45 protein-coding genes and 4 pseudogenes (2 of these 49 only partly in view) are annotated in these 57,671 nt (G+C 70.8%); 32 read left to right on the top strand and 17 right to left on the bottom strand.

Going from position 1 to position 57,671, the window contains the following annotated elements:
* Positions 1-286 carry the beginning of a DUF5954 family protein gene (locus IF67_RS0108425; protein WP_030983685.1) on the bottom strand. It extends 731 nt beyond the left edge of the window, so only the first 286 of its 1,017 coding nucleotides appear in the window; its start codon is at positions 284-286; its stop codon lies off the left edge, out of view.
* Positions 287-557: 271 nt separating this feature from the next.
* Here IF67_RS0108425 and IF67_RS0108420 point away from each other — a divergent pair, with 271 nt between their 5' ends.
* The 4 genes from IF67_RS0108420 to IF67_RS0108405 all read left to right on the top strand — a co-directional run bounded on the left by IF67_RS0108420 (position 558) and on the right by IF67_RS0108405 (position 4,009).
* Complete coding sequence (locus tag IF67_RS0108420) at positions 558-932, top strand: DUF2267 domain-containing protein (RefSeq protein ID WP_030983683.1); 375 nt, start codon at positions 558-560, stop codon at positions 930-932.
* Between the two features lie 431 nt (positions 933-1,363).
* Positions 1,364-1,846 carry a hypothetical protein gene (locus tag IF67_RS0108415; protein WP_030983681.1) on the top strand — a complete coding sequence of 161 codons (483 nt, stop codon included), beginning with the start codon at positions 1,364-1,366 and terminating at the stop codon, positions 1,844-1,846.
* A 391-nt stretch (positions 1,847-2,237) separates the two neighbouring features.
* On the top strand, positions 2,238-3,353 hold the full coding sequence (locus IF67_RS0108410) for an IPT/TIG domain-containing protein (RefSeq protein WP_030983679.1): 1,116 nt from the start codon (positions 2,238-2,240) through the stop codon (positions 3,351-3,353).
* Between the two features lie 401 nt (positions 3,354-3,754).
* Complete coding sequence (locus IF67_RS0108405; protein ID WP_158713057.1) at positions 3,755-4,009, top strand: hypothetical protein; 255 nt, start codon at positions 3,755-3,757, stop codon at positions 4,007-4,009.
* A gap of 108 nt (positions 4,010-4,117) precedes the next feature.
* Here IF67_RS0108405 and IF67_RS0108400 read toward each other — a convergent pair whose 3' ends face one another.
* Positions 4,118-5,101, bottom strand: coding sequence for an NAD-dependent epimerase/dehydratase family protein (locus IF67_RS0108400; protein ID WP_030983676.1), 984 nt, complete (start codon positions 5,099-5,101; stop codon positions 4,118-4,120).
* A gap of 565 nt (positions 5,102-5,666) precedes the next feature.
* Here IF67_RS0108400 and IF67_RS46175 point away from each other — a divergent pair.
* Positions 5,667-5,981 (top strand): annotated as a pseudogene (locus IF67_RS46175) (AAA family ATPase); the annotation flags it as partial.
* Between the two features lie 176 nt (positions 5,982-6,157).
* Here the strand turns inward: IF67_RS46175 and IF67_RS0108395 are convergent.
* Complete coding sequence (locus IF67_RS0108395) at positions 6,158-8,983, bottom strand: helix-turn-helix transcriptional regulator (RefSeq protein WP_063754312.1); 2,826 nt, start codon at positions 8,981-8,983, stop codon at positions 6,158-6,160.
* A gap of 168 nt (positions 8,984-9,151) precedes the next feature.
* Here IF67_RS0108395 and IF67_RS0108390 point away from each other — a divergent pair, with 168 nt between their 5' ends.
* The 3 genes from IF67_RS0108390 to IF67_RS0108380 all read left to right on the top strand — a co-directional run bounded on the left by IF67_RS0108390 (position 9,152) and on the right by IF67_RS0108380 (position 15,783).
* Positions 9,152-12,106 (top strand): AAA family ATPase, encoded by a 2,955-nt coding sequence (locus IF67_RS0108390; RefSeq protein ID WP_030983672.1) that lies wholly within the window; start codon positions 9,152-9,154, stop codon positions 12,104-12,106.
* A 470-nt stretch (positions 12,107-12,576) separates the two neighbouring features.
* Entirely contained in the window at positions 12,577-12,786 is a 210-nt protein-coding gene (locus IF67_RS0108385) for a hypothetical protein (protein WP_030983670.1), read from the top strand.
* An 81-nt stretch (positions 12,787-12,867) separates the two neighbouring features.
* Positions 12,868-15,783, top strand: a complete 2,916-nt coding sequence (locus IF67_RS0108380; RefSeq protein WP_051817795.1) for an AfsR/SARP family transcriptional regulator — start codon at positions 12,868-12,870, stop codon at positions 15,781-15,783.
* Positions 15,784-15,804: 21 nt separating this feature from the next.
* Here IF67_RS0108380 and IF67_RS43615 read toward each other — a convergent pair whose 3' ends face one another.
* Positions 15,805-15,951 (bottom strand): hypothetical protein, encoded by a 147-nt coding sequence (locus IF67_RS43615; protein ID WP_158713056.1) that lies wholly within the window; start codon positions 15,949-15,951, stop codon positions 15,805-15,807.
* 421 nt (positions 15,952-16,372) lie between these two features.
* Here IF67_RS43615 and IF67_RS40240 point away from each other — a divergent pair, with 421 nt between their 5' ends.
* The 11 genes from IF67_RS40240 to IF67_RS0108315 all read left to right on the top strand — a co-directional run bounded on the left by IF67_RS40240 (position 16,373) and on the right by IF67_RS0108315 (position 27,004).
* Entirely contained in the window at positions 16,373-17,155 is a 783-nt protein-coding gene (locus IF67_RS40240) for a class I SAM-dependent methyltransferase (protein ID WP_051817794.1), read from the top strand.
* A 13-nt stretch (positions 17,156-17,168) separates the two neighbouring features.
* Positions 17,169-17,882 (top strand): 7-carboxy-7-deazaguanine synthase QueE, encoded by a 714-nt coding sequence (locus IF67_RS0108360; protein ID WP_030983663.1) that lies wholly within the window; start codon positions 17,169-17,171, stop codon positions 17,880-17,882.
* Positions 17,883-17,919: 37 nt separating this feature from the next.
* Positions 17,920-18,291, top strand: a complete 372-nt coding sequence (locus tag IF67_RS0108355; RefSeq protein ID WP_030983662.1) for a 6-pyruvoyl trahydropterin synthase family protein — start codon at positions 17,920-17,922, stop codon at positions 18,289-18,291.
* Between the two features lie 28 nt (positions 18,292-18,319).
* A complete protein-coding gene (gene folE / locus IF67_RS0108350; protein WP_030983660.1) occupies positions 18,320-18,910 on the top strand; it encodes a GTP cyclohydrolase I in 591 nt (196 codons plus the stop codon).
* A 94-nt stretch (positions 18,911-19,004) separates the two neighbouring features.
* Complete coding sequence (locus tag IF67_RS0108345; protein ID WP_030983658.1) at positions 19,005-19,985, top strand: aspartyl/asparaginyl beta-hydroxylase domain-containing protein; 981 nt, start codon at positions 19,005-19,007, stop codon at positions 19,983-19,985.
* A 102-nt stretch (positions 19,986-20,087) separates the two neighbouring features.
* On the top strand, positions 20,088-20,780 hold the full coding sequence (gene queC / locus IF67_RS0108340) for a 7-cyano-7-deazaguanine synthase QueC (RefSeq protein WP_030983656.1): 693 nt from the start codon (positions 20,088-20,090) through the stop codon (positions 20,778-20,780).
* Positions 20,777-21,802 (top strand): isopenicillin N synthase family dioxygenase, encoded by a 1,026-nt coding sequence (locus IF67_RS0108335; RefSeq protein WP_030983655.1) that lies wholly within the window; start codon positions 20,777-20,779, stop codon positions 21,800-21,802. The genes queC and IF67_RS0108335 overlap by 4 nt, the downstream gene beginning before the upstream one ends.
* A gap of 110 nt (positions 21,803-21,912) precedes the next feature.
* The gene (locus tag IF67_RS0108330) at positions 21,913-23,745 is read left to right on the top strand and encodes an AfsR/SARP family transcriptional regulator (protein ID WP_051817792.1); all 1,833 of its coding nucleotides are present in this window, start codon (positions 21,913-21,915) and stop codon (positions 23,743-23,745) included.
* A 331-nt stretch (positions 23,746-24,076) separates the two neighbouring features.
* Positions 24,077-25,345 carry an ATP-grasp domain-containing protein gene (locus tag IF67_RS0108325; RefSeq protein WP_030983652.1) on the top strand — a complete coding sequence of 423 codons (1,269 nt, stop codon included), beginning with the start codon at positions 24,077-24,079 and terminating at the stop codon, positions 25,343-25,345.
* Between the two features lie 325 nt (positions 25,346-25,670).
* Entirely contained in the window at positions 25,671-25,940 is a 270-nt protein-coding gene (locus IF67_RS0108320; protein ID WP_030983650.1) for a hypothetical protein, read from the top strand.
* A gap of 227 nt (positions 25,941-26,167) precedes the next feature.
* Entirely contained in the window at positions 26,168-27,004 is an 837-nt protein-coding gene (locus IF67_RS0108315; RefSeq protein ID WP_030983648.1) for a hypothetical protein, read from the top strand.
* A gap of 320 nt (positions 27,005-27,324) precedes the next feature.
* On the opposite strand, the gene IF67_RS0108310 is transcribed toward IF67_RS0108315, so the two are convergent.
* Positions 27,325-28,500: a GNAT family N-acetyltransferase gene (locus IF67_RS0108310; RefSeq protein ID WP_030983646.1), complete on the bottom strand. Its 1,176-nt coding sequence runs from the start codon at positions 28,498-28,500 to the stop codon at positions 27,325-27,327.
* A gap of 385 nt (positions 28,501-28,885) precedes the next feature.
* Here IF67_RS0108310 and IF67_RS0108305 point away from each other — a divergent pair, with 385 nt between their 5' ends.
* Both IF67_RS0108305 and IF67_RS0108300 read left to right on the top strand, forming a co-directional pair.
* On the top strand, positions 28,886-30,289 hold the full coding sequence (locus IF67_RS0108305) for a hypothetical protein (protein WP_051817791.1): 1,404 nt from the start codon (positions 28,886-28,888) through the stop codon (positions 30,287-30,289).
* Between the two features lie 12 nt (positions 30,290-30,301).
* The gene (locus IF67_RS0108300; protein WP_051817790.1) at positions 30,302-31,663 is read left to right on the top strand and encodes an MFS transporter; all 1,362 of its coding nucleotides are present in this window, start codon (positions 30,302-30,304) and stop codon (positions 31,661-31,663) included.
* 486 nt (positions 31,664-32,149) lie between these two features.
* Here IF67_RS0108300 and IF67_RS0108295 read toward each other — a convergent pair whose 3' ends face one another.
* The 5 genes and pseudogenes from IF67_RS0108295 to IF67_RS41235 form a co-directional block, all read right to left on the bottom strand.
* Positions 32,150-37,105: a non-ribosomal peptide synthetase gene (locus IF67_RS0108295; RefSeq protein WP_051817789.1), complete on the bottom strand. Its 4,956-nt coding sequence runs from the start codon at positions 37,103-37,105 to the stop codon at positions 32,150-32,152.
* Between the two features lie 13 nt (positions 37,106-37,118).
* The gene (locus IF67_RS0108290; RefSeq protein ID WP_051817788.1) at positions 37,119-38,063 is read right to left on the bottom strand and encodes an alpha/beta fold hydrolase; all 945 of its coding nucleotides are present in this window, start codon (positions 38,061-38,063) and stop codon (positions 37,119-37,121) included.
* A 3-nt stretch (positions 38,064-38,066) separates the two neighbouring features.
* Entirely contained in the window at positions 38,067-39,062 is a 996-nt protein-coding gene (gene sbnB, locus IF67_RS0108285; RefSeq protein WP_030983637.1) for a 2,3-diaminopropionate biosynthesis protein SbnB, read from the bottom strand.
* 38 nt (positions 39,063-39,100) lie between these two features.
* Entirely contained in the window at positions 39,101-40,117 is a 1,017-nt protein-coding gene (gene sbnA / locus IF67_RS0108280; protein WP_078889331.1) for a 2,3-diaminopropionate biosynthesis protein SbnA, read from the bottom strand.
* Positions 40,118-40,458: 341 nt separating this feature from the next.
* Positions 40,459-40,650: pseudogene (locus IF67_RS41235) on the bottom strand (CGNR zinc finger domain-containing protein); the annotation flags it as partial.
* Here IF67_RS41235 and IF67_RS44725 point away from each other — a divergent pair.
* Positions 40,638-41,454, top strand: a pseudogene (locus tag IF67_RS44725) (hypothetical protein). The pseudogenes IF67_RS41235 and IF67_RS44725 sit on opposite strands and share 13 nt — an antisense overlap.
* An 8-nt stretch (positions 41,455-41,462) precedes the next feature.
* On the opposite strand, the gene IF67_RS0108275 reads toward IF67_RS44725, so the two are convergent.
* Positions 41,463-42,308, bottom strand: a complete 846-nt coding sequence (locus tag IF67_RS0108275) for an NAD(P)H-binding protein (RefSeq protein WP_030983633.1) — start codon at positions 42,306-42,308, stop codon at positions 41,463-41,465.
* A gap of 175 nt (positions 42,309-42,483) precedes the next feature.
* A complete protein-coding gene (locus tag IF67_RS38915; protein WP_324608873.1) occupies positions 42,484-42,768 on the bottom strand; it encodes an SgcJ/EcaC family oxidoreductase in 285 nt (94 codons plus the stop codon).
* A 446-nt stretch (positions 42,769-43,214) separates the two neighbouring features.
* Here IF67_RS38915 and IF67_RS0108260 point away from each other — a divergent pair, with 446 nt between their 5' ends.
* From IF67_RS0108260 to IF67_RS0108225, 8 genes are all read left to right on the top strand, one after another.
* The gene (locus tag IF67_RS0108260) at positions 43,215-43,583 is read left to right on the top strand and encodes a hypothetical protein (protein WP_234341020.1); all 369 of its coding nucleotides are present in this window, start codon (positions 43,215-43,217) and stop codon (positions 43,581-43,583) included.
* A gap of 85 nt (positions 43,584-43,668) precedes the next feature.
* The gene (locus tag IF67_RS44720) at positions 43,669-44,238 is read left to right on the top strand and encodes a hypothetical protein (protein WP_234341019.1); all 570 of its coding nucleotides are present in this window, start codon (positions 43,669-43,671) and stop codon (positions 44,236-44,238) included.
* A gap of 1,089 nt (positions 44,239-45,327) precedes the next feature.
* Entirely contained in the window at positions 45,328-46,152 is an 825-nt protein-coding gene (locus tag IF67_RS0108250; RefSeq protein ID WP_030983629.1) for a HipA family kinase, read from the top strand.
* A complete protein-coding gene (locus IF67_RS0108245) occupies positions 46,149-46,544 on the top strand; it encodes a DUF3037 domain-containing protein (RefSeq protein ID WP_030083387.1) in 396 nt (131 codons plus the stop codon). The genes IF67_RS0108250 and IF67_RS0108245 overlap by 4 nt, the downstream gene beginning before the upstream one ends.
* Before the next feature lie 252 nt (positions 46,545-46,796).
* The gene (gene fabG, locus IF67_RS0108240) at positions 46,797-47,558 is read left to right on the top strand and encodes a 3-oxoacyl-ACP reductase FabG (RefSeq protein WP_030983627.1); all 762 of its coding nucleotides are present in this window, start codon (positions 46,797-46,799) and stop codon (positions 47,556-47,558) included.
* Between the two features lie 28 nt (positions 47,559-47,586).
* Positions 47,587-48,357, top strand: coding sequence for an SDR family oxidoreductase (locus IF67_RS0108235; RefSeq protein ID WP_030983625.1), 771 nt, complete (start codon positions 47,587-47,589; stop codon positions 48,355-48,357).
* Positions 48,358-48,790: 433 nt separating this feature from the next.
* Positions 48,791-49,459, top strand: a complete 669-nt coding sequence (locus IF67_RS0108230) for a uracil-DNA glycosylase (RefSeq protein ID WP_030983623.1) — start codon at positions 48,791-48,793, stop codon at positions 49,457-49,459.
* Positions 49,460-49,596: 137 nt separating this feature from the next.
* Positions 49,597-50,133 (top strand): hypothetical protein, encoded by a 537-nt coding sequence (locus IF67_RS0108225; protein ID WP_030983622.1) that lies wholly within the window; start codon positions 49,597-49,599, stop codon positions 50,131-50,133.
* A gap of 18 nt (positions 50,134-50,151) precedes the next feature.
* Here IF67_RS0108225 and IF67_RS44710 read toward each other — a convergent pair.
* Positions 50,152-50,701: pseudogene (locus IF67_RS44710) on the bottom strand (TetR/AcrR family transcriptional regulator).
* Here IF67_RS44710 and IF67_RS45950 point away from each other — a divergent pair.
* Both IF67_RS45950 and IF67_RS0108210 read left to right on the top strand, forming a co-directional pair.
* Positions 50,625-51,317 carry an FAD-dependent monooxygenase gene (locus tag IF67_RS45950; RefSeq protein ID WP_158713055.1) on the top strand — a complete coding sequence of 231 codons (693 nt, stop codon included), beginning with the start codon at positions 50,625-50,627 and terminating at the stop codon, positions 51,315-51,317. The pseudogene IF67_RS44710 and the gene IF67_RS45950 sit on opposite strands and share 77 nt — an antisense overlap.
* Before the next feature lie 35 nt (positions 51,318-51,352).
* Positions 51,353-52,261: a Gfo/Idh/MocA family protein gene (locus IF67_RS0108210; protein ID WP_030983617.1), complete on the top strand. Its 909-nt coding sequence runs from the start codon at positions 51,353-51,355 to the stop codon at positions 52,259-52,261.
* Here IF67_RS0108210 and lnt read toward each other — a convergent pair.
* From lnt to IF67_RS0108185, 4 genes are all read right to left on the bottom strand, one after another.
* The gene (gene lnt, locus IF67_RS0108205) at positions 52,230-53,840 is read right to left on the bottom strand and encodes an apolipoprotein N-acyltransferase (protein ID WP_030983615.1); all 1,611 of its coding nucleotides are present in this window, start codon (positions 53,838-53,840) and stop codon (positions 52,230-52,232) included. The two genes, IF67_RS0108210 and lnt, sit on opposite strands and share 32 nt — an antisense overlap.
* A gap of 118 nt (positions 53,841-53,958) precedes the next feature.
* Positions 53,959-54,441 (bottom strand): nuclear transport factor 2 family protein, encoded by a 483-nt coding sequence (locus IF67_RS0108200; protein WP_030983613.1) that lies wholly within the window; start codon positions 54,439-54,441, stop codon positions 53,959-53,961.
* A gap of 61 nt (positions 54,442-54,502) precedes the next feature.
* Positions 54,503-56,458 (bottom strand): ABC transporter ATP-binding protein, encoded by a 1,956-nt coding sequence (locus tag IF67_RS0108195; RefSeq protein WP_030983611.1) that lies wholly within the window; start codon positions 56,456-56,458, stop codon positions 54,503-54,505.
* Between the two features lie 366 nt (positions 56,459-56,824).
* Positions 56,825-57,671 carry the 3' portion of a GAF domain-containing protein gene (locus tag IF67_RS0108185; RefSeq protein WP_234341018.1) on the bottom strand. The gene runs 572 nt beyond the window's last position, so only the last 847 of its 1,419 coding nucleotides appear in the window; its start codon lies off the right edge, out of view — the gene reads right to left on this strand; its stop codon occupies positions 56,825-56,827.

Here is a 57,671-nt window from a genome sequence, read left to right as displayed (position 1 = left end):
GGCGGGGATCGTCGGTGTCGTCCTTCGCCTTGAACCACAGCAGTGAGTTGAGGCTGTCCCGGGCTTCCTGGGGCGTGCCGCTGATGGCGGGTCTCAGCAGCCGCCAGTCGGCGCCGGGTTCGGGGTTGCGCGCGGCGAGCCCGAAGACGGGGCCGCGGAGTGTGAGGTGGGGGTAGCGGTAGGAGGCATCGACGGCGTCGGCCTCGGTTACCCATTCGGTCGGATCGTCGCGACGTACCAGGCCTTCGTGGAGCCGGTCGATCTGTCGCTTCCAGTCATCACCCATGTACACATTGTGATGTCTGGGGGGCGTGATTCAGGGTCGAATGCCGCAAGTGATCAAACGTGCGGTGCCGGCCCGACGCGACCACGCCGGGGTCCCGGGGGCCCGGGGGCCCGGGTTCGCACCGACCGCTGACCGTCGGCCCCGACCGCCGACCGCCGACCGCCGACCGCGACCGCCTGCTGTGCGCCTCGCACGTGGGGTGGGTGCGTGGCAAGGTGGTGGGTGAGGTTGCCTCCCTCGCTCATCCCTCGATTCCGATGTGGAGGCTCGCATGGACGACAAGGAGTTCTTCCGGGCGGTGGCGGATCGAACGGGATTCTCGCGGCAGGAAGCGGCCGATCTGACCCGCGCCACTCTCGAGACCCTCGCCCTTCGTCTGAGCAGCGGCGAAGCCCGCGATCTGGCCCTCGAACTGCCCGAGCCTCTTCGCGCCTCGCTCGAGCAGCGAGGTCAGGGGGAGATGGAGGTCTTCGGGCCGGATGAGTCGATCCGCAGGGTGGGCGGGCGCACCGGCCTGACCGAGCCGGAAGCCTCCCGCGGCGTCCGCGCGGTCCTCGGCACGCTGCACGAGGCCATCTCGCGGAAGGAGTTCGACCACGCCATGTCGCAGCTCGGCAAGGAGTACGCGCAGTTGGTCGACATCTGACGGGTCCCTCCCCCTCAGGAAGCGTGCGCACATCCCACGCGCGTGCTCCGCTGCGCCTGCGCGAACCCGAGTACCTACCCACCGGGACGGTGCTCGCATCCCCATGAATGCCACGCACGGAAGCCCGGTCCGCCGACACGGCCGCAGCAGACCGGAATGTGCCCCGGGCATGGGCCGTGTGCGGGAGCCCGACCGTGCGGTGCACCCTGCGGTGCGGCTTGCCATGCGCCCTGTTCACTCCCCGAGTCCACAACAAGTGCGCTGTTCACCACCCATGTCACCAGGCTGCGCAGCGCTGGTATCGGTCGTCGGTACGGGTGTTCACACCTTCTGTTGAAGGCCGCTACGTGCGGGCTTCGTGCGGCAAGAAATCAGCAAATCCTTCTCTGGGGTCGGGCGCGTTGTGCGCCCACCGACGGAAGGACACGGCTATGCGACGCACCATCGTCGGCACATGCGCTGCTTTCGTGGCTTGGGGGATCGGACTGGCCGGTCCGGCCGTTGCCGCTCCGGTTCCGGTGACCGCGCTCAACTGCGACGGCGACACCTACAAGTGCACGGCCAATCTCCGTTTTGGTGACAACAATTGGAGGGCCGGCTGGGGTGCGAACATCTTCCACCAGGTGACCCGGTCCGCCTATCGCGCGCCCGTGCCCGCAACGAGCCTCAGCTGCGACGGCGACACCGGCAAGTGCGTCGCCAACTTGCAGTTCGGCGACGGCTACTGGCGGGCGAGCTGGCCCGCGACCATCTTCCACCAGGCACTCCGGTCCGCCGACGGCGCACGGCTTGCGGCTCCCGTACCGGCGAACAGTCTGAACTGTGACGGCGACACCGGCAGGTGTTCCGTCAACCTCCAGTTCGGCGACGGGAACTGGAAGGCCGACTGGCCGGCGACCATCTACCACCAGTAAGCGACAAGCCCCTCGGCCGAGGGGTGGCGTACGAGGAACCGGCCCGGGGACGAGCGGTACGCGTCCCCGGGCCCAGCACATGAGGGCGGCCTTCCGCGGGACCGGAGGTCCGCGGCCCGCACCCGGTGCTCGTGCCGACCGGCTCGCGCAGGCAGTGGCGGGACGCCAGGCGCACGCCGGTCCGCAATGCGGGAGCGACGCTCATCTACGTATTGTCATTTTGATCGCCGAACGCGTCATTGCTGTCACGTACGCGCCTTCTTCCGATCCCCCCGGAACCATACCGTCGCATGCATCCACCATTCGACGGCAGCAACTTCCGCCCCGAATATCTCCGTTCACAACTGGGTTTGTGAAGGGAAACGGAGCGGCGGCTGCTCAGGGAGAAGCCATGTCCGCAGCCATACAGCAGCAAGAAAATCCGCAGTCCCCGGGCTCTTGGCCCGGCGGGGACGGGGGCGGGGGAAACTGGCCCAGATATCCGCGGCTCTACGAGGCCATTCCGGACTCGGGTCCGACCACCGGAGGAAATACCGTCCTGCTCACCGGGGCGGGCCTACAGGGCACCAGCCAGGTCACGTTCGGCGGAATTCCCGCCACCATCGTGGCCCAGGACCCGTCCGGCGGCTCGGTCACCGTCATCGCACCGCCGCACGCCGCAGGCACCGTCCAGGTCATCGCCACCACACCGAGGGGCAACACCAACTCGGTGAGCTACACCTACCTCGTCGCCTCACCGAGCGGCCCGACGGTCACCGCCCTCGTGCCCAACAGCGGTTCCACCGCAGGCGGCACCGCGTTCGCGATCATCGGCACCAACCTCACCGGCGCGACGGTCACCTTCAACGGCGTCCCGGCCACCGGGGTGTCCATCAACGCCATGGGCACGGTGCTCACCGGCACCACGCCGCCCGGCCCCGTCGGCAACGTCCCGGTCGTCGTCACCACACCGGCGGGGAGCACCACCGTCGCCGGCGGATTCACCTACACGTCACCTCCGCCCACGGCCGCCTCACTGTCGCCGTCGTCGGGCAGTACGGCGGGTGGTACGGCATTTGTGATCACGGGGAGCAATCTGGGCGGTGCTGCGGTCACGTTCAACGGGGTTGCGGCGACGGGGGTTTCGGTCAATGCGTCGGGTACGGCGCTGGTCGGCTTCACCCCTGCCGGAGTGCTCGGCAACGTTCCGGTCGTGGTCACCACACCGGCGGGGAGCGCCACAGTCGCCGGTGGCTACACCTACGTCGCGCCGCCACCGCCCGTGGTGACGCTGCTGTCGCCGTCGTCGGGCAGTACGGCGGGTGGTACGGCGTTTGTGATCACGGGGAGCAATCTGGGTGGTGCTGCGGTCACGTTCAACGGGGTTGCGGCGACGGGGGTTTCGGTCAATGCGTCGGGCACGGCGCTGGTCGGCTTCACCCCCGCCGGAGCCCTCGGCAACGTCCCGGTCGTGGTCTCCACGCTCTCCGGCAGCACGGCGGTCGTCGGCGGATACACCTACGTGTGAGCGGCCACGCCTCCACCGGCACGCTCGGAGCGGCGGCGGTCCCGGGGAACCCGCTTCCGCCGTAACCCGACGAGCGCGCCATCATCCCTGCCCCGGCATGGATCGCCCCTCCCCCCGGGGGTGACCACGGCCTCCTTACCGCGCCGCGACCGGCCACCGTCATTTCCCGCGCCACGGCGTGACCGGACCGGGAGGAGACGAGACGGGGCAGGGGTGAGGGAGTGCGGGTGGGCAGGCCAGGTCGGCCTGCCCACCCGGCTCCTGTCCGCGTAGGCGGCGCTCCGTGACCCGTGCGCAGGGGCTCCGGACGACGGCGTGTCCAGCCTGCCGCCTCGACGAGCTCGTGTGAGCCATGCCGCACATGGCAGCACCTCGCGCCCACCCGCCATAGGCTCTTGGCCATGGGAATCGGGCTTGCGATGGTGTACATAGCGGTGGGCGTCACCGTGCTGTTCGATGTCGGCGGTCTGATTCGCCGCAGGTGCGATCGAGTACAGAAGAAGGCGGCTGACCGGCACCGCGAAACGCTCTGGGCGAACGGGCGCCTCGAGACGCCTTACGTACCCGTGCCATTCGCCCGGCCTGCGTTCCTCCGCGCTCTGGGGATTCCCCTAGCGCTCGTCGGGGGCCTCCTCCTTCTGCTGCATCTCGACTGACCCACATCGTCGCGCCCCCGCACCGTCGCTGCGACGAGGGCTTGGCGCAGATACCCCGCGCGAATGGCTGTCGTCGGCAAGCCGGGGTGATGCGCTCCGGCTGCACCGCTACCCGAGCGCCGCCGCTTCCTTCTCCGGGGCGAGGCCGGGCGCCGGCCGGTCCGGACGCAGGGGCGCTGTGCCGCCGAGGGACCTCAGCCAGGCCCAGGTGTCGGCGACCGTTTCGCCGACCGGGCGGCAGCGCAGCCCGGTCGCCAGGGCCCTGGACACATCCGCGCCGTAGAGCGCGTCCGCCAGTTCACCGGCCGTCAGCCAGACCGGCAGCTCGGTCCAGGGCTCGATGCCGGCGGCGAGGATGTCCTCCGGAGCGGTCCAGCGCAGCTCCGCGTCCGCGCCGGTGACCTGCACACAGCTCTCCAGCAACTCACCCATCGTGGCGTGCCCGGCCTCGCTGACCAGGTTGTACGCCCCGCCGATCCCGGACTCCAGGGCGCCGAGGGTCCACTCGGCGAGATCACGGGCGTCGATGTATTGCAGTGCCAACTCCCGCGGCCCCGGGGCGAGGACCGGGCCGCCGCGGGCGATCCGGCCCAGCCACCACGGCAGCCGCCCGATGTTCTCGTACGGCCCGAGGATCAGCCCTGCGCGGACCAGCAGCGTCCGGTCCCCGAACGTCTCGGCCGCGGCCAGTTCACCACCCCGCTTGGCCGCCGCGTAGTCGTCGGATGTCGTGTCGTCGGCGGATCCGGCGACCAGCGGCCCGTCCTCGTCGAGCCCGTAGGGGGCCGGAAAGGCGTACACCGAGCGGCTGGAGACGTAGGCATAGCGCCCGGCCCGCCCGGCCAGCAGTCGCGCCGTGTCCCGCACCGCCGAGGGGGCTCCGCTCCAGGTGTCGACGACCGCGTCCCATTCGCCCTTCTCCAGGGCCGCGAGCCCGGCCGCGGTCCCGCGGTCGCCGTGCAGGGCCACCGTGCCCGCCGGCGGCGCGTGCTTGCCGCGGTGGAAGACCGTCACCTGCCAACCCCGCGCCAGTGCCGCCTCGGTGACCGCCCGTCCGACGAATTCCGTACCGCCCAGCATCAGTAGCTTCATGACGGCGACTGTGCCGCACGGCCGTGTCCGGGGCCATGGGCGCACGCTCTCGGCGGAATCTCCGCGAGCGAAACAAGTGGAGGACGGGTTACCGGATCATTCCGGCAGGCCCACCCGTCCCGGCGACCGTCCGAGCCGTCGCAGCCCTTCGCAGTCCGTCGTGCTTCCAGAGGTCAGAGGCGTGTATAGCCTGGGGAAATCCAGCAGGAAGTCATTGCGACTCGCTATGTGACACCCGTGCGGGAGGGCGGCTCGTTGCCGGGGCTCGTCGAAGGGGAGCGAGCGAGTGGACGAGCGCTTCCTTGCCTTCGTCGGCATCGCCGGCACCCTCATCCGCTACCGCCGGCTCGGCCGGTGGACAACCAAGGCCGGTCCGCGTGCAGGAGGATGCGGCCATGGACAGATCGAACGAAGCTCGAGCAACCGTCGGCAAGCTCTGTCCTGGACCGCATGTCCCCGGGTCCCCCGTTTACCTGGGTTCCGCATATAACCGGGTTCCACGGCTGCCTTGACCGATGAGCGGATCTTGTCCGGGTGGCGGTCGTTCGCTACGCACATCCAAGACATGTGTTATGAAACACCTGGCATTGCATGGCTTGGGGGCGAAGTGACGGCTTCATTCGAAGGTTGGCTTGTGGGGCGTGCGGCTGAGTTGGCGGAGCTGTCCAGGCTGGTGGAGTCCACGCTCGCGGGCGAGGGGCAGGCCGCCTTCGTCGTGGGTGAGGCCGGTCTCGGGAAGACCGCCGTGCTCGAGGAGGCCGCGGCGGCGGCCGAGCGCAGGGGCCTGCGGGTGCTCCAGGGGAGTGCCCAGGAGCTGGAACAGGCATGTCCGTTCGCCTTCATTTCCAGCTGCTTGAGGCTGGAGGAGTCTCCCTCGGATGCCCGGCGGGCCCGGGTCGCCGAGGTGCTGCGCGGCGATGCCCGCTACCCTGGCTGTGGCTCCTGCTGCGGCGGTGCCAACGTAAGGGGGCCCGCGCGGCGTTACATCCGTCAACTGACGGAGGACTTGCGGAGCAGTGACCCTGGCCGTACGAACAGCGGATTCTGCCCGCGTGTTCAGCCGCCGGCCGGGCCGGGCCTCGCTCCCGGTCCCGCCGCACCGCCCGGCGGGACGTCCGGCACCGGGCCGAGTCCGGCCAGGCTCCCGTCCAGCCAGGCCGCCACCAGCTCCACCCGCGAGCGTTTGCCGCTGCGCTGGAACAGCCGGGCCAGCCGTTGTTCGACCGTCTTCTCACTGCACGCCAGACGGGCCGCGATCTGCCGGTTGGTCCCGCCTTCGCCGACCATGCCGATCAGCTGGATGTCCGCCTGGCTCAGGCCCTCGCGGGCCGCCCGGCCCCTCGGCAGCGGCACGTTGCGGCGTTGCGCCGACCGGCCGAGCAGGACGCGCCCGGGACGTCCGAGCGACAGCAGGTGGGTGTGCCGCGCCGCCTCGGCCAGCCACGACTGGGGCTCGTCGGCGACCTCGGCGAGGATCTGGCAGCAGTACAGCATCATGTGCAGGTCGCCCCGCCGCTCGGCCGAGCGGTAGGCCTCGTACGCGCCGTCCGCGTCACGGTGCAGCACCCCGCGGGCGACGAGCAGCGCCTCCCGGGTCATGGCCGTGTCCGCCTCCGCGTGCAGTGCCGCCAGTTGATCCAGGGCCTGTCGCGCCTGCCGCGGCCGGGTCTCCTCGGCGAACTCCAGGATGCGCAGCAGCACCCTCTCGACCCCCGCGAGCAGGCCGCTCCCGCGCACCCGCTGCACGTCGCGCCACGCTTCCTCCAGTGCCGCGTCCTGCTGTCCCGACCAGTACCGCACGCCCAGCCGTGCGCGGGCCACCAAGGGGTGGACGACCGAGCCGGGAATGAGGTCGAGCCACTCGCGGGCGCGTACGAGGTCACCGCGGAAGCAGTGGATCTCGGCCGCCAGCGCCCGGGCCAACTGGCCCGTGCCCGGCCCGCCGTCGGCCCGGCCCCGCCGCTCGATGCCGCGGGCCGCGGCCAGGGCGTCGTCCCAGCGCCCGGCCAGGTAGTCGTGGACCATCGCGTGGTAGCGGCCGGCGGTGCTGTGGCCCGCGCGTACATAGCGCTCACCCAGCACGGCTTCGAGCGCGCCCGCCAGGTCGCCGTAGGCCGCCGCGTCACGCAGCCGCCCGACCGCCGCCTCGCAGGCCTCCTCCCCCGGCCGGCCACGGAAGGCCCTCGCCAGCTCCTCGTGGCCGCCCACGGCAGTGGCCAGCGCCCGCAGTTCGCCCTGGGACGGCAGCGGACCGTGCCCGTCGCGGAGCGGGCCGCCGTCCGGGGCGGGTTCCGCGGACGGCGGCCACGGTGTGAGCGGGCCGATCCCGTACCGGCCGCCGAGCGCGGCCAGCATCGCCGCCCGCGGCATCCGTGCGAAGACCGCCCCGGGCACGGCGCCGTCGTCGTACGGCGACCGGTGCTCGTGGAGCGAGGACAGCCCCCAGGCGATGGTGGCGAACTCCAGACCGCCGTCGGTGGGGCCGGGATCCCGCAGGCCGGCGAGGATCGGTTCGCCCAGCGCGAGGACGCCGACATGGTCGCCGCACCCCAGTCCCAGTTCGGCGGCCTCGCGCAGCACGCCCAGCGTCGCAGGGTAGTTGGGCGGCAGGCGGCGCAGCGCGGACAGGTAGGCCCGCGCCGCCCGCGGGTGGTGGGACCTGGCGTCCTTGCCGGCCGCTGCCAGCAGCAGCGGCACCGCCACGGCGTCGTTCAGCACGGAGCCCGCAGCCGCGACGTGGTCGGCCAGCAGCGGATGGCAGACGCCCGTGGTGGCGGGACCCAGCCGCCCGGCCACCCTCTGCACGACGGCGGCGTGCACCGACCGGACGTCGCGGCGGGGCAACAGCGTCCGCAGCGCCGCCGCCAGCGCGGGGACGGCGAAGGCCAGCCGGCCGTCCCCGTCGAGGGTCAGCACCCGCTCCCTGACCAGCCGGTCCACGGTCCGGCCGAGGTCCGTGGTGAGCGTCGCGCACGCCGGGCTCAGGCCGTGCACGTCCTCCAGCCGCAGCTCGGCGCGGTGCAGCAGACCGGCCAGGATGACGGCGTCCATGCCGTCGGCCGTGACCCGGCGCAGCGGCTCCGCGTCCACGGTGAGTCGCAGGTCGTCCTCCGTTCCGGCCAGGCCGGTACGGCCGTCGAGGTCGACGAGGCCGCCGTCCTCGAGCAGCGCGGTGAGCACCGACAGCACGGCCTCGGGGTTGCCGGCCAGGGGGCCGAGGGCGCGCCGCACCGCCGCGAGGAGCGCGGGTTCGGGGGGACGGCCGAGGCGCCGGCCGACGAGCTCGCCGACCTCGTCCGGCCCCAGCGGCGGCAGGTCGAGCACCCGGTCGGCCGCCGTCGCCAGGTCGGGGGCGACTTCCGGGCCCCAGGACACCGGGCGCCCGGCCAGCACCACGGGCAGGCCGGCGGGCCGGAACACGCGCAGCATCAGCTGGAGCGCGGAGGCGGTCGGCGGGGGCATCCGCTCGACGCCGTCGAGGACGAGGGCAAACGGGTCGTGGTACGCCGCGTCCGCGAGGGTCTCGCCCAGCGTGGACAGCAGCGTCAGTTCGCCCCCGCCGTCGCCCAGGCGCGACTGCGCCCGGCGCACGGCGGAGAGGTGGGTCGGGAACCGTCCGTGGTGGACCTCGGCGAGCACTCCGCAGAAGGCGTCGGCAAGGGCGGATGCCCCGCCCGGCCCGGTGACGGTCTCCCAGACCGGCCGCAGCACCGTGGCGCCCTCCTGGACCACCACGTGCCGCGCCTCGTTCAGCACGGCGGTCTTGCCCGCTCCGGCCGCGCCGGTCAGGAACAGGGGCCCCGCCGTACAGGCCGGACGCAGGGCGTCGGCGACCACACCGACCTGATGGTCCCTGCCGACGAGAGGTACACGGCGTTCCACTGGGACTCCTCACTCGCCTTCGACCCACGTCGACCGGGGTCGTCCCGCCGATTGTGACGTCGTCGCGGGAGACGGACATAATGCAGGCTCCGACGGGCCCGGCGCATCGGCCCCGTCGCGGAGACCGGGCGGAACGGCCCCCGGGTGCCACGTCGTCGAGGAGGTTCCGTGGACAGTGGCCGGCCGGCGGAAGCCGAGGCGGTGCGCGGTGCCACGGCGACGTGGGCGGACGGCGCGAGTGTCCATCTGGTGGGCCGTGAGCGGGAGTTGGGGGAGTTCGAGCACTTCCTGGACGCCCCGGACGGGCCCGGCATGCTGTTCGTCCACGGGGAACGGGGGGCGGGGCGCAGCGTGTTCGCTCAGGCGGCCGCCGAACGGCTGCGTGCGCGGGATCACGTGGTCGTGCCGCTGGTCTGTGTGCGCGGTGACCTGGACCGTCCGCTCCTGCTGGCGTTGCGGGCGGTCGCCGCCGTGCGGGAGCACCGGTCCCTGGCCGGCCGGGCGGACCCGGACGCCGAGGTGCTGCCCGCCGCGGAGGCCGGGGAGCGGCCGGCGCTCACCGACGCGCTGCTGTCCGCCGCGGAGGCCGGGGAGCGGGCGGCGCTCGCCGACGCACTGCTGTCCGCGCTGGCGCAGGCGGCGCCCGTGGCCGTGGTGGTGGACGACGCGCAGTACGCCGACGCGGCGTCCCTCAACGTGCTGGGATACATCGCCACCCAGCGCCCCCCGGAGACCCGGCTGGTGATCACGTCGGTGCGGCACACCTCCGAGGCCGGCGACTCCGCGTCCCGCCGCCGACGGGACCAGGCCGTCGGGCTGTTGACGGAGGTGGGCGCGGCGCGGAAGATCATCCTGCCGCGCCTGACACGGCCTCAGATTGCCGAGATGGTGGCGCGGCGGTCGCAGGCGGTGCCCGACCCGGCTCTGGTGGAGCGCGTCCTCGGGCTGACCCGCGGGGTTCCCGCGGCCGCCGACGCGCTGCTCACCGGGTGGTCGCGGCGGAACATGGTACGGATCGCCGACGGGCACGCCTTCCTCGCCGCGAGCGCGCGGGTGCCAGTGCTGCCCGACGAGGACCGGTTCATCAGGGCGCTGCACGAGCTCGGTGAACCGTGCTGGACGACGGCGGCGGCGTTGAGCGTCCTGTGGCCGCTCGGCCGGACGGCGATGACGCTGGTGGCCGAGACCACCGGTCTGTCCGGCCCGGAGGTCGCCGACGGCGTGCGCCGTCTGATCGCCGCGGGACTCCTCGACGCACTGCCCGGCGAGGACGGCGGCGGCCCCCGGGGCTGGACCTTCCGGTCGCCTCTGGTGGAGCACGCCATTCGGGGACGGCTCGGGCCCCTGGAACGTGCCCGGATGTCCGCCGCCGCGGTGGAGGCGCTCTGGGCGGCGCGGGACAACGCGGACGCCGCGGCGGCCCCGCACCGGCCGGCCGTGCTCGTCGAGGAGGCGGACGCCGAGACCTACCTGCCCGACCGGATCGCCGACGCGGGGGTGCTGATCGACCGCGATCGCGCGGTGGCGGAACTTACGGCCGCCGCCGAGGCGTTGCATCCCGACCCAGAGGACCGCGGCATGCTGCGGTGGTTCCGGGCGGCGCTGCGTCTGATCGAGGAACCGGCGGCCCGCGAACTGGCGCTGCTGCGGTGTGTGAAGGCCGCCTGGGTCGTGGGCGAACGCCCGACCGCGAGCAGGGCGGCGGAGGCGATTTTGCGCGACCCCTCCGACGTCCTCCCCGGCCAGGAACTCCAGGAGGTCGCCAGTGTTCAGGCCGTCGCGGCCGCCGCCGGGAAGGACTGGCCGCAGCTGTCCCGGATGGGCTCGGCCGAGTGGTGGGACCGCCTGCCGCTGCCCCCGGAGGCCGCCGTGCCGGCGCGGGCTCTGGCGCTGTGCCTGGCCGAGCGGTGGCAGGAGGTGCTGGACCTGCTCTCGCGGACGGAGGCGGTGTGGCGCACGGACCCGCACACCCGGCTGATACCCGAGCTGGCACAGGCCGTCGCGAACATGGTGCAGGGCCGGACCGACATGCTCGCCCGCATCCTGGCCGCGCCGCCGGAGCCCAGCCTTCCCGCGGAGATGCTGTACGGGATAACGGCCGGGTACGCCCTCCACTTTCTCGGCGCCGCCGACCTGTCCGGTGCCATGGCCCTGCTGAAGGACCGCGCGATGCCACCCGAGGCGCTTCCCCCCGGCACCCGCTTCCTCCTCCTCCAGCTCCAGGGCCGGTGGGACGAGGCGCTGGCGCTGGCGCGCTTCATGGTCGCGAAGGACCAGACGTTCATCGCGGCGCCCCAGCACCATCTGTTCGCCGCGGGGATGGCGGCCATCCTGGTGGCCAGGGGCAAGCCGGCCGGCGCCGCCCGCCTGATCGCCGGCGAGCGCGGCAACAGCAACGGCCCCCTGGAGGTCTTCCTGGACGTCGCCGACGCCGAAGTGCTGCGGACCATGGGCCGTCCCGACGCTGCCGACCACACGTTGCGGCGCGGACTGCGCGAGGCCGACGCGCACGGCTATGTCTACGGAACCGACGAGCTCGCCGCCGCCCTTGCCACGGTCCGGGCGGAGACGGGCCGGGCCGACGCGGCGGCGACCTGTCTGTGGCGCCTCGAGGAGCTCGCCGGGCGCACCGGCAGCGGACGGACCCGGCTGCTGTACCTGCTGGCATCGGCCCGGGTGCTGGGGCCGGGCTCCGACGCCGCGCGCAAGATGCTGCACGAGGCGGTGGCCCTGGCCCGCTCGCGGGGACAGCCCTTCGAGACCGCGGTCACGCTTTCGGCGGCGGCCGGAAACGCGGGTCCCCCGGAGCTGCTGCACGAGGCGTACGAACTGTACGGCGAGACGGGCTCCTTGCTGCGGCGCTTCCACACCAGGGCCGCGATGCGGGAGGCCGGGCTGACCGTCCCTCGCCGCAAGCAGGCCACCGCCGAGAACGAGCAGTTGCTGGCCACCCTGATCACCGAGGGGCTCACCAACCGCCAGATCGCCACCGTACTGCGGCTCAGCGAGGACGCCGTCGCCAACCGCCTGTCACGGCTGTTCGCCCGTACCGGCCTGCGGTCCCGTACCGAGGTCGTCTCGGCCATGCTCACCGGCAACCCCCTCACCACCCCGGACCGCTGAACGGTCGCGCCCCGCGTGCCCGTCTCCATGTGGGACGGGGCCGGGGCGGGGCGATGCCGGGGGCTCCCACCCCGCTCTCAGCCCGATGACAAGGGGCGGGCGAAGGCCCGTCACCGCGCGGTCGCCCCATGGCGCCCTGCCTGAGCGGTCGGTCGGCGTCGTCCCCGCGACCCTGCCGCGGGGAGGTGCGCCCGCGGAGCGCGGGCGTCGCGAAGGACGTCCCGGGCGGGTGAAAGCCCAGGTGACGACGTGGACTTGAGCACCTCATGATGCGGGGTGGGACCCTCCGCGGCAAGCACCGGCCGGCAACCTTGCCCGTTTGTCCCACCCGCCCGGTCCCTCCTCCCGCCACTCGTGCCAGGTTTCCCTGTCCTTAAGCAATCGAGCCATCCAAAAAGCCGGTGGCCGAAAAGTACGTGGCACGATCATCGCCTCGTACCTCATGGGCGATTTCCGACGGGGAGGCGAAAATGCCCCAGCAGATACTCACCGGCACCGTGTGCGTGGCGGTCCACTCACCCGACGCCGTCGTCACGGACTTCGACACCGTCGACACCACCGCACCGGACCAGCTGCGCACTCTGTCCGACCGGCCCGACACGCGCTTCCTCGTCACCGGACGACACCGGCGGGCGGACGTCTTCGCGGCATTCGGCCGCGGGGCCCACGGTTACGGCTGAGTAGCCAGGTCGGTATGAGTTCTGTCCCACTTTGCAAGCCGGACCACATCGCCTGGCTGATAGCACAGAAGCAGGTTATGCATGGCAGTCTCGTCAGGTTACGACAGCAGCGGCGTAGCGGCGGCTCCTTTCCGGGTGCTCGGGCCGCTTGAGGTGAGCGGCGAGCTGGGGGCCGTATCCGTGGCACCGGGGCGTCAAGAGATCGTCCTCGGGGCGCTGGTGCTCGAACTGAACCGGGTGGTGGAGACGACCCGTCTGGTGGATGCCATCTGGGCTCACGATCCGCCGAAGACCGCACGCGCCCAGGTGCAGATCTGCATCTCCCGGCTCCGCAAGGCACTTTCGGACGGGGGAGTTGACGCCACCATCGAGACCCGCGCTCGCGGGTACATCCTGAGGGGGCCGGAGGATGCGACCGACGTCGGCACCTTCCGTCGCCTGGTAACAGAGGCGCATGCGCTGGCCCGTGCTGGTCTGAAGGTGCCTGCGGTGGACATGCTTCGCTCGGCGACAGGCCTGTGGCGGGGGCGGTGCCTGGCCGGTGTACCCAGCGAAGTCCTGGCCGGTACGGCAGCGCAATGGGACGAGAGCCGTCTGGAAGCGGTGGAGACCTGCATGGGGCTGTTGCTGGAGCTGGGCCGTCACGAGCACCTGGTGGGCGAGCTGATGCAGCTTGTCGCCGGCCATCCGCTGCGTGAGCGGCTGCGGGGGCACCTCATGGTGGCGTTGTACCGTTCGGGCCGGCAGGCGGAGGCGCTGGATACCTACCACCAGGGCCGCGCGTTACTCACCGAAGAACTCGGCCTGGACCCGGGCAGGGAACTACGCGACCTGGCGCAAGCGATCCTGACCGACGACCCCGGCCTGGCACTGGCTGAACAACCCGAACCGCGTGCGCTCGTGGCACCGCAGGCCTCTCAGCCGGCGCTAGAGCTTGATGCCGATCCCGACCCCGTCGTCACACCTCGGCAACTGCCCGCCGACATCGCCGATTTCGTGGCCGACGACACGATCGTCTCAGCGATCTGCGACGCCGTCACCGAGGGCCAGGGAAAAGGACCGCTGAGCGTGGCCTTGGTGCTCGGCAGGCCCGGTGTCGGCAAGAGCACGTTGGCCACGCACGTGGCGCACCGACTGGCAACCGAGGACTTCCCGGACGGACAGCTCTACTGCGACCTCCGAGGGCCGGGCGGACAACCGGTGGACCCGGCCCAGGCGTTGGGGCGGTTCCTCCGAGCGCTGGGCATACCCGGTGAGGCCATCCCCGATGCGCTCGACGAGTGCGCGGAGATATATCGCAGTCTGCTGGCCGGTCGCCGGATCCTGGTGTTGCTGGACAACGCGGTGAGCGAGTCGCAGGTGATGCCCCTGCTGCCCGGAACCGGCAGCAGCGGCGTGCTGGTCACCAGCCGCAGCCTGCTCACGGCGTTGCCGGGCACACGCCGGTTCGACGTGGATCCGCTGAGCCAGGAGCAGGCCATCCGGCTCCTGGGGCGGATCATTGGAGAGCACCGTGTGGAGAGCGAGCGGGAGGCGGCGCGGGTCCTCATACGTCTGGTGGGCGGTCTGCCCCTCGCGCTGCGTATCATCGGCGCGCGCCTGGCCGCGCGCCCGCACTGGTCACTGACCTCCATGTGGCACCGGCTGGAGAACGAGCACCGCCGGTTGGACGAGCTGGCACACGGCGAGCTGTCGATCCGGGCAAGTCTTTCGCTCAGCTACGACGGCCTGGCGGCGGCCGACCGTCGCCTGTTGTGCCTGCTCAGCCTGGCCGAAGGGACGGAGATTCCGAGCTGGCTGGGTGCCGCCCTCATCGACGACCGCACGCCGCACCCCGCTGACCTCGTGGAACCGCTCATCGACATGCGGCTCCTCGACATCACCGCCATGGACCAGGGCGGGGAGATCCGGTACGGACTGTCGCAGATCGTGCGGACGTTCACGCACGAACGGCTGGCTGCGGAGATTCCCGAGGCAGAACACGCCGGAGCGGTGCGGCGCATGGTCGGTGGCTGGATGGCGCTCGCGGAGCGGGCGCACAAGGAGATCTACGGCGGTATGTACACGCTCGTGTCCGGCCGGGGCGAACGGTGGCATCCGCCGGAGGATCTCGTCCGGCGGTGCCTCCGCGACCCGCTCGGGTGGCTGGAGAGCGAGCAGACCAACCTCTTGAGCGCGGTGGAGTTGGCGGCCCGGTCCGGGCTGGACGAGTTGTGCTGGGAGCTGGCCACCACTCTGGTGACGCTGTTCGAGGCGCGTGGCTATCCCGAGCTCTGGGAGCGCACACATCGGATTGCGCTGACCGCGGTACAAGAGGCCGGCAATGAACGGGGCCAGGCGGCGGTACTCGGCTCCTTGGGGGCTCTGCACCTGCATCGGGGCGAGCACGAGGCAGCAGGCCCTTACCTCAGCGCCGCTCTGGGGATCTTCGAGCGGGTTGGTGAGGTGCGTGGTCAGGCCCTCTGCCTGCGTGACCTGGCGCGCATCGAGCGGCACCATGGTGACGACGATCGGGCACTGGCCCTCTACGAGAGCGCCGAGCGCAACTTCGTGCGGGCGCAGGACGTCATCGGCCGGGCGTATGTGCTTGGCGAGATGGCGCACATCACGATGCGGCGAGCAGACTTCACGCGAACCCGTTCCTATCTCGACGAAGCCCTCGGCATCTGCCGGTCGGCCGGCTTCGACCGGGGCCAAGCCCTCGTGCTGCGGCGGTTGGGCCAGATGCTGATGTACCAGCAGCAGTACGAGGCGGCGGAACGGACCCTGCTTGAGGTTCTCGCCATGGTCAGGGCGCGCGGCGACCTGGTCGGAGAAGGGTATGTGCTGCACGATCTCGGCCGGGTCAATGCCCACCTGCGTCGCGTGGAAGAAGCCCTCCAGTACTACGCGCAATCGGCCAGGATTCGGGAACGGATCCTGGACCACAGCGGGGCCGCCGCCGTACGCGCTGACATCGTTGCCATCCTGGGCAGGCCCGTGACGTCAATCAGCTGACACCAGCTGGCAGCCGGCCGGTCACGTCCACGGCGTGTTGTCGGTGGTCGGGCCGTCGGCCGGCGTCATGGCGGCCGGGCCCCGCGCCACGCCGTGCTGATTTCCTACAGCGCCCAGGACCAGCACGACGACGGCCCCCGCGGCAGCCGGCAACTTCTTGATGGCCATCTCAGTTCTCCTCCCTTTGCAACCCGTTTCGCATTCCGTCCGGGCGTTGCTGAAACCAGCGTGAACCAGGTGCCCATCGCCGCCGCATGCCCGCGCTATCACCGCCTTAACCCGGCCCCGTCCCGCCGTGGATGCGCCGTGATGGCGGGCCGATAGGGCGACACCGGAGATTGGGTCCTGCCGACCTCGGCGCCCCTTCAGGGGACGGCCCTCAAGGAGTGGTCCGAATGACCGTAGTGACCCGGGACGCGGTGACGCCCGCCGCGTTCGGCGTCCCGGAAACCGAAGCGCAGCGCAGCACAAAGTCCCCCGCGACAGCAGCGGTAGACCTTGTCAGGGAATTCCCACGGAAGAGGAAGAGGCCGGTGCGTGCGCACCAGGGCCTCTCCCTGACCGTGGATCAGGGGAAGGTGTACGGCCGATGACGATGGATGCGGAGTTCTACTCCCGGGTGGCCGAGCGGTTCGGCGGCTACTTGAGCGATGCGCGGAGCACCGACGTATTCGCCGACGGCCGCCCGGACGCCGTCTTCGATGAACTGGCTACCGCACTGGGAGCGCCACACGCCCGACTGCTGGATGTCGGCTGCGCCGACGGGCGTAGTTTGTTGCGCATCTCTCCTGCGTACGGCGCCGTAACCGGGATGGATCTGTCGCCGTCGATGCTGGAATGCGCCGCGCGGTATCGAGCGGAGGCAGGTCTGTCGCACGTCACGTTCGAGCTGTGCGACGCCGCCCACACGGGGCTGCCCGATGGGTACGCCGATGTGGTCACTTCCCGCCGCGGTCCGCTGATTGCCGGTGAATTCGAGCGGGTGCTGCGCCCCGGTGGGGTCGTGATGTACATGGGGATCGGGGAGCAGGACGCTCGCGAGCTGAAGGAAACGTTCGGTCGCGGCCAGGACTTCGGCAGCTGGAACGGCAGGCCCTTGTCGGAGGGGATTGCTCAAGAACTGTCCGATGCGGGCTTCGTGGTGACAGTAAACCAGGCGTTCCGGTTCGAGGAGTTCTACCACTCGGCGGGCGATCTGGACACCTTTCTGCACCAAGTGCCGATCATCGACAACTACGATCCGGCGGCGGACAAGAAGGCGTTCGATCGATATGTCGCCGCGGTGACCGTCGATCAGGGCGTCCGGCTGAGTCGGCATTGGTTCATTGTGCAGGCGCAGAAGCCGGCGGCCGTCGAGCCGTCCCACTCATAGGAAACGGTGCGCCATGGAGCAGGATCTCGTAGTGAACGAAATCTTCGGTCCGACCGTCCAGGGCGAGGGTCGTTCCCTGGGACGCAGGTGCGCGTTCCTGCGACTCGGCGGGTGCAACCTGTCGTGCTCGTGGTGCGATACGCCATATACGTGGGACTGGACCGGAGCCGGTGAGAGCGGGGTCGCCCATGATCCGCGTAAGGAGCTGCACCGCCGCCCGGTCGAAGATGTCGTCGCAGAATTGCTCGGCTTCGACACCGAGCTGATCGTGATCTCCGGCGGTGAGCCCCTGGGTCAGCAAGAGCGACTGATTCCTCTGGTGGCAGCACTGACCGCACGCGGTAAAGAGATCGAGATCGAGACCAACGGCACGCACGCCGCGCACCCCGAACTCATCGCCGCCGGTGTCAGGTTCAACGTCTCGCCCAAACTGTCGCACTCGGGCGACGCCCTGCGGCGCAGGATCGTCCCTGCCGCACTCGCCAGTCTTTCGGCACTGCCGGGAAGCACGTTCAAGTTCGTCTGCCAGAACACCCGCGATCTCGACGAAGTGGCCCAGCTGGTTACCACCTTCGACCTGCCCTCGGTATGGATCATGCCGATCGGGCGTACCGCCGACGATGTCACAAAGCACATGAGCGAGTTGGCCGACGCGGTGGTAAAGCGCGGCTGGAACCTGACGACCAGACTGCACACCTTGTTGTGGGACGAAAAGCGCGGCGTGTGAGCAACGACTTGCGCAATGGAGAAGGGAACTCGGATCGATGGCATTTCGAATCACGAAGAAGTTTGAATTCTCGGCCAGTCATCGGCTTGCCGGCCTTGCTCCTGAGCACCAGTGTGCCCGAATGCACGGGCACAACTATGTGATCGAGTTGGAGCTTGGAGCCGATGATGCGGATCTGTTGCCCGTGGGCTTCGTTCGAGACTACGGAGAACTGTCCGCATTCAAGGTCTGGCTCGACAGTCATCTTGATCATCGGCATCTGAACGATGTGATGGACGAAAATCCGACGGCTGAGAATATGGCGGCCTGGGTCTACAAGACATGGTCGATGAAGTTTCCCGAGTTGACCTGCGTGCGTATCTCAGAAACTCCCAAGACGTGGGCCGAGTACCGGCCGTCAGGTCAGTAACTCCGAAGCCCGGACGAAAGGTGCCCGCATGTCGGTGACAAAATTGGACCTCAATGGTGACCCGTCAGCGTCGAGGACGGCCGAGGATCCACTGGTCGAGCTCGCCCGCCAACTGTTGGTGGAGATCGGCGAGGACCCGAATCGCGACGGACTGCTCGACACACCTGCGCGGTTCGCCCGCTGGTGGCGAGAGTTCATCAACTACGACCCGGGTTCGCTGGGCACTCTTTTCGAGTCCATCGGCACGAGCCAGCTCGTAGTCGTCTCAGACATTCAGGTCTGGTCGCTGTGCGAGCACCACCTCCTGCCGTTCAACTGCTCCGTGACGATCGCCTACCGACCGACGGGGCAACTGCTCGGCCTGTCGAAGTTCGCCAGGGTCGCCCATCAGTACGCACACAAGCTCCAGGTCCAGGAGCGCCTCGTGGACCAGATCGCGCTCGAGATCAGCACCCTGAGCGGCACCCCGGACGTCGCGGTCATAGCGAAGGGCGAGCACCTTTGCATGTCGATGCGCGGCATCAAGGCTGCCGCGCAGATGACATCGACCGCATATCGCGGGGAGTTCAGCACGGACGCCGAGCTCCGGCGCGAGCTGTTCGACCTGCTCCGGGCGTGACGAGCCATCCGGCTCCGGGTCGGAGAGCAGCGAACAGCAGCCGTTCTCTTCCACACACCTGCGCATCCGGTCCGGTCGGCATGAAAGGACAACGATGAACGTAAATGATTCTTCGACGCCTGCGGAAGCGGCTCGGCTGCTCCCCGTGCTGGACGCCGACCGGCTGGTGGCCGACCTCATGACCGCGCGCGACCACCTGTGGGACGAGCAGAGCTCGTACGAGAACGGGCGAGTGTCCAGGTGGGCCGAGCAGGACTGGCGCTGCCTCCCGGTGCGCAGCCCCGGTGGTGACAAGACACGTACCGACGCAGGGGGCGCCGGCAGCGCGGAGTTCGCCGACACCGAGTGGCTTGACCACATGCCGTACGTGCGGGAGGTTCTGCGCTCGATTCCCGGACCCCTCTACGCAGCCCGATTCCTGGATCTTGGACCCGACACCGTCGGATACCTCCATTGCGATGCCAAGTTCGCCCCGGACTGGGGTGTGGCCCGGCTGCACATCCCGGTCATCACCCACGAGGAAGCCTCGCTGGACCTTGACGGAGAGATCTATCGCTGGCAGCCCGGTGAGTTCTGGTTCGGTGACTTCAGCCGCAAGCACCAGATCCAGAACCTCGGTCCCGAGCATCGGGTGCATCTCGTCGTGGACGTGCTCGTCACACCGGAGCTCGCACGGCTGTTCCCGGCTGACTGGGCCGACTACTTCAACGGCCCGGAAGTGCTCTACAACCGTCCGGTCGTGGCCACGACCGACCGGGAGCGGGAAGCTGCGCCGTGTTCGTTCGACGCGCCGGCGCACCTGCTGGAGGTGGAGGAGTTCGGGTCGCTCACCGGCCCGCAGCCGCAGGCCACCTTCAGCATCGTCGACACCGGCACGGACCTTGCCATTCGCTCTCCCCAGGACCACCTCTTCCCGCTGGTGGCCCTCGGCGGACACGAGTACCGCTTGGTCGGGTGGAGCGAGGAGCGAACCGTCACCACGAGGCTGGACGGTCCGCGGCCCGAAGTCGAACTGACCTACCGCAAGGGCCACCGATCGACCCGTCTGCTCGTCCCGGCCACGCCGGCGACGTGACGGACGCCCGCGCGACCGCCGCTGTCTCGGTGCACAGCACACCGCTTCCCTGATCCTTCCGTACTGATCCCCCCTCCCTTTCCGTCTGCCGGAAGGCGGCGCATGCCGAAAACTGTCGCAATCGTGTCCGGCGGCCTGGACTCGGTCACCATGGCCTACCACCTCCAGGCGCAAGGACACACACTCCACCTGCTGTCCGTGAACTACGGCCAGCGTCATCTCGTCGAGCACGAGTTCGCCGCGAAGGCGGCTCGATCGCTCGGGGTACCGCACCACGTCGTCGATCTCAGCCCCGTCGGCAAGCTCCTGAGCGGCTCCTCGCTCACCGACCCGACAGTCGACGTGCCGGATCACAAGAGTGGGTCGTCGTCCGGCGAGAGCCCGAACGTCGTACCCAACCGCAATGCCCTTCTGCTGTCCGTCGCCTTCGCGGTCGCCGTCGCCCAGAAGGCGGAAGCGGTGGCCGTCGGGGTGGTCGACGACCTCCAGGCCGCGCCCGACAGCAATGCCGCGTTCATCGATTCCTTCCTCGCCATGGAGCGGATCGCGACCCGCGGATATGCGCACCCTGACCTGACTCTGACAGCGCCGCTGGTCAGGCTGCGCAAGAGCGACGTGGTGTCGCTCGGTGAGGAACTCGGCGTCCCCTGGACCGATACCTGGAGCTGCTTTCGTGGCGACGCGTTGCAGTGCGGACGGTGCGCCGCCTGCCGGGAGCGGCAGGAAGCGTTCCGGGACGCCGGCGTGACCGACCCGACGACCTACCAGACCAGCGATGCGAAGGAGCTGCCATGACCGACCCCTTTCCCGTGCTCGACCTCCGTGACGCCGCCGGTTCGGAAGAAGCCAGGGCAGAGTTCCTGAACCGGTTGCGCAAGGCCGTGCACGAAATCGGCTTCTTCCAGCTCGTCGGCCACGGCATCGAGGACGCCGACGACATGCTGGAGCTCACCCGCCGGTTCTTCGCCCTGCCCGAGGCCGATCGGCTCGCGCTGAACATCCTCGACTCGCCGCTGTTCCGGGGCTACTCCGAACTGGGCCGCGAACACACCCGGGGCGTGCCCGACCAGCGCAGGCAGCTGGACATCGGGCCGGAGCAGCCCGCGAGGCCGCCCGCGCCCGGCGATCCCGCCTACCGGTGCCTGATCGGCCCGAACGAGTGGCCCGAGGCGATGCCCGAGCTGCGCCCGGCCATCGAGTCCTGGATCACCCGGCTGACCGACCTGTCACATCAACTGCTACGGCTGATGCTCGAGTCGCTCGACGCCCCCGCCGGGTTCCTGGACGATGTGGTCGATCCGGATCCGCAGATCCACCTCAAACTCCTGCACTACCCCGGTCCCGCGCAGGCGGACGAGAACGCGGGCTCCGACCAGGGGACCGGCATCCACAACGACCTCGGGCTGCTCACCCTGCTCGTCCAGGACGGCCACGGCGGCCTCCAGGTCGCGGTCGAGGACGGCCAGTTCGCCGATGTGCCGGTGATCCCGGGAGCGTTCGTGGTCAACCTGGGAGAGCTGCTGGAGGTGGCGACGAGGGGCTACGTGCGTGCCACCCTCCACCGGGTGGTCCGGCCCGCCCCGGGCGTCGACCGCTACTCCATTCCCTTCTTCTACAACCCTCGGCTGAACGCCACGATGCAGCCACTGCCCAGCCCCTATGTGGAGGGCGCCGGCGGAGTCATCGACGTCGCCGGCAACCCGTTGTTCGCCCTCTACGGCGACAACGTCATGAAAGGGCTGATCCGCTCCTTCCCCGACATCGTTGCCCGGCACCACCCGACCCTGGCCGCGGGAGCCGGGTCCAGGAGTTCCTGACACCGGCGGCCGAGCACATCCGCACCGCCCGGCCCGAGTGGCCGGGCCCGGCGGTGGCGTCGCCGGCCGGTCCGACGGGGACCGAACGAACATGAGGCAGGGCGAATTTCATGAGAATCAACCTTCTCGGGCCGCTCCAGGCCTACGGGGACGATCACCGCGTCGACATGGCGCCGGCCGCCCAGAAAGTACGTCAGACACTGGCAATGCTCGTGCTGAACGCGGGCCGGGTGGTGCCCTTCGAGCAACTCATGGACGAGCTGTGGAACGACAACCCGCCGGCCAGCGCGCACACCGCGCTCCAGACGTACGTGTACCAGCTCAGGAAGCGGTTCTCCCTCGGCAATCCGCGGAGCGGCGGCGCGGTACGGGTGGCCGGGCCGCTGCTGGGCACGGTCGACGGCGGCTACCAGCTGTCGCTGCCCGCCGACCACGTGGACGTCTTCCGGTGCGAGCCGTTGCTCGCCCGTGCCCGAGCGGAGTTCCGTGACGAGGACTTCGCCCGGGCCCGTGACACGGCCGCCGCGGCGCTGCAACTGTGGCGGGACGATGCCCTGGTGGACGTACGCAAGGGGCCCACGCTGAAGGCCGAGGCGGTCCGCCTGAAGGAGTTGCGTACCAGCGCACACCACCTGCGGATCGAATCCGACCTGCACCTCGGCCGGCACCACGAGGTGCTCGGCGAACTCACCTCGATGGCCGGGCGGGAACCGACGGACGAGCGGGCCCAGGGCAATCTGATGACGGCTCTCTACCGCATGGACCGGCGGGCGGAAGCGCTCCAGGTCTACCGGCGGGCACGCGAGCGGATCGCCACCGAGCTGGGTCTCGACCCATCGCCCCAGCTCCAGGCCCTGCACACCGCCGTGCTCACGTCGGACGAGGCGCTGCTGCGTCCCGCCGGGCGGCTCACGGCCGTGACCGCCGCCACCCGGGCGCCCTGCCATCTGCCCGCCCCGCGCGAGCGTCTGACCGGACGCGCAGGCCAGCTGGCGCGCCTCACCGCGGTGCTGGCAGGCCGGGCGCGGGAGGACCGGCCGGTCGTGATCGTGGGGGGTGCCCCCGGCACGGGGAAGAGCGAGCTGTGCCTGCACGCCGCGCATCAGGTGAGCGGTCACTACCCGGACGGACGGCTCTACGCGCGTCTCCGTGACGGTGCCGGCCGGCGGGTGCGGCCCGCCGAGATCCTTCGCTCGTTCCTGCGTGGACTCGGTGCGACGGAGGAGCAGTTGCGGCTGGGCACGACCGACCTGAGCCTGCTGTTCCGTACCTGGACCGCCGACCTGCGCGTCCTGGTGGTGCTCGACGACGTGTGCGACGTACGGGACTTGACGCCGCTGCTGCCGTCCGGCGCCGGCTGCGGCGTGGTGATCGGGAGCCGTCGGCGGCTGTTCGTGTCCTCGTCGGCGGTCCACGTCGAACTGGCCGGACTGCCCTTCGACGACTGTCTGCACCTGCTGGCATCCTCCGTGCCGAGCCACCGGATCACCATGGACCCGGAGGGGCTGCGACGGCTGGCCCGGTTGTGCCGGGGGCTGCCGGGCGTGCTCTTCGCGGTCGCTTCGCAGTTGCGCCGCCGCCCGCACTGGACGGCCCGGCAGGCCACTGCCTGGGTCCTCGCGTCCGGGGGCGCCGACAGCGATCCGCTGGGCGTGCGGGCCGGATTCGACCGGACGCTCGCGACGCTGCCCGCCGAGTCACGGCCCCTGGCGTACGCGCTGTTGTCTCCCGGCGTCCCCGACCGGCTCACGCCGGTGCTTGTTGCAGCGGCCCTGGGGATCAGCGACCAGCGGGCCGAGGACCTGCTGGAGGAGCTGGCGGAGAGCTACCTGCTGCGCGCGCAGCACCCGTGCGTGAACGGCCGGTTCTCCTACGAATGGGAGCCCGGGACACGCCCGTTCGCGGCGCGGCCGAGCAGCGCGCCGGTCATGTGCTCCGCCTGACGGTCACGGCTCCCGTACCACCTTGCCCGTCGCCTCGCGCGTCTCCAGCGCGTGGTGCGCGGCGGTCGCTTCAGCGAATCGAGGTCGCATGCCAAGCTCAGAAGCGAAGCTTTCAGCAGTAAAGACACCGTAGCGTGAGAATCCTCGTCAGCAGCGTCCGCAAAGGCTGGGAAGAGGAGCGTGACTCTTTCCGCGGGCTGATCAGCGCGCTGGGCCACACCCCGGTGCCGTGCGAGGAATGCACACAAAACGTGGAGACGTACGCCACCGGTGCGTTCCACCACTCCGTTGCCCGGACCCGCCCACGCAGCCGAACCTTGGAGAACCGCAGATGTCACCACGCCCGAAGCTCGTCCTCGTCGGACAGCTGTCCACGTTCCCCTGGGTTTTCGATGCCGCCGAGCGTGCCGGCATCGACTTGATCCTCGTCCCCAGGGGGGACGACACGGAGGAGTCCGCCGGGAGGGCCGCCGCGGTGGTCGAGCTGCTGCCGCTGGACATCGAAGGAAACCCGGAAGCCGCGCTGTCCGCGCTCGCCGACCGTTACCGGCGGGAGCCCTTCGACGGGATCATGGCGGGCAACGAGCAGGCCGTGCCTTTCGTGGCGCGCGCCGCCGGGGAGTTGGGTCTCACCGGCCTGACCGAGGAGGCGGCGACCGTGGTGCGCGACAAGCGCAGCATGCGCCAGCACCTGCTGGAGGCGGGGCTGGGGGCGCCCGGCTTCGTGGTCATCGACGATCCGGACGACTGGACCGACGCGCTGACCTTGCGGTTCCCCGTCGTGGTCAAGCCGGCGAACGGCCACTCCAGCTTCGGTGTGATCCGTGTGGATGACAAGGACGGCCTAGAGCAAGCCGTGGCCCGCACCTGCAAGCTCGTCGAAGCCCACCTCGGAGCCGACGACGGACTGGCCGCGGAAGCCGGCGTGTTGGTCGAGGAGTACCTGGACGGTCCGGAGATCTCCGCCGAATCCCTCGTCCACCACGGGAGGGTACGGGTCTGTGCCGTCAGCTGGAAGGGAGAGCTGACGGGGCCCTACTTCCAGGAGACCACGTTGCGGGCCCCCGCCCAACTGCCCGCCGAGATAATCGCCGCGATCGAGGCGGAGGTGATCGGTGCCCACCACGCCTTCGGCGTCACGGAAGGCACCACGCACACCGAACTGCGGCTGGTCGGCGGAGTGCGCCCGGTGCTGCTGGAGATGGGCGCGCGCATCGGCGGCGGGGGCTACATGGCCCACCTCGCCCACGTCAGCAGCGGGATCGACATGGCCGTCGAGGCGCTGCGCATCCACCTCGGACGGGAGCCGCTGTGCTGGCGTGAGGAGCCGGTGCCGGCCGGTCACGCGGCGGCCTATCAAGTGCCGGTCGGAAGCGGCGGGCGGATCAAGCAGATACACGGCCTGGACTCGGTGCGTACCGACCCGCGGGTGGACTACCTGGTTCAGACCATGGGTCCCGGCGCACTGTTGCACCCCTACCCGGACTTCTCCGGATACCCGGTGATCGTGCTCTCCCGCCACGGGTCGGACGCCGAGGCCGAGGCGTACCGTGACCACCTCGCCCGGACGCTGTACGTCGAGTACGAGGAGCAGGGTTGAGCACGCGTCACGGCACACCACGCCGTGGCGGACAACGCCTCGTGACCTCCCCCGGACCACCGCAGGCGGATTGCCGCGCTCCTACTGATGGCTCCGGGGCGGCATGCTCAGCACGTCCGTCGGCGGCTTCGTGGTGCCGTTCCTGGCGATCCATCTGGCCGCCGGACGTGACAACTCGGCCTTCCTCGCGGGCCTGAAGGGCTGTTCCGCCGTCCACGGCCGTGGACGGCGGAACAGCCCTTCCTCATTTCCCCGACAAGCCTGTTTGCGTCGCACTTCAGTCGCGATTGAGCCGCCTCGGTCGGTCCCGTGCCACACTCGACGCATGCTCCAGAGGCACGCTGATAAGTCCCTGCTCGACGGGGCAGAGCACATGCGCAAGAGCCTCACGAAAACCCCGCTCATTCCCCTGGCGGATGAGCAGTGCGACATCGTCGCCGAGCTGGAATTCTGCAATCCCGCCGGAAGCAGCAAAGACCGCTCGGCACTGTGGATTCTGGAACAGGCAATCGGTCACGGGAGCTTTGTCAGCCCGACCAGTGCGCCCATCCGGATGGCTGTGACGCGCATGACCACTCCACCGCAGGCGAGTTGAGCGCGCGGGGGCCGACCCGCTGTGCCGCACTCCGCTGAAGTACTCGGGCCGCGACTTTATCTACCCGCACCAGCCGCCTCATCCGCTACGGCGAGCAGCATGATCTGAACGGATATCTGGTGGGGGTGGCCTTCGTGACCCGGCGGATCCGGGGCTTTGAATCGCTGGTCTTCTCCCGGCCCCGGCTCCGTGAAAGCAGTGGTGTACAAGTGAAAGAGAGAGAACAGATGCAGCAGAGCAAGATGCGGCTGAGCGGACAGCAGGCCGATCCGGAGTTCTTCCGCTTCGAGGAGCGCGGCGAACTGGACTATGAGCTCGTTCTGGACGTCCTTCACGGCCGCAGGCTGGGAGTGATCTTCCGGGACGTCATACCACCGGCGGCGCGCAAGGACCTGACCGAGCGATTCTGGGCCAGCCCCGCCCGGCAGCACCGCGAGGGCGAGCCCTCGCACTTCGTCGGCGCCTACCACTGGAACAAGGACGTCGAGACCTATCTCGACGAGTCCGCCGTGGTCGCCGAGCACGTCGGGCAGGTGATCGACGCCCCGGACTCGCCCTGGCACGTGTTCCGCCAGGGCGTGGACGAGGCCCTGCGGCAGGAGGGCGCGTCCCTGCGGGTGGCGCAGATGAACGGCCGCTCGGCGTGCGCCGCGCTGATCCGCGCGTGGGACAAGGAGGGCGACTTCTCCCTCGACCCGCACGAGGACGAAGCGCAGTGCAAGGACCCGCGTCAACAGGGCTTCGAGGTCCAGCGGGTCCTGGACCACCAGATCTGCGCGGTCAACATGTGCACCGAACACACCGCCGGAGGCCGGCTGGTGATCTGGAACATCCGCCCCGACGACGCGACCCGGCGCTCGCTCGGCATCGAGCTGACGGGACTGCCCTATCAGGCCGAGGCACTGGCGGACTTCGAGGAACTGCGCCTGGACATCCGGGAGGGTGACGTCTACGCCTTCAACGGTGCTTTTGTGCACGCGGTGGACGCCAACGCCGGCAACCGCACGACGGTGTCCTTCATCATGGGGTTCACCGATCCCCGGACGGTCGTGAGCTGGACCTGAGGCCGACCGGGCCGGCGGCGTGACCGACCGCCGCAGACGTCCAGGGCCCGTCTCTCCCCGAGCGTTCGCCGGCTCCGTGCGAAGCCGTCGACGCCCTGACGGGAGGGGCGGGCCCTGGCGACGTCCACGGTGCGGTGCTGAGGGCCGAGGGGACGTGAACGATCCGACCAGGTCGCAGCGGCACGAGGAACCGCGGGCCGCCTGCCCCCGTCGCCCGTGACCAGAACGTCCGCGCGACGGGCTGCCCACCCACGGCGGTGGGCGTGGACGGGCGCGGTGTCCGCCGCCGACGGCCACGCCGCGGTCGCCGGTAGCCGGCCTCAGCAGTACGGTCCCCAGAGCTCGCCGTCCAGGGCGGCGGAAACCGCGGGCGAGGAGTCGCGCAGGCGGGCGAGCAGAGCGCGGTTGTGCTCGCGGACCTCCTCGTCGTACCCGGCCAGCGGGCTGTCCTCGGACAGGTCCAGCAGCCACAGCGGCCGGAGCGTCGCGCCGCGCAGTGCCTTTCCTTCCGCGGTCCCGGCGCCCGCGTGCAGCCGGCGCACTCCCGGGAGCCGCGCCGCCATGTAGTAGGTGAGGTTGAAGTACTCGGCGGCCGAGACGAGTTGGTCGTGGTCGAGGCCGTGCGCCCGCAGGTACACGGTGTCACCACAACGGTAGTACAGGCAGAAGCCGACGGGCGGTTCGCCGGGGCGCGAGCACAGCACCACTTCGGCTCGTGAACCGGCGAGTTCACCCTGCTTGCGGAAGGACTCGGCCATCGGGGCCACGTCGACAGTTCTGCCGTAGCGCAGGAGCGAACGGGCCAGCAGCCGGGCGACGTCCTGCCAGGACTCGGCGAGCGTCCGGTGCTCCAGCTCGTATCCGGCCCTCTCGAACTTCCGCATTTCGCTGCGGATACTGCGGGCTCGGCGTGCCGACAGCGATTCCAGCCAGGCGTGGTAGCCGCCGGGCGGGATCTCGATCCAGGCGTCGGTCGTCAGCGCGACCGGCGCGGTCCGCACCCCCGCCGCGCGCAGCGCCCCCACGTCCTCGGTGGTCAGGTACATCGCCACGCGGGCGATCTTTGAGTCCTCGTGCAGGGGTGAGCGCAGCGCGCGGACCGCGTCGAGCATCCCGGCGGCTGCCTCGGTCCGATCGGTCCCCTCGCCGGTCAGCAGGTGCGCCAGGTAGCCGCGGCGCTGGCCGATGAGCAGGCCGCCCGGGTCGGGCGCCGGCAGGCCGCGCGCAGCCAGCAGCTCATGCCACCGCAGGTCCGGGGTGGGCTCGTCGGTCACCGCCGCCACGGGGATCGCGGCCCGGCCGCCGCCCGGGGTCTCCACGTGCAGTCCGCCGGAGACCGACCCGGGGTCGAGGGCGCACACCCGCAGCCACAGCGCCGACGAGTAGAACCTGCCGTCGGCGAGCCGGTCCCACTCGGCGTCCCCGAGCCCGCCGATGGCGTCGGCGAAAGTGTCCGTCGTGGCGGTCGTGGCGGTCGTGGCGGTCGTGGCGTTCATGGCGCCTCCCCTAGTCTCTGCCTGACCGTGCCCGCGAGTTCGCTGCGCGATCGGACGCTGAGTGTGCCGAACATCTTGCGTGAGTGATAATTGACGCTATGCGGTCAGTGGTTGACGGGTGCGGCGATCGGCCGGTCGATTTTCCCGAGACCGCCGGCCGGCGTCGGCCGAAAGAATAGACGTTCCCCCATGGCTGCAAGGACCATTCTTTTCGGGTGTTCAAACACTCTAGTCTCCACGCGGATGTCCAGTGTCCACAGGGGGCGTTGACCGAGAATTGAGGCGCAGAATTGAGCCACAATTGAGTCGTGTCGGAGACCGGGGTGAAACAGTGACACCTGCGGGCCGAGGAGCCCAGTCATCACCGAGCAGGAGCGGAGACTGCATGTCGGCGGAGCGGGTAACGGCCCAGTACAACGAGGAATTCCGCACGCCGGGCAGCGGCTTGCCCGCGGTCGCCCAGCACGTCAAGGACTTCCCGACGCTCGCACCTTGGCGTGGCGAGTATTTGGCCAGGCCCATCTTCTTCGCCGAGCGTGAGATTCGCGAGTTCGCCGATGACCTGCAGCACCTCGTCGAAATCCTCTTTTCCCTGCCGGACCGGATGTTCGGCGGTGATCTGGAGGCATTCCGGTCGGTGCTCGGCATCGACGACGGCCACTGGGAAGTGATACGGCAGTTCGGTGACCTGACTCCGCCCTACTTCGGCCGGGCCGACATGTACCACGACGGCACCTCGTTCAAGCTCCTCGAGACCAATCTGGGGAGTGAGTCCGGCGGCTGGGGCCTGGTGAGTGAAATATCCCAGGCGATGATGGAGGTCGACGCCTTCGCCGACTTCGCGCGCCGGAACCGGCTCGGTTACGTGCACCCCATTCGCGCCGTAGTGGAGGCGCTGCGCCGCTTCGGCGCCCCGGTGGCACCCGGCCGCGAGCCGGTGGTGGCCATACTGGAATGGCGTGGTGGTCTGAAGGACTACGGCGATCTCTGGCGCAACTTCCAGTCCGCACTGCGCTCGGCGGGCTTGGACATCCTGCTGGCCGAGGTCTCCGACGTGCACGAACGCGGCGGGGCGCTCTACCTCGGGGACACAAAGATCGACGTGGTCAACCGTGCCTTCGTCCCGGACCAGATCGCCGAGGAGCCCGACGGCTGGGACCTGGTGGCACCCCTGCTGCGTGCGCACCGGGCGGGTGGGACGCTGCTGTGGACCCCCTTCTCCAGCAACGTGTTCGCCAACAAGGCCTGCATGGCGCTGGTTTCGGACCCGGCGCGGCGGCGCAGCCTCAGCGAGGACGAGTGCCGGCTCATCGACCGGGTGCTGCCCTGGACCCGACTGATCAACACTGACGTGCTCAAGTCTGACACCGAGCTCGTCGACGAGTGCCTGGAACGGCGCGGGCAGTTGATCCTGAAGGCCAACGCGCGCGGCGGCGGAGCGGGCGTCGTGGTGGGCTGGGAAACGGACGACGCCACATGGCGGCGGGCTCTGGAGAACTCCGCCGCCGAAGGATGTGTCGTACAGCAGAGAGTGATGCCACGGCCGGAGCTTGTGGTGGACCCGATATCCGGGGAAACCGAGGAATGGCATGCGGCCTATGGCATGTTCTACACCCCGAAGGGTTGTGCGGGAGCATTTGCCAGGATGGTGCCGGCCGGTTCGGGCAGCGTCATCTCCCTCATGGCGCATGCCAAGGCGCGCAGCGCAGCCGTCTTCCATCAGAGCGAGCTGCCCGCCTGGGGTGAAGTGCCTGCCGTGGGCGAATTGCCTGCCCATACAGCGAAGTAAAGAGAAGTCATCATGCCGCAGCATTCCCCCGCGCCTTCGGCGTGGCGGCGGATTCAGACGGCCTGGGGTCTGCCGGACCTTGCGGGAAAAGGCCGATTCGTCACGGCCAATCTGATCGACAGCCTGGGAAACGGGTTGGTGATGGCGTTCACCGTCGTCTTCTTCGTGAAGACGACGTCGCTGTCACTGGCCGCCGTCGGCGCCGCGCTGACGGCCGGCCAGCTGCTCGTCCTGCCCGTTCCGCTCTTTATCGGGCGCCTGTTGGACACATACGGTCCGCGCATCGTGGTCGCTGCGGGCAACTGGATTTCGGTAGTCGGATTCATCGGTTTCCTGTTCTCGCACGCGGCCTGGCAGATCGTGCTGTGGCAGTTCGTGGTGCAACTGGGTTCCACCGCCTTCTGGATGGGCAACAGTCCGCTCACCGTGCTGGTCGCCCGGGGCGCCGAGCGGGCCCGCTGGTTCGGCTTCGTCCGTGCCCTGCGCAATGTCGGCGTCGGTTTCGGCGGCGCCGCGTCCGCGGTGGCCCTGAGCATCGGAACCGTCGCCGGGCTACAGGCGGTCATGGTGATCAACGTGGTCACCTTCGCCGTCGCAGGCTGGCTCGTGATCACCTTGCGCGGCGCGGACACGAGCGAGGCGGCCGGTGCCGGGCCCGCGGAGCCGAAGCCCGCCGAGCCGGAGCGGGCGGCGGGCGAAACCACCGGACAACTCTCGGGCGGCTACCGCACCGTGCTGAAGGACACTCGGTATCTGCGGCTGGTCGCGACGAACATCTCCTTCGTCTTCGCCTCCACGGTGATCTCGGTGCTGCTCGCCGTCTACGCGGTGGACAACCTCGATGTCGGCGCCTGGATCGTCGGCGTGGTCGTCGTGCTGAACGCGGCCATGGTCGCGCTGCTCCAGACGCTCGCCAGCCGGTGGATCGAGGCCCGCAGTCCGGTGACGGTACTGGTGCTGGCCCTGCTGTTCAACGCGGCGGCGTTCGTCGTCTTCGGCACGCTGCTCGTGCTGCCCGGCTGGGCGGTGATCGCCGGGCTGCTGATCGCGATGGTGCTCTACACCGTGGCCGAGATGCTCAGCTCGCCGCCGACCAGCGAACTGAGCGTGGTGATGGCGCCCGAGCATCTGCGGGGCCGCTATCTGGGCGTCTACCAGCTGTCCTGGTCGGTCGGCGGTGCCGTCGCCCCGGCGCTGCTCACCGCGCTGTTGGCGGGCGGTGCGGCGCTGCCCTGGGTGTTCCTCACCGCGATCAGCGTGCTGGCCGTACCGCTCGTGATCGGGCTCGACCGGCGGCCCGCGGCCACGAGCCGGGCCGCACCGGCCGGGGACGTCGCCCCCGTGGAGCAGCTCGACGGCGACCCCGTCGGCTGAGCCTGCCCGCGCCTGCTGAGCGCGCAGCGCGCTCCACGCCGGCCGCCGCCCGGCAGCACACCGGGCGGCGGCCGGCGTTTGACGTGTTCGCCATGCGTCACCGCGGCCCTGCGGCCTCGTCGGGAGGCAGCGGCAACAGCCACCCGGCCGAGTCCTCGAGCCACGGCCGGCCGCAGGCGTCCGTGCGACCGCCGCCTCCTCGGGAGTGTCGCCAGACGCTCACCCCGTCGTTCGCCGCGCCGCGCCGCGCCGCGCCGCGCCGCGCAGCGCCGCGACCACGTCCGGCCGCCGACCTCGCGAGGGAAGGCCCTCAGCGATCCGGCGTACTCGACGAGCAGTTGCCGCGCGCCGCGCAGTCCCGCCGCCTTGCCTGTGCCGTGCTCCGTACGCGGACGACGGCGCAGCCGCGGTTCATGAACGCCTACGCCGGCGCGTGACGCGGCAGACAGGCGTCGACCAGGACGACGCCTGTGCTGTGGGTGCTGTTCATCGCTGTGCGTCCGCCTCCAGGGCCTCGGCGAGGCCCGCGACGGTGGGGTTTCTGAAGACCAGGGCCGCCGGGACCCGGCGCCCGAGTCGCTCGCCGAGCCGGCCCGCGACCGTGGTGATGGTCAACGAGGTGCCGCCGACCTCGAAGAAGTCGTCCTGTGGCCCGAAGTCCTCCTCGACGCCCAGGCACTCCCGCCACACTTCGGCGACGAGGAGCTGCCGCTTGGTGACGGCCCGGCGGGTGGCGGGCGCCGGGGCGGGCACCGGGCGTGGGTCGGGCAGTGCGTCCCGGTCGACCTTGCCGTTCGGGGTGAGGGGGATCTCGTCGATCACGGTGTAGCTCTGCGGCAGCATGTACGGCGGCAGCTGCTCCGCCAGATGGGCGCGCAGTTCCGCCGGGTCCGGGGCGGGCCGTTCGGGGTGCTCGGGGATGAGGTAGGCCGACAACTGGTCCACGCCGGTGCGGGTGCGGCGCACGGCCACCACGCACTCGGCGAGGGTGGGGTGGCTCTGGAGTGCGGACTCGATCTCGCCGAGCTCGATGCGGAAGCCGCGCACCTTGACCTGGTGGTCGTTGCGGCCGAGAAAGACCAGATTTCCGTCGGGCAGCAGCCGGACCACGTCGCCCGTGGCGTACATCCGGGCGCCGGGCTCCGCGGCGTACGGGTCGGGCAGGTACGCCCCGGCCGTGCGGGCCGGCCTGCCGAGATACCCGCGGCCGACCGCGCTGCCGCCGACGTACAGCTCGCCGCGACAGCCCGGGGCGACCGGGCGCAGCCGCGGGTCCAGCACATAGAGGTGCGCGTTGTCGGTCGCCCGGCCGAACGGGACGCTCGGGCGATGGCCGTGCAGGTCGAGCAGCTCCTCGGTGATCGGGCAGAACGCCGAGGTGACGGTCGCTTCGGTGGGCCCGTACTCGTTGAAGACCTGGCATCCCGGCGCGGTGGAGGACAGGATGCGGCGGGCCACCTCGTGCGGCACGGCCTCGGCGCCGGTGAACACCAGGCGTACGGAGGCGAGTCGCGGCGCGGGATCCGTACCGGACTCCAGCAGGATCCGCATTTGCGAGGGCGTCGCGTTGAGCGTGGTGATGCCGCGCTCGGCGACCTCTCGCAGGAACTCCTCGGGGTCGTAGGCGGCGGTGGGGCTCGCCAGGTGCAGTTCGGCGCCGGACACCAGGCACTGGAAGATCTCCCAGACCGAGTTGTCGAACGCCACCGAGTGGTTGAGCAGGGCCCGGTCCCGCCCGGTGAGCCGGCACAGCCGCTGGTTCCACTCCAGGAACCCGGTGATGTTGGCGTGGGTGATCGCGACGCCCTTGGGGTTGCCGGTCGAGCCGGACGTGTAGATCACGTAGGCGAGGTGGTGCGGTTGTGCCTCCTCGGCCGGCCCGGGGTCCGCCCCCGGGCCCGCCCCGGGTTCCTGGTCCACCGCCACGAGCCGCACGCCGTCGCCGAACAGGGCCGAGGCGGGGTGCCCCGGGTCCGCGACGACCAGGCGTACGCCCGAGTCGGCCAGCAGGTACTGGAGCCGGTCCGCCGGGTAGCCGGGGTCGAGCGGGACGTAGGCGCCGCCCGCCTTCAGCACACCCAGCAGGGCGACCACCAGCTCCACCGAGCGTTCCAGGCAGACGCCGACCAGGCCTTCGGGGCGCACGCCCCCGGCCCGCAGCTCCCGGGCCAGGGCCGAGGCCCGCGCGTCGGTCTCGGCGAACGTCAGCGACCGGCCGTCGCCCACGACGCAGACCGCGTCCGGGGCGGTCCGCACCTGGCGGTCCCACAGGCGGACCAGGGTGGTCGGCTCGGGCAGCGGCTCGGCCCGGTTGCCGAGGGAGAGGGTGCGCAGCTCATCGGGCGAGACGATCTCCAGCTCGGACAGGTGGGCCGTGGCGCCGGACACCATCTGCTCGATCACCCGCAGGAAGTGCCGGCCGAGGCCCCGGACGAAGTCCGCGTCGAACAGGTCGGTGGCGTACTCGACGGAGATGCTGAGGTCACCGGCCCCGGCGGCGTGGTCCGTCACGTCGAAGGCGAGGTCGAAGCGGGCGGTGCCGAGCCGTCCCTCCAGCTCCTTGCGGTCGTACAGCTCGGTGAAGTGACCGGCCCCCGGCTCCTCGTGCAGGGCGAACAGCACCTGGAAGAGCGGGTTGCGGCTCAGGTCGCGCTCCGGGCTCAGCTGCGCCACCAGCTTTTCGAAGGGCAGCTCCTGGTGCGCGTACGCCTGCCGCGCGACCTCGCGGACCCGGCCCAGCAGCTCGCGCCAGGTCGGGTCGCCGGACAGGTCGGTGCGCAGAACGACGGTGTTCACGAAGTAGCCGACCACTTCGTCCAGTTCGGGGCGCAGCCGGCCGCCTGCCAGGGTGCCGACGGCGACATCGCTCTCGTCGGCGTACCGGCCGAGCAGCACCTGCAACGGAGCCAGCAGGCCCATGAACAGGGTGACGCCCTCGGCCCGGCACAGCGTGCGCAGCCGGTGCGCCGAGCCGGCAGGGATACGCAGCAGTTCGCGGCGGCCGCGGTGGCTCGCTACGGCCGGCCGGGGCCGGCTGGTCGGCAGCTCCAAGGCGGGCACGCCGGACAGCCGGGTGCGCCAGTGGTCGAGCAGCCGCTCCAGTTCGGCGCCGGTGAGCCGCTCGCGCTGCCAGGCCGCGTAGTCGGCGTACGTCACCGGCAGCGGTGCCGGGGCGGGGCGGCGGCCGGCGGCGAGCTCCGTGTAGAGCTCGCCCAGTTCCCGCACCATCAGATCCACCGATGCGCCGTCACACGCTATGTGATGAATCGTCAGCAATGTGATGTCACGGCTCGGGGTGCGCAGCACGTCCGCGCGCAGCAGCGGTGGGCGGTCGAGGGCGAAGGGGGCGCGGATCCGCTCGGTCACCAGCGCGTCCAGGTCCTCCTCGGCGACCTCGGCGTGGCGCAGCGGCACCGGTCCCGGCTCGTGCAGTTCGGGGCGGACCCGGCCGTCGACGGCGACGAGGGCCGTGCGCAGCGCCGGGTGCCGTTGCACCAGCGCGGACAGGCAGTCCTGCAGCAGCGTCAGGTCGACGCGCCCGCCGGGCAGGCCCAGGGCGACCGGCAGGTGGTAGGCGGGCACCGCGTCATTCAGCTGCTCGAAGAACCAGATCCGCTCCTGGCCGAAGGAGAGTTCGGCGGTCGCGGCCGCAGGGATCGGCTCGTCGTCCGAGGGCGCCACGCCGTCCAGGGCGGCGGCGAGCGTGGCGGGTGTCGGATGGGCGAAGACCGACTGGGCGTCGACCGGCACGCCGAGCTCCGCACGCAGCCGGCCCACGGCCCGTACCGCGGTGAGCGACTGGCCGCCCAGGCCGAAGAAGTCGTCGTACGGGGACACGTCGTCGAGCCCGAGCACCTCGGCCCACACGCGGCGCACCGCCGCGGTGTGCGGCGGCAGCGGGGCGTCGTCGGGCATCGGCCCGCTCGCCCGGACCGGGCTGTGCGGGATCCGCTGCACGGCGCCGCGGTCGGCCTTGCCCGCGGGGGTGCGGGGCAGGGCGTCCAGCACTGCGTAGCCCTGGGCCACCATGTGGGCGGGCAGCCGCTGCGCGAGGTGGTCACGGACCTGACGGGGCAGGTCCTCGGATACGTTCCGCGCGTCGTGCGCGGGCACGAGGTACGCCACCAACTGCTCGCCGCCGGCCGCCTCGCGGTCGACGACCACCACCGCGTCCGTGACGAGGGGGTGGCTGCGCACACAGGCCTCGATCTCGCCTAGCTCGATGCGGAAGCCGCGCACCTTGACCTGGTGGTCGTTGCGTCCCAGCACCTCCAGCATGCCGTCGGCGCACCACCGGGCGAGGTCGCCGGTCCGGTACAGGCGCCCGGAGGCGTCCCCGAACGGGTCGGGCACGAACCGGTCGGCGGTCAGCGCGGGCCGGTTGAGGTAGCCGCGCGCCACGCCCGCGCCGCCGATCCACAGCTCGCCGGTGACTCCTGGGCCGGCCTCCCGCCCACCCTCGTCGACGACGTGCAGCCGGGTGTTGGACAGGGCCGTGCCGACCGTGACCCGGTCGGCCACGGCGTCGATGCGGGCGGCGGTGGCCCACACCGTCGCCTCGGTCGGCCCGTACAGGTTCCACAGGGTGCCGCCGGTGGCGAGCAGGCCGCGGGCCAGCTGCGGATCGAGCGGCTCACCGCCCGACAGCAGTACCCGGCCGTGCCCGTCCGTCCAGCCGGACGCCAGCAGCATCCGCCAGGTGGTGGGGGTCGCCTGGACGACGCTCACACCCGCCTCGGCGATGGCGGCGGCCAGCAGCTCGGGGTCGGTGTTGGCGGCGCGCGGGGCCATCACCACCGTCGCTCCCCGGGTCAGCGGCAGGAACAGCTCCAGTATCGAGATGTCGAACGACAGCGGGGTCAGCGCGAGGACCCGGTCGTCCGCCCCGAGGCCGGGGCGTTCGGCCACACTCCGCAGGAACGAGGCGATCGCCGCGTGGTCGACGGCCACGCCCTTGGGCAGGCCGGTCGAACCGGAGGTGTAGATGACGTAAGCCAAGTGGTGCGGGTGTGCCACCGGGGCCACCGGAGCCACCGGTGCGGAAGGTTCCGCGGGGAGGTCCTCGACCAGCAGGACGTCGGCCGCGCCGGACGCCAGGGCCTGCGCGCGGTGGTCCGCGTCGCACAGCCACAGCCCGGCCCCCGAGTCGGTGGTCATGTGCCGCAGCCGGTCGGCCGGGTAGCTCGGGTCGAGGGGCAGGTACGCGGCGCCCGACTTCAGGATGCCGAGCAGGGCCACGACCATCTCGACCGAGCGGCCGAGACAGACGCCGACCAGGTTCTCCGGTCCGATGCCGCGTGCCTGTAGCTCGGCGGCGAGTGCCGTGGCCCGGCGGTCCACGTCGGCGTAGCTGGCGCGGTGTGCTCCTGCGACGACGGCGACCGCGTCGGGTGTCGCGGCGGCCTGCTGCTCCCACAGTGCGACGAGGGTGGTCGGCGCCATGAGCGATCCTTTCTCAGCCCCGTGCGGGGAAGGTGCGCGTGATCGTCTCTGCCAGCTGTCGTTCCCCTCCGCGCACATACAGGTGGGGGGCACCCGGGAACAGGTGCAGTGCGAAGTCGGCCGAGGTGTGCTCGCGCCAGGCGGCGAGCTCCGTCCCGTCGACGCTGTCGTCGTCCGAGCCGGCCAGAATGGTCAGGGGACAGGGCAGGGGGGCCTCGGCCCGGTGCGTGTACGTCTCGCACAGCGTCAGGTCCGCGCGCAGCAGCGGCAGCAGCAGCTCCTGCAACTCGGCATCCACGCCGACGAATTCGGCTGTGGCGAGCAGCTTGTCGTCCGGCAGCGTGTGCCGCGGGTCGCGGTCCGGCAGGCCGGGGGCGCGCATGCCCGACAGGAACAGGCGGTCGGGTAGGCGCGTGCCGAGCGCACGTAGCCGCCGGGCCGTCTCGAAGGCGATCAGGGAGCCCATGCTGTGCCCGAAGAAGGCGTACGGCAGGTCCGTGTGGTCCGCGATGAGCGGCGCGAGCGCGGCCACGGCCTCGTCCAGGGACGTCAGGGGCGGTTCGGCGGACCGGGTCTCCCGGCCGGGCAACTGGACCGTACAGACCTCGACGGTGTCCGGCAGGTACGCCGCCAGCCGGTAGGCGGAGGCGCCGGCTCCGGCGTGCGGGAAGACGAACAGGCGCCGTTGCGCGGTGAGTTCACGGCTGCCGAGCCCGCGCAGCCAGGCCGCTGCGAGGTCAGCGGCCTGGCTGCGTGACGCTCGCACGGAGCGCGGGGTCAGGTCGGTCCACACCTGCTCGATGTGGTCCAGGCACTCCTGGCGAGTGCCCTGCGCGCCGGTGGCGGTCCAGCCGGCGGGCAGGGCACGGTCGGCGAACCAGACCGAGTACTGCTCCTCGTGGTTCACCACGACGACGTACCGGTCCCCGGCGGGGCGCAGGGCGGGTGAGGCGCTCATGCGTCAGACCCCCACGCCGGTGAAGAAGTCGCTCTCGCGGCGGCCCCGGCCCGCGGCGACGACCCGGTCGTGCACCCACTTGCCGACGGCGAGGTCGAGTACGCCGAGTCCGAACGGCGAGAAGATCGCCGGGCGTCCGTGGTCCCGGCGCAGCCGCCCGCGCAGCAGGTCGCCGAGGGTGCCGTCGACGAAGTCCCGGTTGCCGGTGCGCTGTTCGGTCAGGTGCAGCGAGGTGTGCTCGCGTACGGCGTGGTCGACGTCGTCGGTGACGTTCTGGGCGGCGAGGATCATCTCGGGGGCGAGGTCGCGCAGGGACAGGTGCAGGACCACCGGGTTGTGGGCCAGCAGCCGGGGGTCGTGCAGGTGCGGTTCGCCGGCCACGGTGGTCAGCACCACCAGGTCACAGTCGGTGAACGCGTTCTCCACCGTGTCGGCGACCACGATCTCGGCCTCGGTGTGCTCGGCCATGGCGGCGCCGAAGCGGCCCGCCGCCGCCGGGTCGAGGTCGAAGAGCCGGAAGCCGTCGATCTCCCAGTCGAGATCACGCAGGAACCGCCATACGTGCTGGGCGATCAGACCCGTGCCCACGATGCCGACTCGGCGGGCACGCCGCGCGCCGAGCAGCGTCTGCGCGCCGAGCACCGCGGAGGCCGCGGTCCGCGTCGCCGAGACGATCGAGGACTCCATACAGGCGAACGGGTAGCCGGTGACGCAGTCGTTGAGGATCAGCGTTGCCGAGGCGCGGGGGATCCCGTGCTGCGTGTTGTCCGGAAAACTGGCGATCCACTTGTTGCCGGCGACCTCGAACTCGCCGCCCAGATAGGCAGGCAGGGAGATGATGCGCGACCGGTCCTGGTGCGGGAAGCGCAGGAACGAGCTGTGCGGGTTCGAGCTCTGTCCGGCGTCGTGCACGAGGTAGGCGGCACGGACGACCTCGATGAGCTCCGGACGGTGACGGTCCGTCTCGGCGGCGACGTCGCCCGCGCCGATCACGGTCATGGGCGGTGGGGCCAGGGTGGACACGGAGTGGCTCTCCTTCAGTTGACGGCCAGGGCTTCGACACCGGCGGGCTCTACCGCTTCCGCGCGCAGCCGCTGGACCCACGTGGGGTCGTAGACGGTCTGGGCGTAGGCATGGCCGCGGTCGGCGGCGATGAAGGCGACCCGGGGACGGTGCGCGCCGGGACGGTGACGAGCGAAGTAGTCCTGGACGGCGGCATAGGTGCTGCCGGTCGAACCTCCCGCGTACAAGCCGTACGTGGCGAACAGGGCACCGCAGGCCTCGACGGCGCGCGCTTCGGAGACGATCTCGACCTGGTCGATCAGCGCCTGACCACACAGCGGCGGCACGATGCTGGAGCCGATGCCGGGGATCCGCCGCTTCTTCGGCGGGCCTCCGAAGATCACCGAGCCTTCGGTGTCGACAGCGACGACCACGCAGCCCGGGTACGTCTCCTTGATCCGGTGGGAGAGCCCGGCGATCGTGCCGCCCGTGCCCACGCCGACGAAGAGATAGTCGAGCGGGCCGGCCTGCTCGATCAACTCGCCCGCGGTGAAGCGGTAATGCGCGTCGCGGGCATCCGGATTGGCGTACTGATTGGGCCAATAGGCCGAGTCGATTTCGACCAGCAGTTCCTGCACCCGGGACAGCCGGGTCTTCAGGTAGCTGCCCGCCGTATCACGGATGGAAACTTTCTCCACCCGCCCGCACAGCAGCCGGAGTTGGGCCTCGGTGGCCTCATTGCAGTTCGGATCGATGACCGGGACGAACGAGATGCCGAGCATTCGGCAGTAGAAAGCCAGGGCCAGCGCGAAATTGCCGGACGACGACTCGACCACCGTGGTGTCCTGCGCTATCTCCCCGCGACCGATTGCCTGTTCCAGAATCCACAGTGCCGAACGGTCTTTGGTGCTTCCGGCGGGATTGCAGAATTCCAGCTTGGTGACGATGTCGCACTGCTCGTCCGCCAGAGGAATCAGCGGGGTTCCCGTGAGGCCCCTGCGGATTTGCTTTGTCCGTTCGATCAGCAATTGATCAGCACGCCTGTGGAGCATGGGCCGAGTGTGGCACGGGGGCGGTCGAGGCGGCTCAACCGCGACTCAAGTGCGGTGCGACAAAGGCCTGTCGGGGATAACTCCGCGCCCCGAAGGGGTGAAGCAGTGGCCTCTGGCCTGCGGAGGTGCATCTTTCAGCGTCTTTCAGGCTCGTGTCGCATTACGCAGTCGATTCTCCCCGCGCGCTCCCCGGCGCGGCCCGAACTCCCCAGAGCCCGGCCTTCGCCGCATCGGCGGCCCGGGCCGAAAGCCAGACCCGTACATCCGGCCCCTCGGAGGTCTTGAGGTCCTCCACCCGCAGCATTTGACCACCGTCCGCCAGCCGGACTGTGCGGGGTTCGTCAGTCCGCTTTCGGCCGGTCGCGTCGGGCATAGGCGCGGGCGGCGCGGACGCGGTCGCCGCAGCGGGTGGAGCACCATTGGCGGCGCCCGTGGCGCAGCAGGTAACGGTTGCAGGGGGCGGAACCGCAGCCGGTGAGACGTTCGGCGTCGGGGCTGGTGAGTAGGTCGGCCGCGTGGGCTGACCGCGCAGCCGGGCAGGCCGGTCGGCCCGCGGCCTCCCGTAACCGTCGGTGCCCTGCTCGCGCAGGACATGCTCGGCTCCACCGGCCTTGCCGGTGTGCTCAGTGCCCTGTCCACCACCGGTTCCGCGCTGGCGGCCATCGCGGTCGGGCGTATCTCTCAAGCGCGCGGCCGTCGCCCCGGTCTCGCTGTCGGGTATCTGGCTGGTGCCATCGGCAGCGCGGGCGTCATCGCCGCCGCCGTCGCCGGCAGCTCCGTGCTGCTGTTCGTCGCGATGTCCGTCTACGGTGCCGGTACGGCCACGAACCGGCCGGCCCGCTACGCCGGTGCCGACCTGGCGGCTCCCGAGTACCGCGCCCGCGCCGTGTCCTACTGGCCGCCGTATCGTTGCTGCCAACGCCCCGGAAGGCTCCCCCGCCGTGTTTGTGGTGGCTCTCGCGTCGCTGGGGGTGGGCTGGAATCTCGGTCTCGTCAGCGGCACCGCGATCAGCACCAGTGCCGTCCCCTTGGCCACCCGTGCCGGCACCCAGAGCTTGGTCGATGTCTCCATTGCCATCGCAGGTGCCACGGGCGGTATGGCCTCAGGCCTGGCCGTCGCAGCCGCTGGCTATCCTCTGCTTGCCGTCGGTGGCGGCGCCCTGGCGCTGGCCATCGTGCCGACGGTCGTCGTCGCAGCCCGCAGTCGCCGAGCACCCGCCCCTGGCCCGCTCCCGGACGGCGGTGGAGCTCGCTGCCGGGCACACACCCCGCAGGACACAGTCGGCGAAACAGCGAACGAAGAAGTCAACTGCCGACGACCCCGCCGCACAGGTTAAAGATCAAGTTAGCGGAATTCGTCCGCATGCTCTTCCGCCCATGAGCGGAATGTGCGGGCCGGCACTCCGGTGATCTCTTCCACCGTGGAGGTGATCAAGTTCGATTCGGGCCGCGTTTCAGCGCTGGCCAGCAGCGCCTCAACGAGAGCAGGCGGCTTGCCGTCGGCGAGCATCTGCTGGCGTGCGACCTGTACGGGAACCTTTTCGAAGGTCAACAGGCGGCCGATCGCTTCCCCGATCGTATGTACCTGCTCGGCTCTGCTCAGTACCTGCGGACCGGTCAGGACGTGCTTCGCGCCCACATGCCCGTCCTCGGTCAGCGCATGTACCGCCACGGCCGCGATATCGCGCTCGTGGACCACCGCCGTAGCGGCGATGTCGGGGCCGCGAACGGTGCACGTGGTGCGGATCTGCCGGGCCCAACCGCGCCCGTTGGAGGCGATGGTGTTCGACCGCAGGATGGTCCACTCCAGGCCGGACTCTTCGATCAGGCGCTCCATGTCGGCGTGGAGCTGGGTGATCGGATCGGTCTGCCGTTCGGCGTTCTCGTTCACACCTGACGAGGAGAGATAGACGACGCGGCGGGCTTGTTGTGCGATCGCCTCCAGCACGGCGGGCGCGCCCTTGGTCGTAAGGAATGGCCAGATCAGGAACACTGTGCTGGTCCCCTTCAGTGCCCCCTCCAGGGTGTCCGGCTCGGACAGGTCCCCGCCTGCGACCTTGACTGCATCCGGTAGCCCGGCTGTTGCGGGCTCACGCGCCAATGCACGCGCAGCGGTGCCCGTGGCCAGGAGCTGAACCACAACTTGCCGGCCGACATTGCCGGTCGCGCCTGTTACAAGAATCTCACTCATGATCAGGTCAGCCTCGGCCGTGCTCGGAGTATTCCGCCTGCCGGCCCCGGTGCACCGAGGCCGAGGCCGCCCGCCGGACCGCCTCCCGCCCGCCGGCGCCGCGGTGGGACGGTACCGGCCGCACGGACCCCAAGTCTCCTCGCAACTCGACCAACCCCGTGCGGCCCTTGTCAGGTCACGCGCCAAGTATCTCCGTGTTCCGGCAGGCGACCAGGCGCCATTGCCCGTCTTCCTTCGCCATGACGTAGAGCGGAGTGCCCGGGTTTCCGATGGGCTGACCACCGAGCGTCAAGTACTGGGCGTGCACCTTGACGGCAGCCACATCCGGGCGGATGAACAGCACATCCACCACCTCGTATGTCGCCGTCGAGTCCTTCATCGCACCAGGGAGCACCGTGTGTGTGAAATCCGATATCTCGTCGCGGCCGGTGAGGCGCTTGCCGTGGCCCGTTGTCCAGATCGCATCGTGCCGGAACAGGCCGACGAACTCGCCGGGGAGCTCATTCTGCTGGGAGTGCTCAAGGGGGCGATCACCTGCTTGATCGCCTCGACCTCGGCTTGCTGCACCTGGTCATCGCTGACAGTCGTATTCATACGGATCAGCATGCAACCTCAACTGCACTTGAGATCAAGCACTTACTCGGTAATCGACTCCCACGTCGTTACCTCGCAGAGCAAGTCGCTGTCTGCGCTTGAGCTCGGCAGCCAAATCACCCGGCACCGGTTCTGTCCACAAGGAGGAGCAGCGCTCTCGTCCACGCGCAGGACCAGGGCCTTCTCCGGGGGATGCAGGTACTCGTCTAGGGTTGGTCCAAGTGGTCGTGAGACACCGCTGATGCCGGTATCGAAGTCAATCGGCGCTTGGCGTCGCAGTGTTGGAGCGAACGCCGGAACGGGGGGATGACCATGCCGGCATCGGAGCTGAGCCCGGAGGAACGGCATCTGCTGCGGGCGGCGGCGGAGCGCGGAGATGTCTTTGCGCGGTACCGGCTCGGCAAGGGGCTGCTCGATCGGGGGAACCGGGAAGAGGCGAAGCGATGGCTCGTGCCGCTGGCCGAGGCCGATCACGGGGAGGCCGTAAGGGCCCTGGCCTGGTCGGCGAGCCGCCTTGCTCGCACCGATTCCGCTTACGAGGCGGAAGCCGAGCACTGGCTGCGGCACGAGGCCCGAGTCAGCCAGGATCGCGACGTGCTGGTGGCGATGGCCGTGGAGATGCGTGGCTGGGCCTCAGGGCGAGTGGCGGAGGCGGAGCAGCTGGTAGCAGGGCTGGCGTGAGGGCAGCGCTCGGGCCGCCGGCCAGCTGGCCTTCTGGGCCGAGGACCGCGACCCGGCGGCCGCGGTGCAGTGGTATCGCCTCGCCATGGAGCTGGGGGACAAGTCCGCCTGGTCGTTTCTCGGCGAATGCCTGTTGGCGCAGGGGTGTTACGCCGAGGCGGAGGCCGTCTACCGTCCGTACGCGTACGCCGGAATCTCCTTCGCCCGACGCAAACTCCGGGAGGTGGTCCGAGCCCAGGGGGAGAGCGGTACAGCCCCTGAGCCCGAGCCGTCTGAGCTGGAGCCCCGTGTAGGGGGACTGCCTGACGCCGTGACCACCGCCGTGGTCACGGCAGCCGTCATGCCATTCCTCCAGGCTGTCGCGAGCCAGGCCGCCGGAGACGCCTACGCCAAGTCACGCGCATTGATCAACCGGGTCCTCGACCGCGGGGGCAGCGACGATGCCAGCCTGTGCCAAGGCCCGGCCCTGCACATCGTCCACGACCCGCAAACCGGCACCCGGTTGGAGCTGCGCGGCGGTGAATTGTCCGACGAGGCACTGCACATGCTGACACTGGCTGACCTGGACACCCTTTCGGCCCCGGACCCCCAGGGCCGGACGGTCACGGTCTACTGGGACCGCGAAGTAGGGCTGTGGCGTAGGCGCGTCCAGTAACACAGGGAAGCAAGAAGAGCCCCGGACGGCGAGAGCCTGCTTACTGTGGTGACCGGCCCCCTTGCACGCGCTTGTCCGATGGCTCCTGCCTGGCTCAGCATCACGGCGGCAGAACTGCGGGCGTACACAGTGAAGTTGGAGGCCACGGTCTCTTCGGTCGGCTGCCTGCGCGGAATCCTGTCCGAGTTGTCCAGCATCCCGGAGGCGGCTGTTGACGACAAGCGGCTCTCCAGGAATCCGATGCACGCGAAATCTGTGCGGCGGCCCAAGGCATCGCGGTAGCGCGGCGTGGCCTGGTCGCTGGAGACTGCGCTGCGAGTCCGGGACGCGATCAGCCCTCGGCATCGAGTGGCCGTCGTACTTGGCCTGGGGCGCGGGCTTCGTCAGGGCGAAGTCTTCGGGCTGAGCCCGGAAGGCATCGACTGGGTGAGAGGCGTGCTGCACGTTCGCCGCCAAGTTCAGGCGACAGGCGGCAAATTGGACTTCGCCCTGCCCAAGGGGGCGAAAACGCGTAGCGCCGACATGCCCCCTCGGTGGCCCAGGAGCTGAAGCGCCATGGCATGACATTCCCGCCGGTGGATGTTGAGCTCCCGTGGGGGAAGCCCGGGGGAGACGGGCCGCGAAGGTTCTCCCTTGTCTCGTTACGCGATGCGGCAACGCCGTGGCCGTGAACACGTGGAATACCTGCGCATGGAAGCCCGCGCCGGCCAAGGCCGGCATTATTCCGCCGCGCCCCAAAGGTGCGAAGCCGTGGCAGTGGGAGGTGGCGCCGAAGGACGGATTCCACGTTCTGCGGCACACCTACGCCTCGATGATGCTGGAGGCGGGGGAGTCCGTGGTGACTGTGGCGCGGTGGCTCGGGCACTCCTCGCCGGCTGTCACGCTCGGTTACTTTGCCCACTTCATGCCGGAAGGCGGAAGCAAGGGGCGCACCGCCATTGACGGACTGCTCGAGAGGAAGGGGGATCCACCGTGCCGGCAGAAACTCCCCAGATTCTCCCCAGCGCTGATCGCGGCGGATTCTCCCACTTGTACCAGTCCGGATCTAATGGTGGGTTGCAAGGCCGCTAGGCCAGATAGCCTGGGAAAATGCTGACAGAAGTCACAGCGACTCGCTATGTCACGCCCCTTCGTGAGGGCGGCTCGCTTCCGGGGATCGTCGAGGGGGACGACCTCGGTACCTACATCATGAAATTCACCGGTGCGGGGCAGGGGCGGAAGACGCTCGTTGCCGAGGTCATCTGCGGAGAGCTGGGGCGGCGGCTCGGCTTGCGGGTGCCGGAGCTGGTGCAGATGCAGCTCGATCCCGTCATCGGGCTGGGCGAGCCGGACCAGGAGGTCCAGGAGCTGCTGAAGGCCAGCGGTGGGCTCAATCTGGGGATGGACTACCTCCCCGGATCGCTGGGTTTCGATCCGCTCGCGTTCGAGGTGAGTGCCCGCGAGGCGGGCCGTGTGGTGTGGTTCGACGCGCTGATCAACAACGTCGACCGGTCCTGGCGCAATCCCAACCTGCTGGTCTGGCACGGCGAGCTGTGGCTGATCGACCATGGCGCGGCGATGATCTGGCACCACAACTGGCCGAGCGCGGAGAAGGCTTCGGTCCGGCCGTACAACGCTTCCGACCATGTGCTGGCCACCTTCGGGCCGGATATCGCGGCGGCGGCCGAGGAGTTCGCGCCGTTGATCACCGAAGAGCTGCTGACCGGGATCGCGGCCGATGTCCCGGACGCATGGCTGGCCGACGAGCCCGGCTTTGACTCCCCGGACGCGCTGCGCCGGGCGTATGTGAGCACGCTGCTGGCGCGCGCCCGGACGATCAGCGATCGGATCACCCTCGGGGAGCCCAGCAAGGACAAGCCCTCGCAGGCGCCGGAATGGCTGGCCGCAAGGCTGACACGAAGGGCAGTGAAGTGACCGGTCTGCACAACGGGCGAGATGTTTTCGAGTACGCGCTGCTGAAGGTCGTGCCCCGGGTCGAGCGCGGCGAGATGATCAATGCCGGTGTCGTCGTGTACTGCCACGCCCGGCGCTTCGTCGAGGCCAGGACCTATCTGGACGAGGCCCGGCTGCTGGCTCTGGACCCCACGACCGACGTGGCCGGGGTGCGGGCCGCGCTCGGTGCCGTCGAGGGTGTCTGCCAGGGCGGCGAGCGGGCCGGACAGGCGGCCGGGGACGATGCCGGGCGCCGTTTCCGCTGGCTGATGGCGCCGCGCAGCACCATCGTCCAGCCGGGACCGGTGCACACCGGCCTGACCGCCGACCCCGCCGCCGAGGTGGAGCGGCTGTTGGAGTTGTTGGTGCGCTGAGGCCGTGGGGGAGTGCTGTTCGGAGCGCCCGGTTCCGCCTTGTGGCGGTCCGGGCGCTCTGTCATGTGGCGCGATCGCACCAGGTTGCGGTGTGCGCCGCAGGTGAGGTGGGCAACGACGCAGTGGTGGAGCGTTGACAGCGCGTTGCCGGGCTTCTAGCGTCAGCCCTGCTCAGGGTACTAAGCGGTTGCTCACCTACGGGATCGGTGCGGCGGACCGCTTGTCGAGGTTTCGAGGGTGAGGAGAACCCGCATGTCCACCACCGAGCAGCGCGTCGCCATTGTGACGGGCGCGGCCCGCGGTATCGGCGCGGCCGCCGCCGTCCGCCTGGCCGCCGAGGGCCGCGCCGTCGCCGTACTCGACCTCGACGAGGCGGCCTGCAAGGACACCGTCGAGAAGATCACCAAGGCCGGCGGCAAGGCCATCGCGGTCGGCTGCGACGTCTCGGACGCCGAGCAGGTGGAGGCGGCGGTCACCCGGGTCGCCTCCGAGCTCGGTGCGCCGACCGTCCTCGTCAACAACGCCGGTGTGCTCCGCGACAACCTGCTGTTCAAGATGAGCGAGACCGACTGGGACACGGTCATGAACGTGCATCTGCGCGGTGCGTTCCTGATGTCCCGCGCCTGCCAGAAGCACATGGTCGACGCCAAGTTCGGCCGGATCGTGAACCTCTCTTCCAGCTCGGCGCTCGGCAACCGCGGCCAGGTCAATTACTCGGCGGCCAAGGCAGGTCTCCAGGGGTTCACCAAGACCCTCGCCATCGAACTCGGCAAGTTCGGCGTCACCGCCAACGCGGTCGCCCCCGGCTTCATCGTCACCGACATGACCGCCTCCACCGCCGAGCGCGTCGGCATGGGCTTCGAGGAGTTCCAGGCCGCGGCCGCCACCCAGATCCCCGTCCAGCGCGTCGGCCGGCCCGAGGACATCGCCAACGCGATCGCCTTCTTCACCGGCGAGGCGGCCGGCTTCGTCTCCGGCCAGGTCATGTACGTCGCCGGCGGCCCGCTCAACTGACCGCCCACCGACTTCAGGAGTACGGGACATGACCGAGCAGAACAGCGGGCTCCCGGAGCCCTCCGGCAAGGTGGCGCTGGTCACCGGTGCCAGCCGCGGTATCGGCTACGGCATCGCCGAGGCCCTGGTGGCCCGCGGCGACCGGGTCGTCATCACCGGCCGCAACGAGGACGCCCTCAAGGAGGCCGCCGAGAAGCTGGGCGCCGACCGGGTCATCGGCGTCGCCGGCAAGGCGCACGACGAGGCCCACCAGGCCGTCGCCGTCGAGCGTGCGATGGAGGTCTTCGGCCGCGTCGACTACCTCGTCAACAATGCCGGTACGAACCCGGTGTTCGGCCCCATCGCCGACCTCGACCTGGGTGTCGCGCGCAAGGTGTTCGAGACCAATGTCGTCTCGGCACTGGGATTCGCCCAGCGCACCTGGCACGCATGGCAGAAGGACAACGGCGGGGCGATCGTCAACATCGCCTCGATCGCCGGCCTCAACGCCTCGCCCTTCATCGGTGCGTACGGGATGAGCAAGGCCGCGATGGTGAATCTGACGCTCCAGCTCGGCCACGAGTTCGCGCCCGGGGTGCGGGTCAACTCGATCGCGCCCGCGGTGATCAAGACCAAGTTCGCGGCCGCGCTGTACGAGAACCGCGAGGAGGAGGCGGCGGCCGGCTACCCGATGGCGCGGCTCGGCGTCCCGGAGGACATCGGCGGGGCCGCGGCCTTCCTGCTGTCCGACGCCTCGGGCTGGATCACCGGCCAGACGCTGGTCGTCGACGGCGGCCTGTTCCTCAACGCCGGGGTCTGACGGGCGGGCGGGGCTCTGACGAGGCCTTGCCCCGGTGTGCGCGCCGGGAGACTGTGCGCGGCAAGACAGAGTCCGTGGTGCCGGTCCTCATCAGGGCCGGCACCACGCGCGTCAGGGCACTGACGAGCAGTTCCCCGGCCACGTGCCGGGGCACCCCGGTCCTGGCGCCGGGCGGCTGTGGGACGCTGGGGCAGGTGCCTGCTCCCGTACGGACGGTCCGTTCGCCGGAGCGCCACGATGCTCGCGGGGCCGGATCCCGTCCGTCGCGTCCGTCGCGTGCATCCCGTGCGTCCGGATCGACACCTCCTGACGCGGGGAGGGCGCCGGTTCCGGCCGGGGGCAGCGGCCCGCGGACCGCGTTGTCAGTGGCCGCCGGTAGGTTCTGTGAGTGAGAACGCAACGCACACCGGAGGTTGTTGACGTGGTGACCGACATGCTGCCCGAGTCCTGGCGCGGGGTCCTCGGCGAGGAGTTGGAGAAGCCCTATTTCAAGGAGCTCACCGACTTCGTCGAGCAGGAGCGGGCCGACGGCCCGGTCTATCCGCCCCGCGAGCAGGTCTTCGCGGCGCTGGACGCGACGCCTTACGACCAGGTGAAGGTGCTCATCCTGGGCCAGGACCCGTACCACGGCGCGGGCCAGGGCCACGGGCTGTGCTTCTCCGTGCAGCCGGGCGTCAAGACGCCGCCGTCGCTGCGGAACATCTACAAGGAGATGAAGGAGGAGCTGGGCCATCCGATTCCGGACAACGGCTATCTGATGCCCTGGGCCCAGCAGGGTGTGCTGCTGCTGAACGCCGTTCTCACGGTCCGCGAGGCCGAGGCCAATTCGCACAAGGGCAAGGGATGGGAGAAGGTCACCGACGCGGTGATCCGCGCCGTGGCCGCCCGGCCCGACCCGGCGGTCTTCGTGCTGTGGGGGAATTACGCCAAGAAGAAGCTGCCGCTGATCGACGAGGAGCGGCATGCCGTGGTGCAGGGCGCGCACCCCTCCCCGCTGTCGGCGAAGAAGTTCTTCGGCTCCCGCCCCTTCACCCAGATCAACGAGGCGGTCGCCGCCCAGGGCCACGCCCCGATCGACTGGCGCATCCCTGACCTGGGCTGAGCCCCCGGGCCCGGCCGGCCGGGGGCGGGCGGCCCCCACCACCCGGTGCGTCGCGCACACCGCGCGCAGGTCCCTTCCGGCGGTTAGCGTCGAGGGAGCGGCAGTGGCCGTGGTGAGCGAATACGGAGTGCGCGGTGGTGGAGAAGCGGCGGGAGGCGACGCCCGAGGACGGGGTGCTGACCCGGATGGGCCAGGCGATCATGTTGCATCGCGCCGGCGACCGGGAAGAGGCCCGTAACCGTCTCTCGGAGCTGTGGCATGAGATCGGGCCCCAGGGAGACGCCTTCCACCGCTGCACCCTCGCTCACTACATGGCCGACACCCAGGACGATCCCAGGGATGAACTCGACTGGGACCTCAGGGCCCTGGAGGCGGCCGAGGGCTTTGTCACCGAACGGCCCGGGAATGCCGCCGCCCAGGGGGAGCCGAAAGTCGCCGACGGCCCCGGCCCCCGCCACCCCCTCGTCGCGCTCCGGGCGTTCTTCCCCTCGCTGCACCTCAATATCGCGGCCGACTACGCCGCACTGGACCGGCCGGCCGATGCGCGCGCCCAGCTGCGGCGCGCCCGGGTCTCGGTCAACGCCCTTGCCGACGGTGAATACCGCCAGGGGCTCCGGGACGCCATCGACCGGCTTCAGCTCCGCCTCGACGGCCTCGCGGGCCATACCCCGTAGGCCGGCGCGGGGCCGGCGTCATCGCCGCAGCATCCCGTCGAGCAGCTCCGTGCAGGACGTGCGCAGCGCGTCACGGGTGGGGACGGCCGCCTGGAACTGGCCCGCGGTGCAGGAGAACAGCACCCCGTCGCACCACGCGACCATGCTGAGCGCGTGCCGCTCGGGATCGGCGGAGCCGGCCGCCGTCAGCATCGCCGCCACCGGCTCCCGGAAGTCCCGGCCCGCCCGGTCAGACCGCCCGCAGCTCGGGCCTGCGGGTGGCCTCCAGGGCCAGTTCGTAACGGGCGATGAGCAGCTGCCGGTGCCGGGTCAGATAGCGGTGCAGCGCCAGGGACAGCGCCCCGGCGACCGCCGCCACCGCGTCTTCCGACTGCGGCGCGGCCCCGGCTCCCTTCCCTTCCGCCGTGGCCTGGGACGGCTCACCCGGTGTCAGCACCGCGGCCTCCCGCTCGGCCAGCCGCCGTACCGCCGCTTCCAGCAGGGCCGCCCGGGTGCGGGCGAGATTCGACGTGGAGCCCTGCGGCAGCCCGGCCGCCTCGTCCACCGCCCGGTGGGTCAGCCCCCGCATCCCGCGCTCGGCGAGCAGGTTCAGCGCCGCATCGGCGATCCGTTCATGGCGCAGCCCAGCGGAGCGGCGCGGGCATCGCCCTCGCCCCCAACGCCCAGCGCGCCCTGGACGCCCTCGACGCCGGCGATGCCGTGCGCGCCATGGCCGCCTGGCAGACCACCGGCACCACCCCGTCCCCGCCCTCCTCGCCGCCGCCGATCCGGCCGCCGTGCTCCGCAACGACGTCTGCACCGCGGCCGCCCCGCCGCTCGCCTTCCACCGCGGCCGGGTCGCCCTGCTCGGCGACGCCGTCCACCCGATGACCCCGAACCTCGGACAGGGCGGCTGCCAGGCCATCGAGGACGCCGTCGTGCTGGCACACCTCGCCGCACCGGATGCCGAACTGGCCGCGGCGCTCACCGCGTACACCCGGCAGCGGCTGCCGCGCACCATGGACGTCGTACGCCGTGCCGAGCGGATCGGCCGGGTCACTACCTGGCGCTCCCGCCCGGCCTGCCTGCTGCGCGCCGCGCTGATGGCCACCACCGCCCGCCTCGCACCGGATCTGGTGCTGCGGCCCCTGGACGGGATCGCCGACTGGCGGCCGCCGGCCGGCACGTATGCTTCCGGCACGTGAGGCACCAGGGCCGCGGCGCAACCCAAGGAGCACGAGTGAAGGTCGGCTGCATCGGACTCGGCGACATCGCCCAGAAGGCGTACCTCCCCGTACTGGGCACACAGCCGGGGCTCGAACTGCACCTGCACACCCGCACCCCGGCCACCCTCGAACGCGTCGGCGCCGCCCACCGGCTGACCGGGGACCGGCTCCACACGGACCTGGACTCGCTGCTCGCCACCGGTCTGGACGCGGCCTTCGTGCACGCCGCGACCGCCGCCCACCCCGAGATCGTGACCCGGCTGATCGAGGCCGGCGTCCCGACCTATGTCGACAAGCCGATCTCCTACGAACTCGCGACGTCCCAGCGCATCGTCGCGCTCGCCGAGGAGCGGGGCGTGGGCCTCACCGTCGGCTTCAACCGCCGCTTCGCGCCCGCCTACGCCCAATGCCGTGAACACGCCCGCGATCTGATCGTGATGCAGAAGAACCGCATCGGTCTGCCCGAGGACCCGCGCACACTGGTGCTGGACGACTTCATCCATGTCGTGGACACCCTGCGGTTCCTCGCCCCCGGAGAGGTCGACCACATCGATGTGCGCGCCCGGATCCGTGACGGGCTGATGCAGCACGTGGTGTTGCAGCTCTCCGGCGACGGCTTCACGGCCCTCGGCATCATGAACCGCCTCAGCGGCTCCGTGGAGGAGGTTCTCGACGTCTCCGGGCAGGACACCAAGCGCCAGGTCGTCAATCTCGCCGAGGTCATCGACCACAAGGGGCAGCCGAGCATCCGGCGGCGCGGCGACTGGGTCCCGGTCGCCCGGCAGCGCGGTATCGAGCAGATCGTGCTGGCGTTCCTGGACGACGTACGGGCCGGCCGGCAGCCATCCGCCCAGGACGCGCTGCGCACCCACGAACTGTGCGAACGTGTGGTCACCGACGCGCTCGGGCAGGCCGCCTGCTGAGCGCCCGCAGTCCCGCGTACCCACCGGCGAGCACCAGCGCACCCATCGCCCCGTACACCGCCCAGTCACCGAACCGGGTGTACGGGCTGGTGCCGTCGGCCAGCGGCAGGTCGTAGACCGCCGCCGCGCTGCGGTCGGTACCGAGCCGCTCGCCGATCTGCTCGCCCCGTGGCCCGTAGACCGCACTGATGCCGGTGAGCGTGGCGTGCACCATCGGCCGCCAGTTCTCCGCCGCGCGCAGCGCACCCAGCGACGCATGCTGCGCGGGCGCCCAGCTCTCCTGGAACGTCGAGGTCGAGGACTGGGCGACCAGCACCCGCGCACCGTCGCGCGCCAGATGGCGGCTCATGTCGGGGAACGCGCTCTCGAAGCACACCAGCGGCCCGACGCGCAGTCCGCCCGCGGTGGCGACCGGCATCACCACCTGGCCGGTGCCGCGCAGCCGGTCGCTGGTGGCCGCCTTGCCCACCCGGGTCACCCAGCCCAGCACGGACCGGAACGGTATGTATTCGCCGAAGGGCACCAGCCGCATCTTGGCGTAGCGGTCCCCGGTCGGTCCGTCCGGGGAGATCAGCACCGCGCTCTTGGAGATGCCCGGCCGTTCGGCGTGCGCGGAGTCGGCGTTGATCAGCAGCTCGGCGCCGGTCTGCCGGGAGAGGGCGGTGAGGCGGGCGGCGAGCGCCGGGTGGTCCGCCGGATCCTTGTAGAGGCTGCTCTCGCCCCAGACGATCAGGCGCACCTCGCGGCCCGCCAGCGACCGGGTGAGGGCCTCGCTCCGGGCCAGCCGCGCCGAGGGGGTGCCGGTCAGGCCCGGCTGGACGACCGCGATCCGCACCGTGCCCGCGGGGCGGGGGACCGGTGCCCAGAACCAGGCCACGGCGCCCGCCAGCGCGCACACCAGCAGCCCGGCGACGGCGGGCAGCCGGGCCGCCGGGCGGGCGATCAGCTCGGCCAGTGCGGTGTTCACCGCCACGATCAGCAGGCTCACCAGCCACACCCCGCCGATCGACGCCAGCCGCAGCGCGGGCGGCACCTGCCACTGGCTGGCGCCGAGCAGCCCCCACGGGCCGCCCAAGTACTCCCAGGAGCGGACCAGTTCGACCATCAGCCAGCCCGACGGCACCAGCACCAGCGCGGCGGCACACCGCCCGCCCGTCACCCGCCGTCGCTCTCCGCCGGACGCTCCTGCGGGCTCTGCCGGGGGAGAGCCCTCGCGCGCCGGCCGTCGCGCGGCGGGCGCGCCGCCCAGCAGCGCCCGCACCAGCACGCCCCAGGGCGCCCACAGTGCCCCGAGCAGCAGGGCGAGCACGAGGATGAAGACGTGCAGGCTCGGCAGCAGCCACTGGTGGACGGCCAGTATGAAGCCGGTGCCGCCCAGCCAGCCGTCCAGCGCCGCCCGCCGGTACGTCGGCGCCGACCGCACCAGCAGCAGCCAGGGCACCAGGGCGACGTATGCCAGCCACCACCAGGACGGCGCGGGAAAGGTGAGGGCCGGCACCGCGCCGGCGAGCGCCGCGGCCGCGCCCCGCGTCCAGGGGGAGCCGAGCCACCGCGCCTGACGGCCGATCGCGCTGTCCATACGGCCTCCCTGGTGCCGTTTCCGGCCGGTCGGACGGCCAGTGTGCGCGGACGGGCCGATCGAGGAAAGGGGTGTCGCCGCAACGGCCGAGCCGGGCGGCGACGGGCGGCGGGGGCGGTCAGTCACCGCCGGACCGCACCTGACGCCACTTCTCGTGGACGACGACCCCGGTCAGCCGCCAGCCGTCGGCGGTGCGCCGGGCGGCGAACTCGTAGCGGCCGGCGCAGGTGTAGTTGGGGGAGGTGGGGCCGTCCTCGGCATCCGTCGCGGGGCCGGCGAGCCGCATCGGGTTGAGGTAGTCGGCCTGGATCGTGGCCGTGTCGCCGGGCGCGCCGTCCCGGCGGGCGAGAGTGATCCGGCGGTTGACGATCAGATGCTGCCGTATGGCGAACTGCCGCAGCATGTCGGCGAGCCAGGCCGCGATCTCCTCGGTGCCGCCCTCGATGCCGCCCGCCGAGCGGTAGTCGGCGCGGCCGTCCGGGGTGAACAGGGCCAGATAGCCGGGCCAGTCACCGTCGTCCACGGCGATGGCGTACCCGGTGATCAGATCGTCGAGGGCGAGGCGGTCCATGACCGTGGAGTGTTCCGCGCGCTGCGTCATCGCATCAGTTTTCGGCATCGGGAAGGCCCCCGCCAAGAGGCAGGGGCCTTCCGGCGCGGCGTCAGGTCACCAGCGCCGACTCCGGCACGGCATCCGGGCCGGGATCCGTGCGCCGGACTTCCTCCGTGGCATCCCCGGCGGCCTCCCGCCGGTCCTCCGAGTCGGTGAACTGTGTCCGGTACAGCTCCGCGTAGCGCCCGTCGGCGGCCAGCAGCGTCTCGTGCGTCCCGCGCTCGGCGATTCGTCCGCCCTCGACGACCAGGATCAGGTCCGCGGCCCGTACGGTCGACAGCCGGTGGGCGATGACCAGGGCGGTACGGCCGTCCAGCGCCTCGGTGAGCGCCTCCTGCACCGCCGCCTCGGAGGTGTTGTCCAGATGGGCGGTGGCCTCGTCCAGGATCACCACCCGCGGGTGGGCGAGCAGCAGCCGGGCGATCGTCAGCCGCTGTCGTTCGCCGCCCGAGAGGCGGTAGCCCCGTTCGCCGACGACGGTGTCCAGACCGTCGGGGAGACCGGCGATCAGCTCCTCCAGGCGGGCCCGGCGCAGCGCGTCCCACAGCTGATCCTCGGTCGCCTCCGGCTTGGCCAGCAGCAGGTTCTCGCGGATCGAGTCATGGAAGAGATGCCCGTCCTGGGTGACCATGCCGAGGGCGTCGCGCAGTGAGGCGGCGGTCAGGTCGCGGACATCCACCCCGGACAGCCGGACCGCACCGGCGTCGGTGTCGTACAGCCGCGGCAGCAGCTGGGCCACGGTCGACTTGCCGGCGCCCGACGAGCCGACCAGGGCGATCATCTGGCCGGGTTCGGCGCGGAAGGAGATGCCGTGCAGGACCTCTTCACCGCCCCGGGTGTCGAGGGTGGCGACCTCCTCCAGGGAGGCCAGCGAAACCTTGTCGGCCGACGGGTAGCCGAAGCGGACGGCGTCGAACTCCACGGACACCGGGCCCTCGGGGACCTCGCGGGCATCGGGCTTCTCGGAGATCAGCGGCTTGAGGTCGAGCACCTCGAAGACCCGCTCGAAGCTGACCAGCGCGCTCATCACCTCGATGTGTGCGCCGGACAGCGCGGTCAGCGGGGCGTAGAGCCGGGTGAGCAGCAGGGCCAGCGAGACGATCGCGCCGGGCTCCAGCTGTCCGCGCAGCGCGAAGAACCCGCCCAGGCCGTAGACCACGGCCAGCGCCAGGGCGGAGACCAGGGTGAGGGCGGTGACGAAGTACGTCTGGACCATGGCCGAACGGACCCCGATGTCGCGCACCCGGCGGGCCCGGGTGGCGAACTCGGCGGACTCACGGACCGGGCGGCCCATCAGCTTGACGAGGGTGGCGCCGGGCGCGGAGAAGCGCTCGGTCATCTGCGTGCCCATCGTCGCGTTGTGGTCGGCGCCCTCACGGCGCAGATCGGCCAGCCGCCGGCCGACCCGGCGGGCGGGCAGCACGAACACCGGCAGCAGCACCAGCGCGATCACGGTGATCTGCCAGGACAGGCCGAGCATCACCGCGAGGGTGAGCAGCAGCGTCACGATATTGCTGACGACCCCGGACAGCGTGTCGCTGAATGCCCGCTGGGCGCCGATCACATCGTTGTTCAGACGGCTGACCAGGGCTCCGGTGCGGGTGCGGGTGAAGAAGGCGATCGGCATCCGCTGGACGTGGTCGTACACGGTCGTCCGCAGGTCCAGGATCAGCCCCTCACCGATGCTCGCCGACAGCCAGCGGGTCACCAGCCCCAGACCCGCCTCCGCGACCGCGATCACGGCGATCAGTCCGGACAGCCGGATGACAAGGGACTCCGAGCCACCGCCCACGATCGCGTCCACCACCCGGCCCGCGAGCAGCGGGGTGGCCACCGCGAGCATCGCGGTCACCGTGCTGAGCACGAGGAACCACACCAGATGGCGGCGGTGCGGGCGGGCGAACGCGGTGATGCGGCGCAGGGTGCCGCGGGAGAAGCGTCGCCGGCCCTGTTGAGCGGTCATCGTGCTGTGCAGCGAATGCCAGGCGGTGACTTCCATGTCCATGGTGGCCTCCAGAGTGCCGGTTCATCACGGATCGCCGTGCTGACCGGCGACATACTAGGAACCTAGGACCTCAACCAATGTTGAGGTCAAGCGATTCCGGTGCGATCACCCTCCGGGGCGTTCGGGGCCCGGCCCGGGGACGCCCGCCGTGTACGCGGCCGTACGCGGCACTGCCGGCCCACCACTGTGGTGCGACGCCGGCGGCCGCGACCGTCGTCGACGGCGGACGTAGCGACGGCGGACGTAGCGAGGGCGCCGGGACGGCCGGGGAAGCCAACGCGGCCTGTGGGGGCGGATGTTGTACGAGCGGCCAGGGGCGGACGCGGGTCCGGGTATCGTGCCGTATTGCCGCGGCCGTCCGGCGGATCAGGCTTCGGGCCCGCCCTGGAGCGGACGCTCCCAGGTCATGGGCCGGTGGGCGCCGTCCGGGCAGGACACCGTCAGCCGTATCCCCGGCCGGCCGTCGGGGAGCGCGGCGGTGGTGTCCACGGCGATCTCCACACGGGTCGGCTGCGGCCGTGCCGACGCCGAGGCGGTCACCGCCGCCAGTGCCTCGCCGAGTGCGGCCACCAGCTCCCGGCCGCCCTTGTCGTCGACCCGCGCGTCGACCGGGCCGGTGAACTGCACCGACGGGCGGGCGCCGAGCGCCGCGGTGGCCGCGCCGGCCTCCCGCAGCACGCGGGTGCGCAGCCCGGGCGGCGCCCCCGGCGGTCCCTGCTGAAGCGCGATGATCGCCGTCCTGATCTCCTGGATCGTGGCGTCCAGCTCGTCGACCGCCTGGGCGACCCCCTCTTGCACCTCGGGCACCAGGGCCTTGCGCCGGGCGGTCTCCAGCAGCATCCCGGTGGCGAACAGCCGCTGGATGACCAGGTCGTGCAGATCGCGGGCGATGCGGTCGCGGTCCTCGAAGACGGCCAGCCGCTCACGGTCACGGTGCCGGTCGGCCAGGACGAGCGCCACCGCGGCCTGGGCGGCGAACTGGTTCGCCAGGGTCCGTTCGGTGTGGCTGAAGCGGCGGTCGCCGGACATCCGGCACAGCACGAGGGCGCCCAGTACCCGCCCGTTGCTGCGCAGCGGCAACAGCATGGCCGGGCCGTAGTGGCGCGACATCGGGGAGATCGAGCGGGGGTCGTCGGCGAAGTTGTCGGAGAAGACCGCGAGCCCGGCGTGTATCTGGTGGACGACCGGGCTCCGGGGCGGGATCCTGCCGCGG

The sequence above is a fragment of the Streptomyces sp. NRRL S-1813 genome, from assembly GCF_000719605.1.
GTDB classification, from domain to species: domain Bacteria; phylum Actinomycetota; class Actinomycetes; order Streptomycetales; family Streptomycetaceae; genus Streptomyces; species Streptomyces decoyicus.
The sequence above is the reverse complement of the archived record's forward strand: the minus strand, read 5'-3'. Positions and strand labels throughout refer to the sequence as shown.

Bases quoted from the DNA above. Each gene is read 5' to 3' on its own strand.
- IF67_RS0108420 (WP_030983683.1), top strand. From the start codon at position 558: ATGGACGACAAGGAGTTCTTCCGGGCGGTGGCGGATCGAACGGGATTC.
- IF67_RS0108415 (WP_030983681.1), top strand. From the start codon at position 1,364: ATGCGACGCACCATCGTCGGCACATGCGCTGCTTTCGTGGCTTGGGGG.
- IF67_RS0108410 (WP_030983679.1), top strand. From the start codon at position 2,238: ATGTCCGCAGCCATACAGCAGCAAGAAAATCCGCAGTCCCCGGGCTCT.
- IF67_RS0108405 (WP_158713057.1), top strand. From the start codon at position 3,755: ATGGGAATCGGGCTTGCGATGGTGTACATAGCGGTGGGCGTCACCGTG.
- IF67_RS0108400 (WP_030983676.1), bottom strand. From the start codon at position 5,101: ATGAAGCTACTGATGCTGGGCGGTACGGAATTCGTCGGACGGGCGGTC.
- IF67_RS0108385 (WP_030983670.1), top strand. From the start codon at position 12,577: ATGCCCCAGCAGATACTCACCGGCACCGTGTGCGTGGCGGTCCACTCA.
- IF67_RS0108380 (WP_051817795.1), top strand. From the start codon at position 12,868: ATGGCAGTCTCGTCAGGTTACGACAGCAGCGGCGTAGCGGCGGCTCCT.
- IF67_RS43615 (WP_158713056.1), bottom strand. From the start codon at position 15,951: ATGGCCATCAAGAAGTTGCCGGCTGCCGCGGGGGCCGTCGTCGTGCTG.
- IF67_RS40240 (WP_051817794.1), top strand. From the start codon at position 16,373: ATGACGATGGATGCGGAGTTCTACTCCCGGGTGGCCGAGCGGTTCGGC.
- IF67_RS0108360 (WP_030983663.1), top strand. From the start codon at position 17,169: ATGGAGCAGGATCTCGTAGTGAACGAAATCTTCGGTCCGACCGTCCAG.
- IF67_RS0108355 (WP_030983662.1), top strand. From the start codon at position 17,920: ATGGCATTTCGAATCACGAAGAAGTTTGAATTCTCGGCCAGTCATCGG.
- folE (WP_030983660.1), top strand. From the start codon at position 18,320: ATGTCGGTGACAAAATTGGACCTCAATGGTGACCCGTCAGCGTCGAGG.
- IF67_RS0108345 (WP_030983658.1), top strand. From the start codon at position 19,005: ATGAACGTAAATGATTCTTCGACGCCTGCGGAAGCGGCTCGGCTGCTC.
- queC (WP_030983656.1), top strand. From the start codon at position 20,088: ATGCCGAAAACTGTCGCAATCGTGTCCGGCGGCCTGGACTCGGTCACC.
- IF67_RS0108335 (WP_030983655.1), top strand. From the start codon at position 20,777: ATGACCGACCCCTTTCCCGTGCTCGACCTCCGTGACGCCGCCGGTTCG.
- IF67_RS0108330 (WP_051817792.1), top strand. From the start codon at position 21,913: ATGAGAATCAACCTTCTCGGGCCGCTCCAGGCCTACGGGGACGATCAC.
- IF67_RS0108325 (WP_030983652.1), top strand. From the start codon at position 24,077: ATGTCACCACGCCCGAAGCTCGTCCTCGTCGGACAGCTGTCCACGTTC.
- IF67_RS0108320 (WP_030983650.1), top strand. From the start codon at position 25,671: ATGCTCCAGAGGCACGCTGATAAGTCCCTGCTCGACGGGGCAGAGCAC.
- IF67_RS0108315 (WP_030983648.1), top strand. From the start codon at position 26,168: ATGCAGCAGAGCAAGATGCGGCTGAGCGGACAGCAGGCCGATCCGGAG.
- IF67_RS0108310 (WP_030983646.1), bottom strand. From the start codon at position 28,500: ATGAACGCCACGACCGCCACGACCGCCACGACCGCCACGACGGACACT.
- IF67_RS0108305 (WP_051817791.1), top strand. From the start codon at position 28,886: ATGTCGGCGGAGCGGGTAACGGCCCAGTACAACGAGGAATTCCGCACG.
- IF67_RS0108300 (WP_051817790.1), top strand. From the start codon at position 30,302: ATGCCGCAGCATTCCCCCGCGCCTTCGGCGTGGCGGCGGATTCAGACG.
- IF67_RS0108295 (WP_051817789.1), bottom strand. From the start codon at position 37,105: ATGGCGCCGACCACCCTCGTCGCACTGTGGGAGCAGCAGGCCGCCGCG.
- IF67_RS0108290 (WP_051817788.1), bottom strand. From the start codon at position 38,063: ATGAGCGCCTCACCCGCCCTGCGCCCCGCCGGGGACCGGTACGTCGTC.
- sbnB (WP_030983637.1), bottom strand. From the start codon at position 39,062: ATGACCGTGATCGGCGCGGGCGACGTCGCCGCCGAGACGGACCGTCAC.
- sbnA (WP_078889331.1), bottom strand. From the start codon at position 40,117: ATGCTCCACAGGCGTGCTGATCAATTGCTGATCGAACGGACAAAGCAA.
- IF67_RS0108275 (WP_030983633.1), bottom strand. From the start codon at position 42,308: ATGAGTGAGATTCTTGTAACAGGCGCGACCGGCAATGTCGGCCGGCAA.
- IF67_RS0108260 (WP_234341020.1), top strand. From the start codon at position 43,215: ATGCCGGCATCGGAGCTGAGCCCGGAGGAACGGCATCTGCTGCGGGCG.
- IF67_RS44720 (WP_234341019.1), top strand. From the start codon at position 43,669: ATGGAGCTGGGGGACAAGTCCGCCTGGTCGTTTCTCGGCGAATGCCTG.
- IF67_RS0108250 (WP_030983629.1), top strand. From the start codon at position 45,328: ATGCTGACAGAAGTCACAGCGACTCGCTATGTCACGCCCCTTCGTGAG.
- fabG (WP_030983627.1), top strand. From the start codon at position 46,797: ATGTCCACCACCGAGCAGCGCGTCGCCATTGTGACGGGCGCGGCCCGC.
- IF67_RS0108235 (WP_030983625.1), top strand. From the start codon at position 47,587: ATGACCGAGCAGAACAGCGGGCTCCCGGAGCCCTCCGGCAAGGTGGCG.
- IF67_RS0108230 (WP_030983623.1), top strand. From the start codon at position 48,791: ATGCTGCCCGAGTCCTGGCGCGGGGTCCTCGGCGAGGAGTTGGAGAAG.
- lnt (WP_030983615.1), bottom strand. From the start codon at position 53,840: ATGGACAGCGCGATCGGCCGTCAGGCGCGGTGGCTCGGCTCCCCCTGG.
- IF67_RS0108200 (WP_030983613.1), bottom strand. From the start codon at position 54,441: ATGACGCAGCGCGCGGAACACTCCACGGTCATGGACCGCCTCGCCCTC.
- IF67_RS0108195 (WP_030983611.1), bottom strand. From the start codon at position 56,458: ATGGACATGGAAGTCACCGCCTGGCATTCGCTGCACAGCACGATGACC.